Genomic DNA, 57,671 nt, shown 5'->3' with positions numbered 1-57,671 from the left:
TGCGGTGCCTGAGGGGCCATCCGCAGCAGGAAAATTCAATATCGGTCAGACCGATATCAAGGGCTGCACACACGTTTTTCACCGACTTTCCGTATGCGGGAAGATGATAGGGAATCTTGCAACCCGGGAAATAGGCGTAGTTCATGATACTTCCTCGTGGCTGGGATGTTGAAAACGCCGGTGCCTGAGACGGGTCGAGGCGATATTGCGCAGTTCATAGAGGATGTCGGCCACAGGGATATTCTGGGGGCAATATTCCTGACACTTGTAGCAGGTGGTACAGCTCCAGACCATGCGCGCGGCCATGGTTTCTTCCTTGAGGCCCATGCGCAGCAGGTTCATGATCTGCTGGGGGGTCAGATCCAGATCCCTGGTGGGATTTTCGCTTACAGCGACCACAGGGCAGACACTGGTACATGTGGTGCACTGGATGCAGGACCAGAAGGAGGCCCTGCGGTCGGCCAGACCCTCGCCTGCCGGAGTGCTGGTGATACCGGCTTCCTGGGAGCTGAAGGCCCTGGCCCAGGTGGCTGGCGGAAATTTTCGGATATCAGTGTTGGGACCTCCCCGCCCTTGCTGGTGCAATTTCCTGGTGGATTCCATCCACAACCGCTGCAGATCAATGCCTGCCGGGCAGATGGTTGTGCAGCGCATGCACTGGGTGCAGATGCGGCTTCCTTCCACCAGGGTTTCCAGAGCGTGGTTGTCCAGGGGTTTGCCCAGGGTCAGGTTGCGCAGGGAAATGAGCTTTTCCGAAGGCAGGATGTCCGGGTTGCCCAGCATGACAAAGGCCGGACGAACGCTGCAGTGCAGGCTGCACTCTCCGCAACGGGTACAGGCGTCCAGCCCCAGTCCGTTGGCCATGTTTCCCCGGGGGAGTGCCTTGTCGGGGGCGACGCTGTCTTGACGTCCTTCCCGCATGACAAGGTTGGCCGGGGTGGCCAGCACATGGAACCATTTGCCAAAGGGGAGCAGGGCCAGGCCCGCAAGACAGAGCAGGACATGGGCGTACCAGAAGATCCGATCCCCTCCAATGCTGTTGAGAAAACCGGCCATGGGGCGCAGGGCTCGAGCCAGGGGCAGGGAGACAAAGGCCGAGGTCATGGGCGCGTGGCAGGTGGCGCAGCTGTCTTCGTGAATGCCCCGACCTGCCTCAAGGACCGCCGGATCAAGGCTGATCGGTGCAGGCGCCACCAGGCCGAACTCCCTGACCCACAGGGTTTGCAGCGCACGATGTTCTTCCTGGTCGAGTCCTGCATATTCCTCGACCATCCGTTCGAACACGGCCGGGGAGATGATTTTGCCTGCTTCCAGCAAAAAACCGGACAGACAGATGGCCGCCACAAGGACCAGCAGTCCCCAATCCTGAATCCGGGACAGGGCGCGCAGATTGCTGTTGGCAATGCGCCGCCCTCCGGCCAGTACTACACCCGCAAGGACCATGAGCCCGAAGAGATTGCGCAGCCATTGCCAGGGGTTGAGGGTCGGCTGGTAGTCGTCGAATAGGGAGAGGGTAATCTGGTCGTCCAATGCGTGAAAAAGGAGCAGGCCCATGAACCCGTAGAAGATGAGCATGTGCATGACCCAGCGCACAGGGTTGGTCCGGGCGGTACGCCCAAGAAGCAGGATGTCCTGTAAAAAGGTCAGGGCTTTGGTGACCATGCCCCGGCCAAGAGACCATTGTTTCTTCTTCCCGGCATGGTGTGCGCGCAACTGCCAGGGGGCAAGCCATGATCGCGAAAACCATCCCCGTACACGCCAGATGGTGCCCATGAGGCAGATGAGGCCTGCAATGCGTACGCCCGTGTTCAGGAAATCCATGGGTTTCCTTGTGCCTTGTTGTGCTCGCAGATATGGGCCACCGCCTGAAAGGCCGTAGCCAGGGCCAGACCGGCCCCGCATTTCATGCGCATCCAGTCGTGGTGAGCCAGGATGGCTCCTGCAGCAAAAAGACGCGGGTGAATGGGCCGGGCAGAGCTGTCGGTGGGATGCATGGCTGCATCGGTTTCCAGGCCGCACCGGTTGATGGGGTGGCCCTGGGGGTGCAAAAAGGTCTGGTTGTGCCAGGCTGTTCGGGGACCGGGCTGGGTGACCGGGAGGTCAAATACCGTTTCCCGGACCGTTGTCCGGTCGGCCTTCAGTCCCTTGCCCAGGAAACGGCCGGTGGCCAGGAGGGCAAAACGGGCCTGCACCGTGATTTCCGGTCGCGATTTGCCCAGGTGAAAGACAAAGGGCTCGTTGGGACCTGCAGGAACGTGCGCATCAAGGGCCATTTTCTGGGAAAAGGTGCACACGTTTTTGGCAGGCAGACCCCGGTCAAAGGCCTGACGCAGCCTAGTGCCTGCAATGGAAGGGGGCAGGGTGGGAATCTCAAAAATGGTTTTTCCGGTGAGCGCCTGGAGATGTTGGATGATGCGTGTGGGTTCGGTAAGGCCCAGAATGGCCGGAAAACCGATGTACCTGGTGTCATGGCCCAGGGCGAGAATCCGTTTGGCCAATTGTTCACGCAGGGCGGCATCATTCATCATCCACGCCAGATGTTCAGGGTAGAGTTCCCCGGCGCATCCGGGAAATTCGATGGTGGCCGTGCGCAGCCCGGGCCAGTTCGTGCCCTGGTTTTCCACCATCTGCCTGCCGCTGAATCCCTTGAGACCGTCAAAATCCACAATCAATGTGGGCGCCTTGGCTTCCAGGGCCAGGACTCCCTGCCAGGCTGATACAGGAACCTTGTGGGTCGGCTTGACCGTGCCCAGAGGAGTGAGAATCCGGACATTGGTTTCTGCGCGACCCGTGTAGGGCAGGCCCTGTTGGGCCAGGAAATGGCAGAATTCCTCAATGGCCTGGCGGGTATGCTCGTGACTCACCCGTGCGTAGGGATGGGTGGGCATATCTTCAATGAGTGCCTGGCGCGCTGCCCAGGGGTCGTCCCAGTAGACCCCCTTTTCCACGGGGTGGACCCCCATGAGATCAATAAGCCCGGTGCTGAAATCAATGCCCCCGGTGGACCCGCACAGGGCCACCTTCAGTCCCCGATTGGCCGCGAACAGGGCCGCGGCCATACCGGCAAATCCCGAGCCCATAACCATGAGGTCACAGGTCTGCGTGTCCTTGATCATTGGTCCCTGTCCTGTTCTTTTGCCTGAAGCTCAAGGTCGAGCATGCCGCAGTACAAGGCCTCCTGCAGTTCGGCCTGCATCAGGGGAAGATCCCAGAGAATGGGGGCAAACCCCTTCCAGCGGCCCTCGATGAAATGGGTCAGTTCCCTGATTCCCCGGTTGCCCGTGACGTGTCCCTGGTCATACAGGTGGCCGGTGATGCGCAGACCGCAGAACCCTCCCTGGCAGGGGCCCTTGCCCACCCGGCTGCGCAGTCCCATGGCCGTGAGCATGGACCTGCCGCGCATGGTGTCCATGTTGCTGATGATCTGGTCGATTCCCTGGCGGGAGACCATCTCGCATTCACATAGAATCAGATCATTGTCGGCCTTGTGCCTGATCCATGATCTGGGAGCGTATCCCGGTTCTGTCCAGTGTCCCCGGCTGGATGCGGGAAGGGGGGTGGTTCGTGTGGCGCAGGGCGTGGTGATGCCGAGTTTCCGGCAGACCATGTCGGCTGTTTTCTCGGCCATGAGCCGGTAGGTGGTCAGTTTGCCCCCTGTGATGGATACGAAATTGTCCACACCGTTTTCCTGGTGATCAATGAGGGAAAATCCCCTGCTCAGGCTCCGGCCGTCCGCGCCTTTCCCCGTAAAGACCAGAGGCCGGACACCGGCATAGGCCCTGATGTACCGGGTTGTTTCCAGCACGGGAATCATGGCCGTGGCATTGTCGATCATCCTGTCGGTTTCCTCGATGGTCGGTCGGTACATGTCGGGATCATCAATGCGGACCGAGGTGGTTCCAAGTACGGAAACCGTGCCTCCGGGCACCAGGATGTCCGCATCAGAGGCCTTGCGCAGGCGGTTGATGACCCGTTTGGCCAGCCGGTCCTGAGTGACCAGAAGGCTGCCTTTGGAATAGAGAATATGGATTTCGGCTCCGGCCATGGCCGCAATGGTTCCGGCCCAGGCCCCGGCCGCATTGACCACCATCTCGGCCTCAATGTGAAACTCTTTTCCGGTGGTTTCGTTGGTGAGGCACACCCGGCGGATGGCCTGGCTGGAGATGTCAAATCCGGTGACCCGGGCGTTGCGGATGACCTTGCAGCCCAGGGACATGGCGTGGGCCAGATTGTCCAGGGAGAGCATGAACGGATCAATGGCCCCGTCTTCCACCTCAAAGGCCGCAATGATATCCTTGGACAGACAGGGTTCCCATTCCCGGGCCTGGTCCGGAGTGATTTCGGTGCAGGGAATATGGCACTTGCGGCACATGTGGGGAAAACGGGCCACATAGTTTTCGTCGTCCCCGGCCACGGCCACGAAGAGTCCGCCCGTGTTCTCAATGCATTGGGGAGCCATGTTTTTGAGGATCTCTCCTTCTTCCCGACACTCCATGGCGGCTTCACGGTCCGCGGCCACATACCGTGCTCCACTATGGAGCAAACCGTGATTGCCGCCGGAAGCGCCTGCATTGATGTCCTGTTTTTCGACCACAAGGCAGGAAACGCCCCGCAGGGAAAGGTCCCGGGCCAGACCGGTTCCCGTGGCGCCACCACCGATGATCAGTACCTGGGTTTGGATGGGCATGGGTAATGGGGGTTGGAGGTGAGACAACTGTCCTGGACATAAACATACCTGGCAAGGACTGGTCGTCGGCAGGCAATGACCGGGCCATGACAAAGCACAGGGTCCCGGAGACCTCCCGACACGCAACGCTGGCAAAATCTTATGCCATGCCTGTCATGCAACGGTTGGCGTGGAACATGATTGATGCGTGCGGCAGGGGCTTTGGCGCGTCACGGATTTTTTTGCCACTGCGTGACTGGTAGCAAAACACTTTGGATTTGTGGAGATTTTTTTTGCATGTTCTTTGATGCCTGGCTGCAAGCCTTGGGGGCGTCTGGTGGATTACCTCGGGAGAATATGCAGAAGATTTTCATCACCCCCATTGATTTATCCGTCAGGCAATGCTACCGAAATGTATACGTCACATCCGATTCCACTGTCCGCAGAACAGCGAGGTATGCATGGGACTTGAGCTGGCCAAGGTTGATAAATTCGTGGCAGGGGAGATGCATCTCAAGGACATTGATCTGACCCTTGAGTCAGGCTCCAGATACGTGATCCTGGGGCGAACACTGGCTGGCAAAACCTCCCTGCTGCGGATCATGGCCGGCCTGGACAAACCCTCCTCGGGCAAGGTGATCATGGATGGTCAGGATGTCACCGGGGTGTCGGTGCGCAAGCGCGACGTGGGCATGGTCTACCAGCAATTCATCAATTATCCCTCCCTGAACATTTACAAAAATATCGCTTCCCCCCTGAAGAATACCTCCATGAGCAGAGCCCAGATCGATGAGCGGGTCCGGGCCATTGCCGACATGCTCCACCTGACCCCCCTGCTTCATCGTCTTCCCGAGGAACTCAGCGGGGGGCAGCAGCAGCGTACGGCCATCGCCCGTGCCCTGGCCAAGGATACCCGGCTTCTGCTCCTGGATGAACCCCTGGTGAATCTGGACTACAAGTTGCGGGAGGAATTGCGGGACGAACTGCTGCGCATTTTTGCTCAGCGCGAGTCCATTGTGGTGTACACGACCACCGAGCCTTCCGAGGCCCTCATGCTGGGGGGGAATGTCGTTATCATGCACGAAGGACGTGTCCTGCAGGTCGGTCCCACATCAACGATCTATCGTCATCCTGCGACCATGCAGGTGGCTGAGGTGTTCAGTGATCCCCCCATCAATTTTGTCCGGGCCGAGGTCAATGGAACCACCGCCCATCTGCGCATCAATATCGATTTTCCCCTGACCGGACATCTCAAAGGGCTGGCTCCGGGCGTTTACCAGTTCGGCATCCGGCCGCATCATTTCAGCCTGCATCCCCATTCCCAACAGGACGTGAAAATATGTTCCCGGGTGGAACTGAGCGAAATCAATGGCTCAGAGACCTTCCTGCATTTTCATTACCGCAATCGGTCCTTGGTCATGCAGGCCCAGGGCGTTCATTCCCGGGGGGTGGGCGAAAATATATGCGTGTATGTCAGGCCCCAATATTTTTATGTTTTTGATGAACAGGGGAAGCTGGTTCTTTCCCCGGAACACTAGAGGCTCCCAGAGGATTCCATGGCCCAGATCAAGCTCGATTCCATTGCCCACAGTTACCGGGACAACCCGGCCGGACCCGAGGATTACGCCATCAAGGAGGTCAACACCGTCTGGGAGGATGGCGGGGCCTATGCCCTGCTCGGCGCTTCGGGATGCGGCAAGACCACCATGCTCAATCTCATTTCCGGGCTGCTTACTCCCAGCCAGGGGCGGATCCTGTACGATGGGAGGGATGTGACCGGACTTCCCCCGGAAAAGCGGAACATTGCCCAGGTTTTTCAGTTCCCGGTGTTGTACGACACCATGACCGTGTTTGATAACCTGGCGTTCCCCCTGAAAAACCGGGGCAAGGATCGTCCCTTCATTACCAGGCGGGTTCACGAAATCGCCGATGCCCTTGATCTGACGCCCTTTTTGCACAAACGGGCCAGTGGTCTGGCTGCTGACGCCAAGCAGAAGATTTCCCTTGGGCGGGGGCTGGTGCGCGACGACGTGGCGGCCATCCTGTTTGACGAACCCCTTACGGTTATTGACCCCCATCTCAAATGGCAGTTGCGGCGTAAACTCAAGGAGATCCACAAGCAGTTCGGCCTGACCCTCATCTATGTGACCCACGATCAGACCGAGGCCATGACCTTTGCCGAAAAGGTCGTCCTCATGTACGATGGCCGGCTGGTTCAGATCGGCACCCCTGAGGAGCTTTTCGAGAATCCGGCTCATACCTTTGTGGGCTATTTCATTGGAAGTCCGGGCATGAATTTTGTGGACTGCAGGGTGGAAGGCGACAGGGCCGTTGTTTCGGCAGGTTCTCTGACCCTTCCCGCTCCTCTGGCCGCAAGGGCCAGGGGGTTGAAGGGGACCCTGCAGCTGGGCATCCGGCCCCTGTATCTCGATCTTGCATCCGCCCCCTGCGACAACGGAATCAAGGCCCGGGTCGTGAGCATGGAAGACGAGGGCAGCAGCAGGATCGTCACCCTTGAGGCGGGTGCGGACATGCTCAAGTCACGGCGTGTTGAAGGGGCCCATGTTCCTCCCGTGGGCGCGGATTGCTGGATCTGTTTTCCCCCTGACAAGACCAAGCTCTTTTGTGATGACAAGCTCATAGACGTGGAGGTGGGTTCATGACCAAATGGGAAAGCAACAAGGCCTGGTTCCTGATTCTGCCGGTCTTTGCCGTTGTGGCCTTCAGTGCCATCATTCCTCTCATGACCGTGGTCAACTATTCGGTTCAGGACATCTTCGGACCCGGGCAGGCCTATTTCGTGGGCACGGAATGGTACAGGGAAATGCTTCATAACAGCCGGCTGCACGAGGCCTTGCTCAGGCAGATCATTTTTTCCTTTACCGTTTTGGGGATCGAGCTGGTTCTCGGGATCGGTATTTCCCTGACCCTGCCCAAAAAGGGGTGGGGTGCTTCCTTCTGCCTGGTGGTCCTGGCCCTGCCCCTGCTCATCCCGTGGAACGTGGTGGGAACCACCTGGGTGGTGTTTGCCCGCCCGGATATCGGCCTGGCCGGGGTGTTTTTGAACTGGCTGGGTATTGATTACAATTTCACGGCCGACGCCCTGGACAGCTGGCTCACCGTGGTGGTCATGGAGGTCTGGCACTGGACCCCCCTTGTCATTCTTCTTTGCTATGCCGGGCTGCAGGCCATTCCCGAGGCCTATTACCAGGCCGCTCGTATTGATGGTGCATCCAAGTGGGCGGTATTCCGGTATATCCAGCTTCCCAAGCTGCGAGGGGTCCTGCTCATTGCCGTGCTCCTGCGGTTCATGGACAGCTTCATGATCTACACCGAACCCTTTGTGCTCACCGGCGGTGGCCCGGGCAATTCCACCACCTTTCTCAGCCAGTACCTGACCAAGATGGCCCTGGGCCAGTTTGATATCGGCCCGGCCGCGGCCTTTTCCCTGATGTACTTTTTGATCATCCTGCTGTTTTGTTTCGTGTTCTATACGGCCATGATGCATATGGGACAGGGAGATGCACAATGAAAATCAATGTGAAACTTGTAGCCCTGACGACCTATCTCGTGTTCCTGGTGTTGCCCCTGTACTGGCTGCTGAACATGTCCTTCAAGACCACCGACGAAATTCTCGGGGCCTTCAATCTGATCCCCGAGCATTTCACCCTGGCCAACTATGCCATGATCTTTACCGATCCTTCCTGGTACATGGGGTATGTCAATTCCATCAAGTACGTGGTCATGAACACGGTCATCTCCCTTTCCGTGGCCCTGCCCGCGGCCTACGGGTTTTCCAGATACTCGTTTGTCGGGGACAAGCACATGTTCTTCTGGCTGCTGACCAACAGGATGTCTCCTCCTGCCGTGTTTTTGCTGCCTTTTTTCCAGTTTTACCAGACGGTCGGCCTGTTTGATACCCACATTGCCGTGGCCCTGGCCCATTGTCTGTTCAACGTGCCCCTGGCCGTGTGGATCCTGGAAGGATTCATGTCCGGGGTGCCCCGCGAGATCGACGAGACCGCGTTCATTGACGGGTACGGGTTTGGCCGGTTTTTCCTGACCATATTCATCCCCCTGATCAAGGCGGGCATCGGGGTGACCGCGTTCTTCTGCTTCATGTTCAGCTGGGTTGAACTGCTTCTTGCAAGGACGTTGACCACGGTCAATGCCAAGCCCATTGCCGCCATCATGACCCGGACCATCAGCGCTTCGGGCATGGACTGGGGCGGACTGGCCGCTGCAGCCGTGTTGACCCTGATTCCGGGAACCATCGTCATCTGGTTCGTGCGCAATTACATGGCCAAGGGGTTTGCCATGGGGCGGGTATAGTATCTGGAAACGCAGGTATGCACTGCGGTTTCAAAATCCCTTGCGCTTCGTATCTGGGTACGTTTTGACCCACATACACGGTCGATTGTGTTGGGGGTGTTGATCGGTTTAACGGGTGATGTGAATGAAATGATTTGGGGGTGGTGACCATGAACATGCAATGGATGGCCTGGACGCCGGTAACGGCCTGGTTTTTCGTCTGTATAGGTTTGATACTCGTGACCATGACTTTTTGGCAGGTGTTGTGCCCCACGGTGCCGCGCAAGGGTTTTTTGCCCATGGTCACCACCCGGGGGGACCGGCTGTTCATCGGTCTTCTGGGAAGTGCCTACATCCATCTGGCCTGGATCGGGCTGGCATCCGCTCCCCTGTACATGGCCACGCTCATCTCCGTCTGTTTTCTCGGGTTGGTCATCTGGAAGGGATAACAGAATCTGTTTCCCCGGCTGCTTTGGCAAACAGACGGTTGCATACCGTGTCAGAGGTGTTGACGTTGCATCTGAACATTTTACCAATGGAGGAGAGCATGAAGTCAAACCTGTCGAAATGGCTGTACCCCATGGCGGTTGTCCTGACCTGTATCGCCCTTGCGGGGATGGCCGGTGTCGGGATGGCCGCTGATGATCCGTATGTGGCCGCTGCCAAAAAATGGGTGGACCAGGAATTCCAGCCGTCCAGTCTGACCAAGGCCGAACAGATGAAGGAAATGGAATGGTTCATTCAGGCATCCAAGCCCTTCCGGGGCATGGACATCAAGGTTGTTTCGGAAACCATTACCACTCACGAGTACGAGTCCAAGGTCCTGGCCAAGGCCTTTGCCGAGATTACCGGGATCAATGTCACCCATGATCTGATTGGAGAAGGTGACGTTATCGAGAAAATCCAGACCCAGATGCAGTCGGGCAAGAATATCTACGATGGATACATCAACGATTCCGATCTCATCGGGACCCACATGCGTTACGGTTTCGTGCTTCCCCTGTCGGATTTCATGGTGGGCAAGGGCAAGGATGTGACCCTGCCCACCCTTGATCTTGATGATTTCATCGGCAAGTCCTTTACCACGGGTCCTGACGGCAAGCTGTACCAGCTTCCTGACCAGCAGTTCGCCAATCTGTACTGGTTCCGCTATGACTGGTTTCAGCGTCCTGATCTGAAAAAGAAATTCAAGGAGATCTACGGATACGAGCTGGGCGTACCGGTCAACTGGTCCGCCTATGAAGACATTGCCGAATTCTTTACCGACAAGGTCAAGACCATTGATGGCGTGCGCGTTTACGGGCACATGGATTACGGCAAAAAGAGTCCTGATCTGGGATGGCGATTCACTGACGCCTGGCTGTCCATGGCGGGTGCCGGGGACAAGGGGTTGCCCAATGGCAAGCCTGTTGACGAATGGGGCATGCGTGTTGACGGCTGTCGTCCCGTTGGAACCAGTGTTGAGCGCGGAGGGGCTGCCAATGGTCCGGCTGCAGTCTATTCCCTGACCAAGTACATGCAGTGGCTCCAGAAGTACGCCCCGCCCGAGGCGCTGGGCATGACCTTTTACGAGTCCGGTCCGGTTCCTTCCCAGGGGAACGTGGCCCAGCAGATCTTCTGGTACACCGCGTTTACCGCGGACATGGTCAAGCCCGGGATTCCCGTTGTGGATGAAAAGGGACTGCCCAAGTGGCGCATGGCACCCTCTCCCCATGGTCCGTACTGGGAAGAAGGCATGAAACTGGGATATCAGGACTGTGGTTCCTGGACCTTTCTCAAGTCAACGCCTGAGGCCCGCATGAAGGCCGCCTGGCTGTACGCCCAGTTTTGCGTAGCCAAGACAACCTCTTTGAAAAAGACTCTTGTGGGACTGACTCCCATCCGGGAATCCGACCTGATGACCGAGGCCATGACCAGGGAAGCCCCCAAACTGGGTGGTCTGGTGGAATTTTATCGCAGCCCGGCCCGGGTGGCCTGGACCCCCACGGGAACCAATATTCCGGATTATCCCAAATTGGCCCAGCTCTGGTGGCAGAACATCGGGGAAACCCTGTCGGGCGAGGTGACGCCTCAGGAGGCCATGGATAACCTGGCTGCGAGCATGGATAAGGTGCTTGCGCGTCTGGAACGTGCCCAGGTCCAGGGGGAGTGCGGACCCAAGCTCAATCCCCGCAAAAGCGCTGCATACTGGCTGAGCCAGCCCGGCGCCCCCAAGGCCAAACTGGCCAACGAAAAACCACGGGGAGAAACCGTGGATTATGACAAGCTCCTTCAGGCCTGGCGTGAAGGTCGGGTCAGATAGACGTTTCAGAAAGACATACCATGAACAAGGGCGCCTTTGGGCGCCCTTGTTCATGGTAGTGGTATGCGTTTGTCAGGCGGGTGAACCCGGTTTATCTTGATGCCGAAAGGCCTCAAGAGTCCCTGCATAGGCATTGAAGAGCTCCTTCATATAGGTGCTGTCCATGGGTCCCTTGGCGGTTACCACCTGTTGGAATCGTTTGGGGATGCTCACGGTTCGGGGATCAAATCCGGACCTGAACCTGAGGTTCCAGCGTTTGGCCTGGATGGCGGTTGTTTTCTGCTCCAGGTCGCGTGTCATTTCTTCCAGGCCAAGGGCCATCAATGCCTCGTGAAGCCGCTTGGGGGTATAGACCTTGCGGGCAAACAGACAGGCCACCATGGAACACAGCAGGATCCGCTGGCGTTCTTCTTCCAGCAGAAATGATACGGCCGTGGATACGTCTCTGGAGGTTTGTTGCTGATCAAAGGCATAGGCGCCGGTGTCCAGATGGGAGTGCCTGAATCCCAGAGCCTGGCTGACAAAGAAGTTTTCTCCGGTGGCGTATCCGGCCATTTCCTGGCCAAGGACGCAGGCAAAGTCCTTGCCGCCGTAGGTGGCGGCAGCATGAAGGGTGCCCTGGCCAAGGGTGGAGTAGAAGGCGTTGGGCGGGCTACTGAGCAGTTGCAGGGCCTGTCTGTACGGGCCAACATGGCCAAAGGCCAGTGGAACCCTGGTTTCCGCTGTTGTGATGAGGGATTGTTCCAGGGCTTCGGTGGCCCAGGCCAGGGCGACACCCGCGCTCATCACATCCAGTCCGGCACGTTCCACGTCTTCGAGCAGGGTCAGGACTTCAGAAGCCTCCCCCATCCCGAGCATGGAGCCCACGGCAAAAATGGGTTCGTAGTCATAGGCCACCTGGCGGTACAGGAATTCATGTTCCGGACCGAATTTTTCCCGCAGGAGACCAACGTGGATACAGCCAACCGGGCACCCGGCGCAGGCTGTCTGCCGCAGCAGCAGGTCCCTGGCAAAGGTCTCGCCGGAAATACCCTTGATGCTTCCCGGGTCGGATGTCTGTTTGAGATTGCGCCAGGGCAGACAGCCGGATCGGTCCAGTTTGTTCAGGTTTTCTGCCGTGCCCAGGTCGTGGTATTTTTTCATCAGTTCCGAGGCCGTGATGGCCTGGAAAATGTCCTGATAGACCTTGGGATATTCCTTGAAGGCAGAAATATCCTGGGCCTTGTTGCCGGAAACAATGATTGCCTTGAGGTTTTTCATCCCCATGGCACAGCCCGCTCCCAGTCGTCCGAAATGGCGGTAGGTATCCACGTTGATGGCCGCGAAGCTGACCTTGTTTTCCCCTGCCGGCCCGATACGCAGGATGCTCCGGTGGCCCGAATGCTTGTGGTACATGGTTCGCAACAGCTTGCCCGTCTTGAAGATGTCCATGCCTTTCATGAAATGGACGTCCCGGATGCCCACCTGCCTGGCTCCCACATGCAGACAGGACAGGGTGGGGGCATGCCCGGTGACCACAAGGGCCTCGTACCCGGCAAAGCGCAGGGCCAGGGCCAGTCGTCCGCCTGCGTGGCTTTCGGCATATTGATGGTGATACGGGGACATGAATCCCAGGACGCATTTGCTCATGAGGGGATAGAATCCGGTCAGGGGGCCGATGGCAAAAATCAGGGGCTGATCCGGGTGGTCTGCCAGCTCGTCCATGCGGGCGAATTGCTCAAACAATACTGCGGCCAGTCCGGACCCCCCGAGCCAGGTGTTTCTGCCCGGGATGTCCAGAACCTGCGATCGGCCCGTGGTAAGGTCCACGTGGATGACTTTGAAGCTGTCCGTCATGATGTTTCCCTCTCAACGTCCCTGTTCTCTTGCTGATCTATGTTGTCCTTGCCATGCTCCTTGTCCGTATCGACCATCTCCAGACAGTCGTGGGGACAAAAGGCAACACATCGTCCGCAATGGATGCACATGACCGGCAATCCTGTTGTCCGGTCCATGAGAATGGCCTCGACCGGGCATGCCGGAACGCATTCTTCACAACCTATGCACTTTTTCTTTTTGAAGATCACGCCGCCGTTTTTGCGCTGAGTCAGGGCTCCGGTGGGGCAGACCGCCGCACAAGGGGCCGGATTGCAGCCCAGGCAGACCTGGGCGGTAAATCCCGTGCTCAGGCCTCCTGCAGAATGGATGCGGATTCCGGCCCGTTCCCAGGAAAGGGTCTGGTGGACCATCCTGGCACAGGCCAGGGAGCAGGAATGGCATCCGATGCAACGCTCCATGCGTAAGGCTCTCAAGAGTTTCATGACACGCTCCTTGATGGGTACGTACATCATCCCGAGGGTCATATTCCCCGGAAGGGTCATGTCACTTCATAGGACAGGTAGACGAACGTGGCAATGAACCCTGTTTCTCGACATGATCCACCAGAGGGAATACGTCCAGAGGGTGGTTTGTGATGATTGTTCTTGACCGTAAGGATAAATTTGAATTATATGCTTTAAAAAAAGGATTTTCAAGAATGATAGATAGCCTTGATGCTCAAATGCTAAATATTCTTCAGAAAGATGGCCGTGTTTCCAACGTGGACATGGCCCGGGAGCTGGGCATGGCCCCGTCCGCCATTCTGGAACGCAAGAAAAAGCTCGAGAAATCAGGGATCATCAGGGGCTATGAGGTCCGTCTCGATGCCAAGGTCCTGGGACTTCCCCTGAACGTCTTCATCCAGGTAAGGACCGAGGAACAGGTCGGCAGGACCAATGTGGGGCATTGTCTGGCCGAGCTCCCGAATATCCAGGCGGTGCATTTCATTGCCGGCGAATATTCGTACATGCTCCAGGCCAGGCTCAGGGACGCCGACGATCTGGTGGATCTGCTCAAGTCCATTGGTGATATATCCGAGGTGAGGGACACCCGTACCATCCTGGTTCTGGATTCCATCAAAGAGTCCTTGTGTCTGCCCGTGGACAGGCTGCCCACGCGGGCACCCAGTCACAAACGCAAGAAGTCGGGAAGTGATTCGTAATCCAAGCATGGAGGAAAAATACGTATGGCCGATGAACACCTGAATCAGCAGATTGTTGCACGAGGCAAGGAATTTTTTGCCAGTATCAGCGGGGAGGCTCCGTCGATCTTCAACAAGGGGTGGTGGACCGGCAAGGTCATGGACTGGGCCATGCAAAACGAGAATTTCAAGGTTCAGCTGTTCCGGTTTGTGGATGTCCTGCCCTATCTGAACACGGGGGATTCCCTGAACCGGCATATCCAGGAATATTTTGCAGCCGAAGATCAGGACATCCCTTCGGTCATGAAATGGGGGGCCAAGGGGGCCACGGGCCTTGGCGGCAAATTGGCCACCAAGGTCATGTCCCGGACCATCCGGGCAAATATCGAGGCCATGGCCAAACAGTTCATCATCGGGGAAAATACCAAGCAGGCCCTGAAAACCCTGGCCAAGCTGCGCAAGGACCATTTTGCCTTTACCATCGACATCCTTGGGGAGGCCTCGGTGAACGAGGTTGAGGCCGAGGAGTACATGCAGTCCTATCTTGATCTGCTCGAAGGATTGTCATCCTCCTATACCAAGTGGAACAACCTGGACAGCACCTCGGAACTCGATTGGGGGCACGCTCCCCGGATCAATATCTCGGTCAAGCCGTCCTGCCTGTTTTCCCAGGCCCATCCCGCCGACTTCGAGGGATCGGTTCAGGGCATCTGCGCGCGGATCATCCCCATTTTTCGCAAGGTTCGTGAAATGGGTGGCCATCTGTGCATCGACATGGAACAATATGCCTACAAGGACATCACCCTTGAGTGCTATCGGCGAATCCGTGCTTCCGAGGAATTCCGGGACTATCCCCAGCTTGCCGTGGTGATGCAGGCCTATCTGAAAGACACGGACAGCGATTTAAGTGCCATGCTCGAATGGGCCAGGGCCGAGCAGCTCCCCATTTCCCTGCGTTTGGTCAAGGGCGCCTATTGGGATTACGAGACAGTCATTGCCAAGCAGAACGGGTGGGACATTCCGGTATATGTGCGCAAGCCCGAGACCGATGTGGCTTATGAACGTCTGTCCACCAGGATTCTGGAAAATCACGACATCTGCCATTTTGCCTGTGCCTCCCACAATGTCAGGACCATTTCCTCGGTCATGGAGACGGCCAAGAAGCTTGGCGTTCCCGATGACAGGTACGAATTCCAGATTCTTTACGGCATGGCCGAACCCGTGCGCAAGGGACTGCTCAAGGTGGCCAAGCGGGTTCGGTTGTACGCTCCCTATGGCGATCTTTTGCCCGGCATGGCCTATCTTGTGCGCCGTCTTCTGGAAAATACGGCCAATGAATCCTTTTTGCGCCAGAGTTTTGCCGAGGAGGCCGAAATCGAGCGTCTTCTGGAAGATCCCGCGGTGACCCTGGAGCGGGAGATCAAGCGCATGCCCGCGCCATCACAAGGCAGGAAATCGGTCATTCAGAACGAACCCTTTGCCGATTTTACCAAAAAGAGCGTCCGGGAAGGGTTTCCCGAGGCCATCAAGCAGGTCCGATCCCAATGCGGCAGGGTCTGCCCCCTGTTCATCAATGGCCGGGAGGTGTTGACAGACGATCGCATGGATTCGGTCAATCCGGCCGATCCTTCGGAAATCATAGGTCAGGTCTGTCAGGCTGGCAGGGCCGAAATCGATATGGCCATGGAGGCAGCCGGCAAGGCCATGGCTTCCTGGAGAGATACGTCGCCTGAGGAAAGGGCCCAACTGCTTATGCGGGCCGCAGACATCGCGCGCAAACGCATCTTCGAGCTGTCGGCCTGGCAGGTCCTTGAGGTGGGCAAACAATGGGACCAGGCCTATGCCGACGTGGGAGAGGGCATTGATTTCATGGAATATTATGCCCGGGAAATGCTGCGCCTGGGAACCCCGCGAAGAATGGGCAATGTTCCCGGCGAAGTGAACGAATATTTTTACCAGGGCAAGGGGATTGCCGCGGTGATCGGACCGTGGAATTTTCCCTTTGCCATCAGCGCGGGCATGACCTCGGCCGCTTTGGTCACGGGCAATTGCGTTTTGTACAAGCCGGCCGGACCCTCTTCCGTCATCGGCAGCACCCTTGCCCGCATCTATCAGGAAGCCGGCGTGCCTGACGGGGTCTTCAATTTTGTTCCCGGTCGCAGCAGCGTCATGGGCGACTATCTGGTGGAGCATCCCCAGCTGTCCATGATCGCCTTTACCGGGTCCAAACCCGTGGGCCTTCGCATCATTGAAAAGGCAGCCAGGGTTCAGGAAGGTCAGAAGCAGATCAAGAAGGTCGTGGCCGAGCTGGGCGGCAAGAACGCCATCATTGTGGATGATGACGCCGATCTGGACGAGGCTGTTCGGGCCATTGTCTATTCGGCTTTTGCCTATCAGGGTCAGAAGTGTTCGGCGTGTTCCCGGGTTATTGTTCTTGAACCCATTTACGACAAATTCGTGCGAAGACTCAAGGAAGCGGCCCTGTCCCTGGCCATTGGCCCTGCCGAAGATCCGGCCAACTACATGGGCCCCGTTGTCAGCGAGGAAGCCCTGGAAAAGATCATGCAGTGCATTGACATTGCCAAACAGGAAGGTTCGGTTTTGGTGTGCCGCGATGATCTGGATGTTCCGGGGTATTATGCGCCATTGACCATTGTTGAGAACATTCGTCCCGAACACCGGACCGCCCGGGAAGAGATTTTTGGCCCGGTTTTGGCCGTGATGCGGGTCAAGACCTTTGATCAGGCCCTGGAGTGGGCCAACGCCACCGACTACGCTTTGACCGGGGCCGTTTTCAGCAGAAGTCCCAACAACCTGGAAAAGGCCCGCAAACATTTTCGGGTCGGGAACCTGTATCTGAACCGGGGTTCAACCGGTGCCATTGTTGAGCGTCAGCCCTTTGGCGGATTCAACATGTCCGGCATCGGCTCCAAGACCGGCGGCCCGGATTATCTGGTCCAGTTCATGGATCCACGGGTGGTCACCGAAAACACCATGCGCCGTGGCTTCACCCCTATTGAAGAAGGGGATGACTGGGTCGTTTAAGGGCAGGCAACAGTCCAAAAATAAGCGGTGACATTCCACAGGGGGTGTCACCGCTTTTTGATTTGTTGCAGGTATTCTTGCTTGTGCAGTGTGCCGAACATGCGCCCGGTGAGATGGCTGCGTCCGGGAAACCACCGGGATGGCTGGTTTGCGTGACCCACATGCTGGTTGAAATTGCCCCCAAGGGGGCGTACAAACGCGCAGCTTGCAAGGAGAGGTGTTTGACCGGGAAAGGGTGCTTGCCCTTTGATCGTTTTTTGCACGGGCAAAAACCGGCACTGGGCAAGCCATAATAAGGGATGAACAATATGTGAATCTGCGGGGAGTTGGCACAGTAATGCATACACCATACACTATCACACACCGTTTGCCCTTGTCGGGGGATGATCGTGAACATGGATCTGGCCTGGTCAACAATACGTCAAGGTGTCTTGGCCTGATCGTTTTTGTGGCGCTGTTCCTGATCCTTCCCATGACGGTTCAGGCCCGGGAAAACCTGCGCATGACCCCGGTGGTCAGGGCGGTGCAGGCGGTTGCCCCGGCCGTGGTCAATATTCACACCTCCACCCTGGTGGAGCAGCAGGTCAATCCCTTTGGCGGATTGTTTGGCGGAGACTTGTTCGAACATTTTTTCCCGGGGCCGGGAATAACCCGCCAATACGAGCAGACCAGTCTGGGTTCCGGGGTGGTCATCGATGCGGCCAAACGCCTTGTGTTGACCAACGCCCACGTGATCAGCGGGGCCTCGTCCATTATGGCCACGTTTCTGGACGGTCGTCAGTACAAGGCTGACCTGGTGGGGTCTGATCCGGATTTTGATGTGGCCATTCTCCGGCTGGAAGGATCTGACGACCTGCCTCAGGTTGTTGTGGGTGATTCCTCGGATATCCTCATCGGGGAAACCGTCATTGCCATTGGCAATCCGTATGGATTCAGCAACACGGTGACCACCGGCGTGGTCTCGGCCGTGCACAGAACCATCAAGACCAAGCACGGTACCTTCACGGATTTCATTCAGACGGATGCGGCCATCAATCCGGGCAACAGCGGCGGGCCGCTGCTGAACCGCATGGGCGAGCTGATCGGAGTCAATACCGCCATCTATGCCGAGGCCCAGGGCATCGGATTTGCCATCCCCATCAACAAGGCCAAGCGGGTCATTGCCGAATTATTGAGCCATGGGCGGGTTGATCCCGTCTGGCTGGGAATTCGGGGACAGGATGTGGATCAGCGCATTGCCCGGTATTTTGGGCTCTCCTCTGTTGGCGGACTGCTTGTTTCCGAGGTGTATGCAGGATCTCCTGCCGAGCGTGCGGGACTGCATCCCGGAGACGTGCTTTTGAAAATCGGTAGAAATCCGGTGACGGACAAGCAGGGCTATCTGGATCTGATGCGGAATTTTACCCGGGATCAGGATGTTCGTCTGGAGGTCCTCAGCGAGGGAGCGACAAAAACCGTAACGGCCCGTGCGGAAATTTTCGAAGACGATCGGGCCCTGCAATTGGCCTATGATGTGTGGGGTCTGGAAGTGGGGACCCGGTTCGCGCGCAAGCAGCTGGTGGTTACCCGGATTCGCTCCGGCAGTCCGGCCGACCGTCTGGGCCTGGAACGGGGTGATGTGATTCTCAAAATCGCCGGACAACCCGTGAATGAGCCCAAGGATTTTGCCCGGGCTTTTAAAAGATACAGGATGCAAAACAGTCTCATTTTGCTCGTGGCCCGGGGTCGGCAGGGGTATTACGCCCGCCTCACCATTCAGTAAGATGTTGCCCGTCATTTATAACCATATGGAAACATTATATGACTATCTGGTACAACCATGTCAGAGCCCGGATTGATCTGAATATTCTGGAGCATAATTTTCGGCTCATACAAGCCAAGGCACCGTGTCCCATCCCGGTGGTCAAGTCGGATGCCTATGGCCACGGTATCGGCCCCGTGTCTTCTCTTTTGGCCCGGTGCGGAGCCCGGGGGCTGGCCGTCGGGACCGTGGGCGAGGGCGTTGCCCTGCGGTTGACTCCTTTTGAGGGAAAGATCGTGTCCCTGCTAGGTCCTTTGCTCCCTGAAGAGTATCCCCTGTTGTGGGAATACGAGATCATGCCTTTTGTGGGGCGCAGGGAACAGATTCGGTTGCTCGAGGAAGAGGGCAGGAGGCAGAGCAGGGTTCTGGATATCGCCCTGGCCCTGGATACGGGCATGGGGCGCATTGGTTTTGGCCCCGGCGATATGCAGCAGGTTCGTTCCCTGCTGGAAGGCGCAAGGTATGTCCGGGTTCACATGGTTTGTTCCCACCTGGCAACCGCAGATGATCCCGAGAGCCGTGATTTTGTGCTCCAGCAGGGGGAAACCTTTACCCGCATGTGTGATGATCTGGCTGCGGGCGGGCTCTCCTTCAAACGGTGTCTGGCCAATTCCGCAGCCATCCAGGCGTATCCCGAACTTGCCTTTGATTGCCAGCGGCCCGGCATCACCCTGTACGGGTCCAGTCCCTTTGCCGGGACGCGTTGGGAGAGCCGGGCCCAGGGTTTCAGACCGGCCATGGAGGTGGTCACCCGGGTCGTTGCCGTGCATGACCTGGTCAAGGGTGCACCCATTAGCTACGGGCGGACCTTTTACGCACCCCACGACATGCGGGTGGCCATTGTTGCCGCCGGCTATGCGGACAATTATTCCCGTGGCCTGTCGAACCATGCGGAGGTGGTTGTCCACGGGCAGCGCGCTCCCTTGGTGGGCAGGGTGTGCATGCAGATGAGTGCTGTGGACATTACCCGTATTCCGTCGGTGGTTCCCGGCGACAAGGTGTATCTGCTCGGCGGTGAGGGGGCGCATCCTGTTACTCCCGAGGAACTGGCCGGTTGGTGGGGAACCATTCCGTATGAGGTCTTTTGTCTGCTTGGGCAGAATGAACGGGAATATTGTTCATGACCTGCGTAGAAGAAGCCCGTTTGGACTGATGCCAGGGAGGTCGGGCATGGTGAGTCTGGTGTCTCCAACCGACTGCCAGGTATGGTTCATGGAAGACAAACCGTGAACTGCGGCCTTTCAGGAATATCCATTGACATCCCCCTCCAAAAAAAATAAAAACTCCTCTTTCCTTGCTCTTCCGGTTGTCATGTTGTCGTGAACGCCAGGAAGGGCCCATAGACCGCAAGGAGGTTTATTCGATGTTGCAAAAGTATGAGACCCTGTTGCTGATGAGCCCGGAGCTGGGTTCCGAAGCACGGCAGGAGCTCCTGGACACCGTGTCCGGGATCATTGACCGTGACGGAGGCAAAGTCCTGGTCGTGGACGATTGGGGCATCCGTGATCTGGCGTATCCGGTCCAGAAGGTCATGCGTGGCTACTATACCCGATTGGAGTATGCCCTGCCCGGTGAGGCCGTTGCCGAATTGGAACGGAACATCCGCATTGCCGACGGTATTTTCAAGTTTATGACCGTCAAGCTTGCTGAAACCTATGAGCCGGAGGGAGAATAACATGGCCTACAAACGTCGTTTTACACCCCGGAGAAAGTTCTGCCGTTTCTGTGAGAACAAGGAACTGCCCCTGGATTACAAGCATCCCGAGATCCTCAAGGATTTCATTACCGATCGTGGTAAGATCATTGCCCGGCGTATCACCGGCACATGTGCGAAGCATCAGCGGGTCCTGACCCGCGAGATCAAGAAGTCCCGTCAGATGGCCTTGTTGTACTATACTGCTACGCATAGTTCCGAAGTCAAGAAACGGACTATTTAGGAGAGTTGCCTTATGAAACTTATCTTGCGAGCAGATATCGATCATCTTGGAAGGCTCGGTGACCTGGTCACTGTCAAGCCCGGTTATGGCCGCAATTACCTCATTCCCCAGGGACTGGCCATGCTGGCCACCAAGGCCAATATCAAGGCCTTTGAATTCGAACGCAAACGGCTGCAGGAAAAAATGGACGCCATCCGTTTTGCCGCCCAGGAACTTGCCGACAAACTGGCAGAGGCCAAGGTTGTCATTGACGTGCGTGTGGGCGAAGGTGGCAAACTGTATGGTTCCGTCAGCTCGGCCAATATTGCCGAAGCCCTGGAAGCCATGGGCATCGAAGTGGACAAACGGAAGATCGTGTTGGATGATGCCATTCGCGCCTTGGGCGATTACACCCTGGAAGTCAAACTGCATCCTGATGTCAAAGCGGAATTGAGCGTTTCGGTTGTACCGCACGGACATAAAGCCGATGAACCCGAATCCGAAGAACCCGAATCCGAAGAACCAGCCGTTGAGCCAGTTTCAGAAGAAGCATAACGCCGGTTCTCCCCATACCGCACCAAAGAGGTCGGCAGCAGGTCTTGATAAGGTCTCTGCCGACCTCTTGCGTAAACTCCCCCCCCAGAATCTGGAGGCCGAACAGGCCGTGCTGGGCGGGGTTTTTTTGCGCAATGGGGTGTTCCATTCCCTGGTGGATATCCTTACCGAGGATGATTTCTATTCTCCGGTGCACAGGATCATCTTTGCCGCATTCCAGGACCTCTATCGTCGGAGCATTCCCATTGATCTGCTTTCGGTGACCGAGTATCTCGAATCCAACGGTACCTTGGACAAGGTGGGCGGCGGCATGTATCTGGCCTCGCTTGTGGAATCGGTGCCCAATGCTGCCAATACCCTCTTTCATGCCAATATCGTCAAGGAACGGGCCCTGCGGCGAGAGCTGATCGGCGCGAGCACGGACATCCTGACCCAGTGTTTTGATGCCTCGCAAAATGTGGAGTCCCTGCTTGACCAGTCTGAACAGAAAATTTTTTCCATTGCCGAGGCCAAGGTCAAACCCCTTTTCAAGTCGGCCAAAGAACTGGTGGCTGACGTGTTTTCCGAATTGGAAAAGCGGGTGGAGAGAAAGGAACTGGTCACCGGAGTTCCCACCAGCTATCACAAGTTCGACGAGATGACGGCCGGGCTGCAGCCCTCGGATCTGATCATTGTTGCCGGGCGTCCGAGCATGGGAAAGACCGCTTTTGCCCTGAACATGGGCATGCGGGCTGCTGTCATGCATGATGTGCCTACGGCTGTCTTTTCTCTGGAAATGTCCATGGAACAGCTGATGATGCGCATGCTTTGCTGCTGGGGCAAGGTGGATTTGAGTCATTTGCGCAGCGGTTTTCTGGACGACGAGGATTGGAAGCGTCTTTATGAATCCGCAGAAGTTCTCTCCAAGGCACCCATTTATATCGATGACACCCCCTCCCTTGGCACCCTGGAAATGCGAGGACGGTGCCGTCGCCTCAAGGCGGAAAAGAATCTCGGTCTGGTCATTGTTGATTATCTCCAGCTGATGAAGGCCAGTCACCGTATTGATTCCCGCGAACAGGAAATTTCCGAAATATCCCGAACCCTCAAGGCGTTGGCCAAGGAACTCCACGTGCCCGTGGTGGCTTTGTCCCAGCTCAACCGCAAGGTTGAGGAACGGACCAACAGACGTCCCATGCTTTCGGACTTGCGTGAATCCGGAGCCATTGAACAGGATGCTGATGTCATTGTCTTCCTCTACAGGGACGACGCCTACAACAAGTCCGAGGACAATCCCAAAAAGGGGATTGCCGAAATCATCATCGGCAAGCAGCGTAACGGTCCGGTCGGCACAGTAGAGCTTACCTATCTGAACAAATACACGGCCTTTGAAAACCTTGCCGACATCGCGCCTTCCGAGGAGATGCCTCAGGAAAATACATAATCACCCTTGAACCTGCAGCCAAGGACAGGGAGTCATGACCAACGACGTGTTCCACAAGAATGAATTGCTCGACAGAGAGTCCCTCCACACCCTTCAGGGGGTACGCCTCAAGAATGTTGTCTTCCAGGCCAGCAAATCCAGGTTTTACCGGGATCAATTGTTCAGAGCCGGGGTGCGCATTGCAGACATCAATTCTGTCGAAGACATCCGCAAACTTCCCTTCACCACCAAGGATGATCTGAGGAACCACTATCCTGACGGCATGTTGGCCATGCCCGTGGACAAGATGAACCGGATGCATGCCTCCTCAGGAACAACGGGATCGCCCACCTGCGTGTTCTACACGAAGAACGATCTCCAGACCTGGGCAGATCTCATGGCCAGATGTATGTATGGCGTAGGTGTCCGACCTGAAGATGTTTTTCAGAACATGTCCGGATACGGGTTGTTCACCGGGGGGCTGGGTATTCATTACGGGGCCGAGCGGCTGGGCTGTTGCACCATTCCAGCCGGTGCCGGCAACAGCAAGCGCCAGATCAAGCTGCTCCATGATTTTCATGTCTCGGTCATTCATATCATCCCCTCCTATGCGCTGCATCTGGCCACGGTGTTCGAGTCCATGGGCATGGATCCCAAGTCTCTGGATCTGCGCATTGCCATCATTGGCGCGGAACCCCACTCGGAAGCTGTTCGTCGACGTATCGAAGATCTTTATGCCATCAAGGCGTACAATTCCTATGGCCTGTCGGAAATGAACGGTCCGGGGGTGGCCTTTGAATGCCCGGAGCAAAACGGCATGCACATCTGGGAGGACGCCTATGTTGCGGAGATCCTGGATCCAGAAACCCTGGAACCCGTGCCCGAAGGGGAAATCGGGGAACTTGTCCTGACCACGCTTACCAGGGAGGGCATGCCTCTTATCCGGTACCGGACCAAGGATCTGACCCGTTTTCTGCCCGGCGACTGCCCCTGCGGCCGGACCCATCGCCGTCTCGACCGGATTCTTGGCCGGGCCGACGACATGATCATCCTCAAGGGGGTCAACATCTATCCCATGCAGATTGAACGGGTTCTCATGAGTATCCCGGAAGTGGGGCAGAACTATCTTATTGTTCTGGAACGGGATGGTTTCCTGGACCAGATGCGCATCAAGGTGGAGGTCAAGGAAGAGTTTTTTGTGGAAGATATGCGGGTTCTGAAAAATATGCAGCAGTCCATTGCCCGCAGGCTCCGGGACGAAATTCTCATCACCCCGAGGGTGGAATTGGTGGAACGCAACAGCCTGCCCCGCACTCAGGGCAAGGCCAAGAGGGTGGAAGATCGCCGGCAAGAATCATAGGAGATGGTTGTTTCGCATTGACGCAAGAGACCGCATGCACTGCTTTCGTGCATGCGGTCTCTGTTTTTGGAGCAGCCGGGTATGTCCGTCCCGGCAAGGCGCGGGAAGAAACTTTTGGGGAACCGCAGAAACCCTTTGGAAAAAGCGCATAAAAAAGCTCCCATACATGAGATGCATGGGAGCTTGGTCTACTGGCTCCCCGGGACGGACTTGAACCGCCAACCTAGTGGTTAACAGCCACCCGCTCTGCCGATTGAGCCACCGGGGAACATGCTGGAACAACGTCCAGTGCGAATGCTTCTATGGAAAGCGCATACAGAAGTCAATGGTTTTTTTCCAAAAGTTCGTTGACCGGTATCAATGCCTGGAACGGCTGCGCAAGTGGGCGGTTCGGGCCTCGTCCTTCTTGCCCCTTGTTTCCAGGGCACGGGCTACTTCGATCCACATCGCCGGGATGTCGGGCCTCAGGTGTACACTTTGACGGGCCAGGTTCTCGGCGATTTCCGGGTCCTCGCCCCGGTCTAGATAGAGTTTGGCCAGCATGTTCAGGGCAAAGGCGTCGTTGGGATCGAAAACCAGAGCCTGGTGCAAAAATTCCCGTGCCTTGTCCTGCTCCCCCCTGTCCATGGCCAGCTTGGCCAGATGTCGGGCAGCCATGCCCTTGCCCTGTTCGGTTTCGCCCGCCTTGAGGTAGTGATGCTCGGCTGCCTGCACATCGCCGTCCTTTTCGGCCAGTTGTCCCAGGCGGATCAGGCTGTACACGTGAGAGGGGTCAATGGTCAGGCACTCGGCAAACGCCTTGCGGGCGGCTTGCTGGTCGCCGGTCTTGAAGCAGGCGCATCCGAAATTGTACAGGGGCATCAGATCCTTGCCCCCCTGTTCCACCACTGTCTTGAAATGTTGTTTGGCCTCGGCCATACGTCCCAGTCTGGCATAGCATATTCCCAGGGAATTGCGTGCCAGCAGGTTGGCCGGATCAATGACCAGGGCGCGTTGATATTCTTCCAGGGCCGAATAAAAATCACCCTTGGTGAACATGCGGTCGGCACTGATGGTCAGGGAAATGGAATCGAACAGGACCGCCCCGGCCGCAGGCAGGAGAAGGGCGTGATCCAGTGCCTTGCGGGCATTGTCCAGAATCTCCGATTTGGCGCAATGCAGAAAGGGGTACCCGGCCATGCCCATGCGCAGGTCGATACGGGTTGTCTCGCCATATTCGGTACAGAGCTTTTGGCCCTGGGCAAGGGCGGAATCCGCATCAAGGTCCGGAAAGCAGCAGATCAGGGTGTTGGCGCTGTATCGGCCCATCAGGTGCTCGCCGGGAAAGGTGGCACATAGGGCCTTGTGAACATGGGCAAGGCGTTCTTCAGGCCCGCCGTCCTGAACGCCGGAGGAAGCGGTCAAAGGCGACATCTGGCACAGGGCAATGACAAAGGCGGATGTGGAGGTCCGTATGCGTGTCCAGGCCCGGATGAAATCCCTGAGGTTGAGAAGGCACGACTTGTCCTGCTTGGGGGAGTCCTTGTCGGACTGTTCCCGGGGCAGGGTCTGGGGTTCCTGGTGATCGGCCAGACTCAGCCTGTCCCCGGGTCGGGGAGACCAGGAAGGATCGTTGAGAAACAGGATCTCGCCCACGCTTGTTTGTTCCCGGACTTCCTGTACCAGAATTTCACCCTTGTACATGTCCGGGTACAGCATGTCCTGATTGCTGGCCGGAACAGACGGGTTGCCAGCTGCCTGGGGCCAGACAAGAAATCGTGTCCCCTCGGTAAGATCAAGGTCGTTTCCCGCATTGATCACGACCCGGTTCAGGGGCAGGGTTTCAAGAATGGTTGCACCCTGCTTGAGGATATCCTTGTAGGAAAAGATGGTATCTCCACCCGCCATTTTGGCGGACCGGGTCGCTTTGTGGGCCTTTTCCAGGATGATTCTGGCCTGCTCTTCGGCCGGGCGCCTGAACTGGTTGCCCTGCATGTCCGCTGGATAGGTGGCAACCCCTGCGCTGCCCGTAAGGGTGAAGGTCTCCCGTGAGATGGGGCCTTCCAGGGGAAGGCTGGCGATTGTTTCCACCAGCTTGTGCGCCAGGTTCTTGCATCGGGTGGGGGTGCCTTGCGGCCAGAACACGATAAAGGCTGCGCCTGTTGTCCGGCACACGTGGGCCTGACTTGGACATTGGGCCTGCAAGGCCCTGCCGACCTTGCCCAGGAGCTTGTCGCCGAAACAATGGCCGAATCGCGAATTGATCACGGCAAATCGGTCCATGTCCAGATGAATGAGTCCGAAACAGCCCCGATATTCCGTGTCTGCACTGGAATCAGGTCCCGGGAGGATGGACGAGAGAATGGTGGCGATCTCGGTCTCCAAAAGGGCCTGGAGAAAGAAGTGGTTGTACAGACCGGTCAGGGGATCGGTGAGCGTGGCTTTATAAAGACGAACCGTTTCCAGCGCCATGGCTGCAATGTTCGGCAGTGTGGCCAGCAGAGGGGTCAGATCCTTTTCGTCAATGCCTCCGGCCACAAAAATCCCCAGGAGTCTGTCGTCCGCTTGCAGGGGGATGTGTACCCTGTCATGTTCCATGAATGCACGCAGGGCCATGCCTTCCTTTTCGGGGAGCATGGAGCCGGGAATGGACGTGGGGAATCGCAGGGCATGGGTCTGGAAGGCAAAGCATCGCTTGAAGCAGCTTGCAAGCTGGGGTTCGTACGCGATGAGGTCTTTGCCCGTCAGGGGCGATCGATCCCAGGGCAAAAAGATGGTGGGCAGATGCATGGCAAAGAGGATACAAGAAAAAGGATAGTGAAAATTTCAAGGGCAAGGCATGGGTGCCTTGGTTTCCCGGGATGACGGACAAGGTGACATCGGCCAGGGTCCGCCAGGGCTTGTGAGCTATCCCTGTTCCGTGCAAAGGTGCAGGGAGTAAGGTTTTGGCTGGTAGCCGCACCGGTAGCGCAAGGATACCTCGTAGAATCAGGTGATGTTTTTGCCCCAGGCAACTGCCTTTGTCCAGTCTTTGTGTTTTTTCGGCCGGTTGGGAGGGTGACTGCCCTCTTTTCTCCTGAAGGGATATGGGGTAGACGAGGGCTTTGTCCGCTGGCATTGCATGGGCACCGGTCCATCATGGACCGCCCTGTTTCCGGTTCATGTTCAACCCCTGCGAGGTTACGTGCTGTACGTCAACATTTTTCAGCTTGGTCCCCTGGAAACCAATTGCTACCTTGTTTATAATGACGCCAAAGAGGCCGTGGTCATTGATCCGGGAGGCGATCCTGCCGAGGTGCTCGCCGTGTTGCGCTCCCAAGGACTCACCTTGACCCATATCCTGAACACGCATCTGCATTTCGATCATATCGGGGGCAATGCCGCCCTCTCGGATGCCACGGGAGCCGAAATTCTGGCAGGTGAAGCCGACAGGCCCTTGTTGTCCAGTGAGCTGGGTTCCGGTGGGTTCATGGGATTTCCCAAGACGCCGTCCTTTTCTTTCACGCCTCTGACACCGGGCACACATACTTTTGTGGGCGAGACATGCCACGTGCTGGCAACTCCGGGGCACAGTCCGGGCAGTTTGTCCCTGTATTTTCCCGTACTCGGTGCGGTGTTTTGCGGTGACCTCATCTTCTACCGCTCTGTGGGACGAACGGATTTTCCTGGCGGGGATGAAAAGGTGCTCAAGGAGTCTGCCTGTTCACAGATCCTTGTGCTGCCCGAGGAAACCATCATCTATCCGGGGCACGGACCCCAAACCGATGTGCGTGACGCCCGGGAGAACAATCCCTTTTTTACCGATTTTCATATGCTCTAGGAAAAGACGAGGAGACCATGTCCAGAAAGATTGTCCTGGATTTTCGCAAAACGTGTTGAGGGGTCGGTCAGGAGGTAGGTCTTTACCTCCAGTTCAATCAGGGCCAGGAGGTGGAGGCGCTTGTGCAGGAAAAGGCGGTTCCCCAGTTGCGCCATGCCCTGTCCGATCTCGGGGAATGGAAGATGGAGACAGCAAACGAGGACGGGTTTATCCGAGCCCGATTTTACAAAAACGAGGAAGGGGCTGATGGGTCGGCCTGAAATGGCACCAGGTCAGGACGTGGTGTCGGGTCCTCCGATTATTTTTGCCTGCAGCCCCCGGTCCGGAGGCAATTCGGATGCTGCTGCCCGAGCCTTTGCCGCCGGCATTGAGGAATCCGGAGGGACGAGCACCACTGTCTATCTTCGCGACCAGAAGATTCTGCCGTGCAAGGGGTGTTCGGCCTGCAACCCGTCAGGCAGGTGCATTTTACGGAACAGGGATGATGTGGAATCCCTGTTTGCCTGCATGGAGGCGGCCCCCTTTGTCCTGTTTGCCGCACCCATTTATTTCTATCATGTTCCGGCCCTGTTCAAGGGGTTCATTGACAGGGGGCAGAGCCGGTATGTTTGTTTGCCCAACAGGGATCAGGCCAGTGTGCCGCTGCCGCGGCGGCGGGCGTATGTGGCGTTGTGTGCAGGGCGTCCCCGTGGGGAGAACCTGTTTAAGGGAAGCCTCTTGACCCTGAAATATTTTCTGGATGTGTTCGGGTTTTCCCTGCACGATCCCGAACTGTTTCGATCCATGGATGATCCTGGCGATTTTATGGCCAGCGCAGCGGCCCTGGGCCGGATGCGGTCTCTTGGCCGTGAGGCATGGAAACAAGCCGTCAGACACAGGGGATGATGTGAGGCCGGTATGAACACCGGAGTCTTGGACCGGATACGCGGGATTGTGCAACAGTTTGCTCTGGCTGCGGGGCGCAGGTGTCTGATCTGTGGACGTCGAATTGTGCAGCGTGATTCCGTGTTCCCTGAATTGTGTCCGGACTGCCTGGCTGATATCCGGCCCCAAACCCGGGGATATTGCCCTGGATGCGGGATGTGCTATCCTTCAGACAGCATGGAGGTGTATCTGTGCTCGGACTGCAGGCGTTCTCCCCGTCCATGGTCTTCCCTGGGTTTCTTTGGCCCCTATTCCGGACTGGTCCGGTCGATGATCACGGATTTCAAGTTCAATGCCCGATTGCCTCTGGTTACCCTCCTTGGAAGGATGCTTCTTCAGGGGGGTGTTCTTCATGACATACAGCCTGCAGACGTGATTGTGCCTGTTCCCCTGCATCCCCGGCGGTTACAGGAACGAGGATTCAACCAGAGCCTGGAGCTGGCCCGCAGACTGGTTCCGGTTTGGGGACCCGAGGTGGACGTCCGTTCCCTTGTTCGTGTGCGTAACACCAGGGCTCAAAGGGGGCTGGGCAAAAAGGCCCGGCGCAGCAACCTCAAGGGCGCCTTTGCTGTTCGGGGCAGGCGGCTCGAGAACAAGCGCGTCCTGCTGGTGGATGATGTCATGACAACGGGCTCGACCCTGACCTCGTGTGCCCGGGCCCTGCGTGCGTGCGGTGCCGGACGGGTGGATGTCCTGGTTGTTGCCCGGGCATAGCCTGTTGGATTGCAACGCAGGGCACAAGGGTTTTCGGGCAAGAGGGTGACACAACGGTCCGGTTTGCCAGGAAATGAAAAAGTCCTTGACGGATAGCCGGAAAAAGGACTAGTACCCACGTTTCATTCTTTGGAGGTAACGAAAATGTTCGCTATAGTTGAAGCAGGTGGAAAACAGTTTCGAGTACAAGAGGGCCTTACCGTCAAGGTTGCCAAGATGGACGCCGAGGCCGGTTCCGAGCTCTCTTTGGATAAGGTTTTGATGGCCGGTGAAGGTGAAGATCTCAAGATCGGCACCCCTTATGTCGATGGTGCCAAGGTGACCTGCCAGGTGGTTGAGCATGGTCGGGACAAGAAGATCATCGTCTTCAAGAAGAAACGGCGCAAAGATTACAGAAAAAAGCAGGGCCATCGTCAGGATTTCACAACTCTCAAAGTGACGGCGATCCAGGCCTAGGAGGGCGGCACCATGGCACATAAGAAAGCAGGCGGTAGCTCCCGCAATGGCCGCGACAGTGCCGGTCAGAGACGGGGCGTCAAAAAATTCGGCGGACAGCAGGTTTTGGCAGGCAATATTCTGGTCCGTCAGCTGGGAACCAAGGTTCATCCCGGCAAGAACGTCGGCATGGGCAAGGATTATACCTTGTTCGCCTTGTGCGACGGCGTGGTCGAATACGAAAAGTATCGTCGCAAGAAAAAGGTCAAGAGCAGGGTACACATTGTGCCCGTATCGGCCTAGCATCCATTTTTCGTCGATTGTTCCAAGACCGCTCCAAGGGCTTTCCCTTTGGGCGGTCTTTTTTGCTTCCTGAAATGGACGCAACCTTCAGGCGGCCTTGCGCTTGCCAATGCAACCGGGCACGTGCAATCTGTTTGTTGATATAGGGTATTCCGGTTACCATCCGGGACCTTGCCGCGTCAGGACCGGCGTTGTAACGAGACTCTCTTCTGTCCGAACCCGGGAACTCCGGTTTCATCCCGGGATGACTGAACTGTTGATGTGTAGTATGTGCTGAACAGGTACGAGATGTCGTGATGTTTTGTTTTACCTTCTGCCAGGCAGAAGTAACAGGATGGGGAAACCATGAGATTTGTGGATGAAGCCGAGATTCTCGTTCGTTCAGGCAAGGGCGGTGCAGGATGTGTGTCCTTTCGTCGGGAAAAGTATATTCCCAAGGGCGGACCCGACGGTGGTGATGGGGGCAAGGGCGGTGACGTGATTTTCAGGGCGCGGGAAAAGCTGCTCAGCCTGTACGATTTCCGGCACAAACGGGTCTATGAGGCTGAAAATGGTCGACCGGGACAGGGGCGCATGTGTTACGGCCGGGCCGGTCAGGACATGGTCGTTGACGTGCCAGCCGGTACCCTGATCTACCGGCTGGAAGAGGATGGCGAGGAAACCCTGATTGCCGATCTGGTGAATGACGGTCAGGAAGTGGTCCTGGTGACCGGGGGGCGGGGCGGCAAGGGAAACACCCATTTCAAGTCCTCGACCATGCGCGCGCCGCGGTTTGCCCAACCCGGGGAGCCGGCCCAGGAGATGCGTATCCGGCTGGAACTCAAGTTCCTGGCCGACGTTGGATTGCTCGGTTTGCCCAACGCCGGAAAATCAACTTTTATTTCCAAGATTTCAGCGGCACGTCCCAAGGTGGCGCCCTATCCTTTCACCACCCTCAATCCCAATCTTGGGGTTGTTGTGGGCGATGACGGAAGGCGCATGGTTGTGGCGGATATCCCCGGCCTGATCCAGGGGGCCCATGCCGGTCAGGGGCTTGGTCATACCTTTTTGAAGCATGTGGAGCGGTCCCGGTTCCTGGTGCACATCCTCAGTGCCGAGGACCTGTTTCTTGAAGATCCCTGGGCCGGGTTCGAGCTGATCAACGAGGAGCTCGGCAAGTACAAGACCGCATTGCGGACCAAGAAGCAGCTGCTGGTGATCAACAAGATCGATCTCATGGGCGACGACGAACTGGCCGTGCTCAAGCAGGCTGCGCGTGATGCGGGCAAGGATGTCTTTTTCATCTCCGCCCTGCACGGCCAGGGCGTGGATGCCCTGTTGTCCGCCATGTGGCGGGAAATGGAAACCTTGGAAGGGTAGGGCAACATGTCCCGATCAGCAGTGATGAGTGATTGCCAGAAGGCACGCCGTGATGTTCTGACCCATGCCAAGCGTGTGGTCATCAAGGTGGGGAGCGCGGTCCTGACGGGAAGCAACGGGCTGGATCTGCGCGTGGTCAACCGGTTGGCCGACCAAATGGCCGGTCTGCATGACAAGGGCATTGATCTGGTGCTTGTTTCCTCGGGCGCGGTGGCTGCAGGCTGTCGGGTCATGGGTTCGTGTCATGCTCGTCAGGATCTGGCCTACAAGCAGGCAACCTCGGCCATTGGCCAGAGCCGGCTCATGCATTTTTATGACGAGGCCTTTGCCCGTTACGATACCGTGACCGCCCAGGTTCTGCTGACTCGGGCTGATCTCCAGGATCGGGAAAGATTCCTCAATGCCAGAAATACCCTGTCCATGCTCCTGGGGTGGAGGGTGATCCCCATTGTCAACGAGAATGATACTGTTGCCGTGCACGAGCTCAAGTTCGGGGACAATGACGCCCTGGCTGCCCTGATCCTCAATGCGGTGGAAGCGGACCTGTTCATCAATCTGACCTCGGCCGACGGGGTGTTCACGGACAATCCCCTTGAGAATCCCGATGCCTGTTTTCTTCCCTACATAGAGGATATAGCGTCCATGCCCCTGGCGAACATCTGCCGGGGCAAGACAGGAAGCGGAACCGGGGGCATGTACAGTAAGCTCCTTGCTGCTCGGCGTGCGGCCCAGCTGGGGGTGCCCACCTTGATTCTCTCGGGCAAGACCCGTTTCGGTCTGGAAAAGGTGTTTGCCGGAGAAGAACTGGGAACCTGGATCATGCCCGAGGCTCGCAGTATCTCACGAAGAAAGTTCTGGATGGCCTACAACCTTGATCCCGGTGGAACCATTGTCATTGACCAGGGGGCGGTGTGCGCTCTGACGGATCACGGCAAGAGTTTGCTTCCCGCGGGCATAGCCGATGTGCAGGGCGATTTCGGCATGGGAGACATGGTCCGGATCGAAGACGTGTCCGGTCGGTCCATCGGAGTGGGAGTGACCAACTACACGGCCGAAGAACTCAGACGCATCAAGGGACGTAACACCTCGGAGATCGAAACCATCCTCGGGCATGCGTCCTATCCCGAGACCATTCATCGCGACAACATGCTTCTTGATGCGGCCATCTGAAGACATCTGCCCCATGGCAGGGCGACCATCATTTTGAGTGCTGCTTCTGCCTTTTGTATTCGCAACGGGTTTCAGGAGGACCTTTCATGTCACATTCAACCTATGTTCCACCATGTGTGCTGACCATTGCCGGGTCTGATTCCGGCGGCGGGGCAGGCATTCAGGCCGATCTCAAGACCATGACCGTGCTCGGGACCTACGGGCTTTCGGTGATTACCGCCTTGACGGCCCAGAATACTACCGGGGTGTACGGCATCGAGCCTGCATCTCCTGAATTCGTGGCCCAGCAGCTGACCGTGGTGCTAGATGATTTTCCCATCAGGGCGGCCAAGACCGGGATGCTCTTCTCGGCCGGGATCATTGAAGCCATGACACCGATCCTTGAAAAGGTGCCGTTTCCCTTGGTGGTCGATCCGGTCTGCGTGAGTCAAAGCGGGCACCGGCTTCTTGAAGAAGATGCTGTTGCAGCCCTGAAAAAACGGATCATTCCCCTGGCCGGTCTGCTCACTCCAAACCGACCCGAGGCCGAGACCCTGACGGGCATGTCCATTTCCACGCCCAGGGATATTGCCGAGGCCATCAACAGGTTGATGGACATGGGAGCCAAGGCCGTCCTCATCAAGGGCGGTCATTTCCAGGGGGATGTCATGGTTGATTGGCTGGGAATTCCCGGAACAGCTCCCGTACCTCTTGAGCATGAGAGAATCGATACCCACAATGCCCATGGCACGGGATGCACCTTGTCTGCGGCCATTGCTGCATATCTTGCCCGGGGATGTGAACTGGAACAGGCCGTCAGACTCGGTCAGGAGTACCTGGTCGCGGCTCTGGACACGGGGTTTGATCTGGGCAAGGGAGACGGTCCCACCAACCATCTGGCTCCGTTCGTGTCTCATTTCACATGTTGACACCTTACGGGTCCCTGTTTACAAAGCCGACTTTATAACTTGCGAGAGTGGCGGAATTGGTAGACGCACTGGCCTTAGGAGCCAGCGGGTGACCGTGAGAGTTCGAGTCTCTCCTCTCGCACCACTGTTCGTGACACCCCGCAGGCCATGCGCTGTCCTGGTCGTTGCATATATAAGGAGGAAATGTTTTTCATGGAATACACTGTGGAAGAAGTCAGCCCGGTCAAGAGAACCGTCAATGTCGTGGTCCCCGAGGAGGAGGTCAACGCCTCCATCCAGGCAACCATAGCCTTGTACCGTCGTGATGTGGAGATCAAGGGGTTCCGGAAGGGCAAGGTCCCGGCAGCGATCATTGAAGGCCGTTACGGCAAGAAGCTGTACAGCGAGGCCACCCAGGATCTGCTCAATTATCATATCAATACCATCCTCAACGAGATGGAAGTCACTCCTCTGGGACGGTTGGATATGAACCCCAAGGGCGCGGAACTTCTGGAAAAGGGGAAACCCTATGAGTATTCCTTTTCCTTTGAGGTGGTGCCCTCCTTTGATCTGCCCGAATACAAGGGCCTGGCCGTGGAAGAGGAAGAGGTGGTCATCAAGCCCGAAGAGGTTGATCAGGTTCTGGAGCGCATGCGCGAGAATTCCGCAACCCTGACCAGGGTGGACGAGCCGCGTACCGCTCAGAACGGTGATGTGGTCATGATTGATTTTCAGGGCTACAAGGATGGCGAACCCCTTGAAACCGTCAAGGCTGAAAACTTTGAGCTCCGACTCGGCGAAGGCAGTGCCCTGGAGAGTTTCGAAGCCATTGTCACGAAACTCAAGGCCGGGGAAGAAGGTTCAGGCATTGTTGTTTTTCCCGAGGACTTCCTGAACAAGGATCTTGCCGGACAGGAAGTGGAGATGAAGGTCACCTTGCACGCCATCAAGACGAAAAAGCTTCCCGAGCTCAATGATGCTTTTGCCAGTCATGCCGGTGGATGCTCGACCATGGACGAATTGCGTGACATGATCACCAAGTCCTATGAGCGGTCTCGCAAGGACCTCCACAAGAGTGCTGCCCAGAAAAAACTGCTGGACGAGCTCAAGAGCCAGGTGGAATTCGAGCTCCCGCCCGTGCTTGTGGAAGCCCATATCGACCAGAAGGTCGAGACCCTGCGGCAGCGAACCGAGCAGCAAGGCAAGAGTCTGGAATCTCTTGGCAAGACGCCCGAAGAACTGCGTGAGCAGTTTCGTGAGGAGTGCGAGGATATCGTCAAGTCCGAAATTTTTCTCATGGCCGTGGCGGAGGAGGAAGAGATCAAGGTTGATCCGCAGGAAGTTGATTTCATGCTCCAGAAGATGGCCATGCAGACCGGTCAGGACTTCAACGCCCTCAAGGATTATTACGAGCAGAACAATCTCATGGTTCCCCTTCGTGACCGGGTTCTCCAGGACAAGGCCATGGATCTGATCTATGAGCATGCCAATGTCACCATTGTTCCCGGTGAAGAAGCCCTGGCACCCGAGACTTCCCAGGAGGCCGGCGACGAGGATGACGCCTAACGTTTCCGTTTCGTTGTAACGCTTGGACCGGGGGGAAGGGAAACATCCTCCCGGTTTTTGCATTTTTTCCTTCCGGCGAGTTCTTGTTCTCCCTGGCCCTTTTCTGTATTCTTCATCCGCAAATTTTTCATCATTGCACGCAATTGCCCTGTGGTTGCACCGAAGTCCTGACATGTCGTCTTGAACAAAGACGGTCCAGGACAGGCTGTTGATTGTCGTGCCTCATGCCTTTTTTCACGTTGTTTGCAGTGTGTTTGGTTACGTGTACACTCCTGCCTACCCAACGAGCAGACCCATCCATCAAAACGGAGGATCATATGGTCACCAATAATGTACCCATTGTCATCGAGACCTCGGGCCGCGGGGAAAGGGCCTATGACATTTATTCCCGGTTGCTTCGAGACAGGATCATCCTGCTTGGAACTCCCATTGACGACAATATAGCCAATCTCATCTGTGCCCAGCTTCTGTTTCTGGAATCGGAAAATTCCGAAAAGCAGATCAACATGTATATCAATTCTCCTGGCGGTTCCGTGACCGCTGGTTTGGCCATCTACGATACCATGCAGTACATTTCCGCACCTGTGGCCACCTTGTGCATGGGTCAGGCCGCCAGCATGGGAGCTGTTCTGCTGGCTGCCGGAGAAGCGGGTATGCGATATGCATTGCCGCATAGCAGAATCCTCATTCATCAGCCCATGGGCGGATTTCAGGGCCAGGCCACGGACATTGACATCCAGGCCAAAGAAATTATTCGTTTGAAGGCAACATTGAACCAGATTCTTTCCAAGCACACCGGTGCCGACATGAGCAAGATTGAAAACGATACGGACAGAGATTATTTCATGAGTTCCGACGAGGCGGCTGCATACGGTATCATTGACGAGGTCCTGGCGAGCAGAAGTGCCATGAACGTCCAGGAATAGAGGATATATTATGGCAAAAAGAACCAAGAAGTCCGACGAATTGTACTGTTCATTCTGCGGGAAGATTCAGACGGAGGTTGCCCGGCTCATTGCCGGTCCCGACGTCTACATCTGCAACGAATGCGTGGCCCTGTGCCAGGAAATCATCATGCAGGACAATGCTGGTGACGACGCATTCTCAACCGGCGAAATCCCCCGCCCCGATCAGATCCACAAGGATCTGAACGACTATGTCATTGGCCAGGAAATGGCCAAAAGGGTTCTTTCCGTTGCCGTGTACAATCATTACAAGCGGATCAACTATCTGGGAGATACCGATGACGTTGAGCTGGACAAGAGCAACATCCTGCTCATCGGTCCCACGGGGAGCGGCAAGACCCTGCTCGCCCAGACCTTGGCCAAAATCCTGAACGTTCCCTTTGCCATTGCCGATGCCACGACCCTTACCGAGGCCGGGTATGTGGGTGAGGATGTGGAAAACATTCTTGTCCAGCTGGTCCAGAATGCGGATTACGACCTTGAGGCGGCTTCCAAGGGAATTATTTATGTGGACGAGATCGACAAGATCGCCAGAAAGTCCGAAAGTACCTCCATCACCCGGGATGTTTCCGGAGAAGGGGTACAGCAGGCCCTGCTCAAGATCATCGAAGGCACGGTGGCCAACATACCGCCCAAGGGCGGCCGCAAGCACCCCCAGCAGGAATTTATCCGCCTGGATACGAGTAACATCCTGTTCATCCTGGGCGGAGCGTTTATCAACCTCGAGAACATTGTGCAGCAGCGTCAGCAGGGCAGCGTCATGGGCTTTGGTGCCGAAGGGGTCGGGGTCAAGAAAAAGGCCTCGGAATTGCTCAAGGATGTCCATCCCGATGACCTGATCAAGTTCGGGGTCATTCCCGAGTTTGTCGGCCGGATTCCCATCATCACCTCTCTTGAGGAACTTGACGAGTCCGACCTGGTCAGGATCCTGACCGAACCCAAGAACGCCCTGGTCAAGCAGTATCAGAAAATGCTCGAGCTTGACGGCGTCAAGCTGTCGTTTACCCAGAACGCCCTCAAGGCCATTGCGGCCAAGTCCATCAAACGCAAGACCGGTGCCAGGGGATTGCGCAACGTTCTGGAAACGATCATGCTCGGCGTCATGTATTCCATTCCTTCCCTGGAAGGCGCCAAGGAATGCGTGATCAACAAGTCCGTTGTTGAAAACGGGGTTGAGCCGATTATTCTGTACGACAAACAGGCCCAGTCGGCCTAACTGCTGTGCGGTTTGGCGCCGTGTCAAAGCTTCCCGACCGGGCGCCTGCCGCATGGTCCTGGACCGGATGCGTCCAACCAGACACCTGCAACTTCATTATTTCATTTTAGACCAAAAGGCATATGTCCACACTTTACACGTCCTCACGACCTGAAGAGAGTGATTCCCCGCTGCATTTGCCGCTCATGTCCCTGCGGGAAGTGGTTATGTTCCCCCGGGCCATCATTCCTCTTTTTGTTGGTCGCAAATCTTCCATCAGGGCCATTGAAACGGCCATAGAGGAGCACGGCAAGGAAATCTTTCTTGTTGCCCAGCGTGATGCCAACATCGAGACCCCCCAGACCGGGGACCTTTATGATGTTGGAACGGTGAGCAAGATCCTGCAGATGCTCAAGCTGCCTGACGGCACCATCAAGGTCCTTTTCGAGGGATTGTACCGGGCCCGGGTCAGTGACATCACGGGCCTGGATTCTGCGGTACCCATGGCTGACGTGGCTGTTTTGCCCGAAGTGGATACCCAGACCGCCGAGTCAGAGGCCCTGGTTCGCGTGACCCAGGATGCCCTCAAGGAATACGCCAGGATCAATCAGAAAATGGCCAAGGAAAGCATCCTGGCCATTTCCTCCCTTCATTATCCAGGACGACTGGCTGATTCAATAATGCCTCATCTGCGCCTTGATTTTCAGAAAAAGCAGACGGTTCTCGAAGAGCTCCATCCTGTGGAGCGTTTGGAAAAGGTGTATGCTTTTCTGCAAGAGGAAATCGAGGTGTATGATCTGGAACGCAAGATCAAGTCCCGGGTCAAGAAGCAGATGGAACGCAACCAGAAAGAGTATTATCTGGGGGAACAGCTCAAGGCCATCCACAAGGAAATGGGGCATGACCACGATCTCCAGTCCGAATTTCAGGAACTGGAAGAAACCCTTGATGCCATGGATATGCCCCAAGAGGCCCGTGAGCGTGCTCGGGAAGAGATCGGCAAGCTGCGGCGCATTCCGCCGTCGTCGGCCGAACACGGGGTCATCAGAAATTATGTGGATTGGATTCTGAGTCTGCCCTGGAACCGGATCAGGGAAGGTGAGATCGACATTCACGCGGCCCAGAAGATCCTGGACGAAGATCATTACGGCCTGAAAAAGCCCAAGGAGCGCATCCTGGAATATCTGGCCGTGCAGGCCCTGGTGGACAAGGTCAAGGGACCCATCTTGTGCCTTGTGGGGCCTCCTGGGGTGGGCAAGACCTCGTTGTCCAAATCCATTGCCCGGGCCATGGGACGGGAGTTTGTCCGTCTGTCTCTGGGCGGGGTGCGGGACGAAGCCGAGATCCGTGGCCATCGGAGAACCTATGTGGGGGCCCTGCCCGGAAAGATTATCCAGTCTTTGAAGCGGGTTTCTTCCAGCAATCCGGTCTTCTGCCTGGACGAGGTGGACAAGATGAGCACGGATTTTCGCGGTGATCCCTCGGCCGCCTTGCTGGAAGTCCTAGATCCCGAGCAAAATTACGCTTTTAGCGATCATTATCTGGATCTGGACTATGATCTGTCCCGCATTTTTTTCATCACCACGGCCAACAGCCTTGCCTCCATCCCCGAGCCCTTGCAGGATCGCATGGAGATCATAGAGATTCCCGGGTATCTGGAGACGGAAAAGACCTGCATTGCCATGGATTTCCTTCTGGCCAAGCAGCTTGAGGCCAACGGATTGGCCAATGTTTCCGTGAATATGTCCAAGGGAGCGGTTCAGGAGATCATCCGCAGATACACCCGGGAAGCCGGGGTCAGGAATCTTGAACGCGAAATCGCTTCGGTTTGCCGGAAGATCGCCCGCAGGATCGTTGAGGACAAGTCTCTGGAAGGCAAGAGCATTGCCGTGACCAAGACCAATGTCCGTTCCTATCTGGGCGTGCCCAAGGTTCGTCACGAGGTGGGCGAGGACAAACCCCTGGTCGGGGTGTGCACGGGGCTTGCCTGGACACGTGTGGGCGGGGAACTCCTTCTGGTGGAAGTGGCGCTCATGCCGGGTTCGGGCAAAATCGAGATTACGGGCAAGCTAGGTGATGTCATGCAGGAAAGCGCCCGGGCAGCCCTCAGTTATATCCGATCCCGGGGGGAAATGTTCGGACTGCGTTCGGATTTTTACAAGGAAGTGGACATCCACGTGCACGTGCCCGAAGGCGCAACGCCCAAGGATGGTCCGTCTGCCGGGGTTACCCTGGCAACCAGTCTTATTTCCGCTCTGTTGCATATTCCGGTGCGCAATGATGTGGCCATGACCGGGGAGATTACCCTGCGGGGTCGGGTTCTGCCCATCGGCGGATTGCGTGAGAAACTCCTGGCTGCCCATCGGGGCGGCATCAAGAATGTGATCATTCCGGCGGATAACGAGGCCGATTTGAAGGAAGTTCCCGAGGCCATTTTGAAGGATATCGAAATCACCTGTGTGGATCACCTTGATGACGTGCTTTGCAGGGCATTGGTCAACACCTCGGCCGAAACCCTGTTCTGCGGCAAGGAGCATATCGTGCCTTTGGCTTCAACCCTGTTTCAGGATGATACCCGGGTTCAACCCCAGTGAATGGGTGCGCCCGTCATGTTTTGCGAATGATGATCGGCCGGGTGGCTCATGCGAGCCCCTCGGCCCCTTTTTGCCGGCACTTTGTCGGCATTTTTTGTGATCAGGACCGTGTGGTCCGGTAGCAGGAGATTTGGTTCCCATGTCCGATCATGCCCGGCAAATCACGAGAAACGCTTCGGTTGTGGCCGGAGCAACGCTGCTCAGCCGCGTTTTGGGGTTTGCCAGGGATCTCATCGTGGCCTTTGCCCTGGGGGCGGGTCCCCTTGCCGATGCCTTTTTTGTGGCCTTTCGGTTGCCCAATCTGCTCAGGCGTCTTTTTGCCGAGGGTTCGCTGACCATGGCCTTTGTGCCGGTATTCACCCGCATGCGGCAGACAGAGGGGGACAGGGCCGCTTTTGTCCTGGCCCGTTCGATCCAGGTCTGGCTGCTGATCATCCTGGGGGCGATTGTGCTGGCGGCCATGGTTTTTGCCGAACCCATCACCCTGCTGGTTGCTCCCGGTTTTTCCCGCTCTCCCGAACTTCTGGCCACGACCACCACCCTGGTTAGAATCTGTTTCCCCTATATCCTGTTCATCTCGGCCGTTGCCCTGTGCATGGGCGTGCTCAATGCCATGGACCATTTCCTGGCTCCGGCCCTGGCGCCGTGCATGTTGAATATCGTGCTCATTGTTGCAGCTCTGACGGCTGTTGGCATGGGGCTTTCCGTGCCCCATGCGTTATCCTGGGGAGTGCTTGTGGCCGGAGTGGCCCAGTGGACGGTTCAACAGCCGTTTTTGCGGCAAAAGGGTTTTTCCTGGTGGGGGCAGGTTGGCCTGCTGGATACCGGCGTCAAGCGGATAGGTCGGCTCATGGGCCCTTCGGTGCTTGGTTCTGCCGTGTACCAGATAAACATTCTTCTGGGGACCGTGCTGGCTTCGTTTTTGCCTTTGGGGAGTATTTCCTATCTGTATTATGCGGACCGGCTGGTTCAGTTCCCCCTGGGCATTTTCGGCGTGGCCATAGGGACGGCGGCTCTTCCTTCCCTGTCCGGTCTGGCCGGGAGAAAAGACTGGAAGGGATTTGGCAGTGGCCTGTCTTCGGCCCTCAATCTGACCCTGTTCATCAGTCTGCCCGCGGCTGCCGGATTGGGTGGTCTGGCCGAGCCCATTGTGGAGTTGCTGTTTGAACGTGGTGCGTTTACCGGCCCGGACGTGGTGCAGACGGCCCTGGCCCTGCAGGCCTATGCCCTGGGGCTTCCCGCGTTTTCCTGTGTCAGATCATTGGTAGCCGCGTTCTATGCCCTGGAGGATACCAGGACCCCGGTCTGGATCGCCATGGTGTGTCTTTGTCTCAATATTTCCCTGGGTCTGATACTGATGCAATTCTACGATCATGTGGGACTGGCAGCAGCTACCAGCCTTTCTTCCTGGGCCAATGTGGTTCTTCTGGTCCGATATCTTGGCCGCAAACAGGAACTGGACCGCCTGCGTCCTTCTTCCGCCTTGGGCAAGATGCTGGTCCTGAGCGGCTGTGTCCTGGCCGGGACCATGCTCACGGCGGGTCATGCTGTCATGGCCTTTGCGCTTATTCCGGTCTGGGTGGCTGGGTTCATCGGGGTGGCCATCTGGTGGAGTGTACCCGAGGTGTCCTTGCTCCTTGGTGTTCTGCGGCGGAAAAAACAGGAGCCACCAGCATGAGCAGGTCTGTCCTGTCCCCGGCAGGCCGGGGGTTTTCTGTGCAATGGCCAGCAATTGTCGGCAGCCAGAATTCTTGCCGATACACCAGCTAACGCGCATTTCGAATATCTCCTACCTTCATGACTATTTCGATTGAGCAGGCAAGAAACCTTTTTCCCCGCGGCCTTGTGCAGCCCCCTCAGGGCTTCAGGTTTGCCGTGGACGCGCTTCTGGCAAGCTGCTTTGCCCGGATAAGGAAAAACGATCGGGTTCTGGATCTGGGAACCGGATGCGGGGTGATCGGGCTGGGACTTTTGCTGCACCATGATCTGCCTTCTGTGCAGGTTGTCGGCCTGGACAGGGACCCCGATATGGTTGGCTCGGCACGGATCAATGTGGCCGCCATGGGATTGGGGGAGCGCATGGATATTGTGCAGGGCGATGTTCGAGAGGCTCCCCGGTTTTTACGCCCTGAATGGGCTGATGTGGTCGTATGCAATCCTCCGTATCGGGTAACCGGAAGGGGCAAAACATGTCCTCAGGATTCACGCACCCACGCGCGGTTTCAGGTTTCTGCCACACTGGATGATTTTTTGGCTGCCTCTGCCTGCGCCCTCAAGAACCGCGGGCGGATCTATCTTGTGTTTTTGGCCGAGGGGCTGGATGTGCTGCTGGGGACCATGCGCACATGCAGGCTCATGCCCAAACGGGTGATGCCGGTTCACGGCCGGCAGGGGGCTCCGGCTCGTCTTGTGCTGGTGGAAGGGCGCAAGAACGGAGGGCCGGGAATGGTTCTGACAAATCCCCTGTTCTTGTATGAAACAGGGGAGAACCGGAATCGGATTACCCCGGAAGCCCTTGGGTTTTGTCCCTTTCTGGCCTGCAATACAGGTTTGTGATGGAAAAGGGGATCAGAATTGTCCATTTCAGGTCATCTTTATTGTGATTCGGGAGGTACATTGGTGATGAAAACAAGACCCATGTCCATGCGTCACTTTCTTGTTCTGCACGTTGTGTGTCTGGTTCTCTGGACCTTTTCCCAGGCTTTTGCCGGTGTTGAAGCCCCTTTGGTCCTCATTGATCGGGATCAGGCCCTGGCCGCGGCTGCCCGGGTTACACCCGAGGCTTACCCCAATGCCGACTCGGTCATTGTGGAAAGCCATACATGGGTCAAGTATCAGGAAGACGGAACCTATGTGCAGCGAGATGAAACCTATCAGAAAGTCCTGACTCGTGAGGGTGTTGACGCTTCCCGCTCTCTGTCCTCCTGGTTCACCATCCCCTACAATACCACCCGGTTCGACAAGGTCGAGGTCATCCGTCCCGACGGATCGGTTGTTCCCGTGGATATTGAGGCCAACTCCCGAGTGATGATCGATCGCAGCCAGATGGATGCCAACATCTACAACCCCAATGACAAGATACTTATGCTCCATGTGCCTGATCTCCAGGTGGGGGACGTGGTTCATTACTCCATTGAGGATGTTTTTGCCAAGGTGCGCGTGCCCGGAAGCTTCAGCGATCTCATTCTGTTTGAAAGTACCTCGCCCATCCTGCACAAAAAATATACGTTGACAGGCCCTGCTTCTCTGCCTCTGGCCCGCATGGCCATTCGGGACAAGGTGGGGACAACCCTGACCCATACACAGGAACGTGTGGGCGATGAGATTGTTCATGTCTGGGAAGGCCGGGATATTCCCCAGGCCTTTCCCGAGCCGGACATGCCGTCCTTTCATACGGTGGCTCAACGGGTCCTGGTGAGTACCATCCCCCATTGGGAATGGATTTCCCGTTGGTACTGGCAGCTGTCCAAACCCCATTTGGATCAGGTCACTCCGGCCATGCAGAAAAAGGTGCATGAGTTGGTGGACGGGGTGGATGACCCCATGGAACGCATCCAGGCGATTTTTACCTGGGTTTCCCAGGAAATCCGCTATCTCGGCCTGACACTGGAAACAACGGCACCAGGCTATGAACCCCATCCCGCGAGCATGACTTTTGATCGCCGGGCCGGGGTCTGCAGGGACAAGGCCGCGCTCCTGGTGTCCATGCTCCGTTTGGCCGGGTTTGATGCCTATCCTGTGCTCATCATGTCCGGGCCCCAAAAGGACCCTGAAATCCCCCTGCCTTTTTTCAACCATGCGGTCAGCTGTGCGCGTTTGGACAATGGGCACATGGTGCTCATGGATTCCACGGACGAACACACACGGGATCTTTTTCCTCCCTATCTGAACAATTGCAGTTATCTTGTGGCCACCCCCGAGGGTGATTCCCTGCGCACCAGTCCCATTGTCCCGGCAAGGGAGAACATGCTGTGCATCAAGACCTCCGGAGAACTGCACGAGGACGGCGGCCTCAATGCCACAACCGTACTGACGTTCAACGGGATCAACGACAGCGCCTACCGGGGATTTTTTGCCCGTTCCCCTCGGGAAAAACAGCGGGCCTATTTTGAAAACGTACTCAAGAAGGGATACCCCGGAGCCCGGTTGCTTGCCATGAAGGTATCGCCCGATAACATCATGGATACGTCCGAGACGTTGACCGTCCGTCTTGATTTTCAGATGGACCGCTTCCTGACCGGCAAGCAGGAAACCCACATGCTTCCCTCTCTCTTTTTGGGTCGTCATGTGGGCGTGGCCCGGATGCTCATCGACAAGATGGGTCTCAAAAAACGACGGTATCCCCTGTTCACCCAGTATGCCTGCGGGGTGGATGAACGTGTACGCATTCACCTCGGGGACACGGTGGGTCCCTTGCTCAGCGCTCCTGATCCCGTGACCGAGCAGTCCCGGGAGACCGACTTCACCCGGTTGTTCACCCTCCAGGACGGAAATCTTGTTGCCCGGCATCTGTTTACCCTGAATCTCCCTGAATATTCCCCTGCTCAGTATCTTGCCCTGCAAAAGAGCCTGGCCCGGCAGGAAATTTACGAACGAAGCAGATGCCTGTTTGCTGCCCCAAAAGAAGAGTCCGACATGGCGGCCTGGTATGGATCGTTCAATCCCGATGCCGTGGTGTTGCACCATGATGTGGATGTTCGGGTCAGCAATGACCATGCCTGGGTGCGCAGGGATCATGTGCGAACCAGAATTCTCACCTATGCGGGCAAGAAAAAGAACAGCGAGATCCGGGTGGACTTCACCCCGGCCCATGAACAGGTTCGCCTTGTCAATGCCACGGTTACGGGCAGGGATGGAACCGTCAAGACCATCGAACCCCAGGAGATCAATCTCATGGATGCTCCCTGGGTGGGAGAAGCGCCCATGTATCCTGCGGCCAAGACCCTGGTGGCTGGTCTGCCCGGGGTGGAACAGGGCTCGGTGATCGACTATACCCTGGAAAGGGTGGTCAAACAGGGTGATTTTTTTGCCATGAAAGAGGTCATGTCGGGCGAATATCCGGTTGTGCACAAAACAGTGCGGATTCAGCTGCCCGATACCTTGAAGGTGAGGGTTTTTGCTGCTGATCAGGGGTGGGGACTGGCCAGATATTGGGTCAGGGAACCCCGGAAGATCATCGAACAATCAAGGCATGCCCGGGATGGTCGGGTGACCTACACCTTTACGGCCCGCCACGTGGCTCCGGTGGCCCAGGAAAACGATCTGCCCCCGGCGTATGCATTTCAACCTGTTGTGGCCTTGACCTCAAAAACATGGCCTGAAGTGGCGGCAAACCTTGGCCGCCTGCTGGAAGATGCGGCTCGCCAGGGCCAACAGGCCGCTGTCACAGCCAGGAAGCTGGTTGCCCATGCGGCCGATGATCTGGAAAAAATCCGCTTGATCCGGGATTTTGTGTCCAGAAATATCCTTTTGAAGGGGCCGGGAACCGATACCTATCCCATGGAGGCGACCTTTGGGGCCGACAGGGTTGTGCAGGCGGGATATGGTTGCTCTGCCGACCGGGCCACTGTCTTCTATGCCATGCTCAAGGCCGCGGGGTTTGAGCCGTCTTTTGTCATTGCCGGCAATGCGCCTTCTGTACCGGCTTTGCAGGAATTCATGCGGGAATATGTTGCCCGTGACTGGCTGGACCAGGTCCTTGTGAGGGTCCGTGTGGGCGAGGGTACCATCTATCTGAATGACACGGATGAATATGCGGCCCTTGGCAGTACGGCCCTGCAGGGGCGAGCAGGTCTTGAACTGCCCAGTGGTCGCTTGACGACCATCATGGCTGCCAAAGGGAGGGGTGATGCTCTGGACGTGGACTATGTCCTTGATCTCAAGGCAAACGGGGATGCCCTTGTCACCCGAACCCGGGTTTTCCGGGGAACCATGTACAATACCTACCACAGAATGCTTGCCGAGATGTCTCCGGAAATGGCGGCCAGGTATCGGCAGGAGCAGACGGGAACCATCAGCCTGAACGGGGTGATGACCCGATACGAAGAGGATTTTGCCTCATATCCCGGCAAAGAAGTTCTGGCGGTTCAAGTGCCCGCCATGGGCATCCGTCAGGGAAAATTCTTGTATGTGGATCTTCCGGGCATGATCAGAGATATTGCCGGGGTTGATGGACGTACCCGGACCAATCCCCTGTTGCGGGATCTGGACCGGAAAACAACCATTGGCATTCGCGTCGAGTTGCCTCAGGGTACTGAAAGAATTCTTGTTTTGCCCGCCCGGGATCTTTTCCTGCCCATTGGCAGGGCCGGGGGAATTCGCGTGCATACCCAGGTATTGCCATCGCGGTCCGGGAAACTGGCCCATGTGCCTCCCCAGGCCCTGGAAATGGAGATTCAGGCCGTTGCCGTGCCCACGGTCATCGGCCCGGCAGAATATGCGCAGGTGCGCAAGGCCGAGGACATTCTGGTGGGCAATGCCAGGGGATCTCTGGTTCTGGAAATGCAGTAATAGCGGTGGTTGCCAACCTGTCTTGAAAAGAAAACGCCAATGGTCCGGCAGCATTGCCGGACCATTGGCGTTTTCACCATAAAGCGGGTTTGTAAAATGGGGGCAGGATCAGAATGCCCTTTGTGGTGTCATTCCCAGGGGGCAACCCGTGAAGACAAAGGGAAGAGAGCGCCATTACGTCATTGCGGATCCTTTGGGCTTGCCGAGGACCCTGATTTTTCGCAAGATCGGGGTTTTGAAGAACCAGCAGATCGTCCCTGGACCCAGCAACCGATTCCGGCCAACAGGAGCAGACCCGCCATGGCCATGGTTTGCAGGCTCTGGAACATGGTGAACATCACTGCGCCGCCAATCAAAAGAGCAAGGACCAGAATGCTGGTGATCAAGGCATGTTTTTGTTCGTTATTCATGACTTTCCAAGGTCATTGATCATCTTCGGCCTTTTCTTCTGCCACCTCCCCGTCCATGGCAGCCCTTGGCGCGGGTCGTTGGTCCATGGCCGGAAAAGACGCCGTTGCGATACAGCCAGTAACCCGCGTACACAAAGACCGCAAGAATAACCAGACGGGGGATGATGATCAGGAGAAGCACACACCCAAGGGCCACAAGGGGATGAATTCCCATGCGGTTCAGCCCGTTGTGCACAGAGCGCCATATCGTTTGGGGATAACGTTGCAGGTTCGAGTATGGCATTGTATTCCTCATGGTTGGAGTTGGATGATGGAATTTTGTGTCCGAAGATATGGAAAACTCTATTAGCATGGGCTAACTCGTGGCGGTTGTCAACCACAGGAAAAGGCGTGGCAGGTTGTGCCGGGTGACTTATCCCTTGAGAATATTCGAGGACCCCTCATGGTTAGGATGTTTTGTTGAACAACTCATGGAATGAGAATGTGAGCACTTTCATGCGTTGTGAGGCTCTTGGTCCTATTTTATCAACACGTATCATAAACGCAGCAGGAGAAACCGGCAGAAATTTCATGGATATATTAATAGGAAATGAACAGGATGCCTCGGTCCCCGAGGTTCGGGCCAAGGGATTGCTTTTTGTGGCCGACCCTCATGTGGCCGATCATCCGCCCAATGACCGGGTGGGAAATTATCGCAAGCAGATTCTGGCCAAAGTGCGTTTTTGTCTGCGTACGGCCAGAAAACACCATTTGATTCCGATTTTTCTCGGTGATCTGCTCCACGTGCCTGTGGACAATTCTTCTTCTCTGCTTGAGGAGCTTACCACGATGTTCAAGGCGCATGTGCCGTGGGTTCTGGTGGGCAATCACGATAAACATCTGGGTGCCAGGACCGTTACGCCGGATGTCTCCCTCATGCATTTGCACACACGGGGGGCGATCCATCTCATTGGGCAACCAGGTCCGGTATTCAGGCTGGTAACAGGCGGGCAGCGCCTTGTGCTGGGTGCTTCTCCCGACGGGTATGCATTGCCGTCCTCGGTCAAGGGGCCTAAAGACACCATGGTCATGTGGATCAGTCATCACAATGTGGCGTTTCCTGATTTCAGGGACAAGCCCGTACCCCTGGTGGAAATTCCCGGAGTCCATTGGGTGGTCAACGGGCATATCCATCGTCCCCAGCCTTCCGTTACCAAGGGGATGACCTGCTGGGCCAATCCAGGGAATATCACTCGGTTGAGCCTGACTCCCCATACACGCGTACGAAAACCAGCCGCCACCATCTGGCGCCCCGGGTACAGGGATCTGGAACGGGTGATCATTCCGCATCTTCCCATCGGAACCATTTTTCCTGAAGCCCGGGAAGAATAACTGCCGGTGATGTTTCCTAGCGCATGAGCAGCAGACTCAAGGCCATGATGGCCATGCCGGCCAGCAGGCCCAAAAGGCTGTCGTGGCCTTGCCCGTAGGCTCGGCTGGTGGGCAGGAGTTCGTCGAGACTGATGTAGACCATGATTCCGGCAACACCACCGAACAAGAAGCCCATGACCTGGCCCGGGATGGCGTCGCCTCCCATAAAAAGACGCATGGCCGCATAGGCAATGCCCGCTCCCACAGGTTCTGCCAGACCACTGAGCATGGAGTAGACAAAGGCCTTTTTCCTGTCTCCGGTTGCATAGAATATGGGCACGGAAACACTGATTCCTTCCGGGATATTGTGCAGGGCAATGGCTATGGCAATGGCTATCCCCAGAGCCGGATCCTGCAGGGCGGCCAGAAAAGTGGCCAGACCTTCGGGAAAATTGTGAATGCCAATGGCCAGAGCGGTAAACAGTCCCATGCGCATGAGTCTGGTCCCCTTGGGGTGCACATGGGTCCCGAGGCCGCGATCCCTGGTGCGGGCTATGGCCTCAAAATCAGGCAAGGGGGCTGAAGGATCATGGAGGGGCGCGGTTTCCATTTCGCTGTGAACCTCATGGGGGTTTTCGGCCTCGGGGATCAAGGCGTCAATGAGACCGATCACCAGTATCCCGGCAAAAAAGGAGCCCACATTGGCCCAATAACCCCACGGGTCGCCATAGACGCTCACCAGGGCGTCACGTCCTTTGGAAAAAATTTCAATAAAGGACACATAGAGCATGACCCCTGCGGAAAATCCCGTTGCCACAGACAGGAAACGGTAATTGGTCCGCTTGGCCGTAAAGGCGATGGCGCTGCCAATACCGGTTGCCAAACCGGCAAACAAGGTAAGCCCGAAGGCTGTCCATACGGCTGTCATTGCAAACCACTCCTTGTAAAATGCTTCATAAAGGACCAGCGCGCATGTCGTTTGCAAAAAAACGACATGCGCGCTGGTTATATGGCCCAATGTGCCGGATTGTCATCCAAAAAAAAGGCCGCATCCGTGTGGATGCGGCCTTTTGAGTTTGCCATGGACGGCAAGGATCAGGCTTACATGCCTTCTTCTTCCATCTTCTGCTTGATGAGATCGCCCAGGTTGCTGCCACCAGCTGCAGCGGCCTGTTTCTTGGCCACTTCCTTCTGCTGCTGCTTGATGGACAGGCCGAGCTTGTGATCATCCGAGCTGACATGAATGACCTGGGCTTCGATGGTTTCCCCTTCCTTGAAGGCTTCCTTGGGGTCCTTGATCTTCTTGCCCATTTCGGAGATGTGCACCAAACCTTCGATGCCTTCTTCCACTTCCACGAACAGACCGAAATCCGTGATGTTGGTGATCACGCCGTTGACCGTGCTTCCCACGGGGTATCTGTTGGGAACGTCCAGCCAGGGGTCATCGGCAAGCTGCTTGATACCCAGGGTGAACTTCTCGTTTTCCTTGTCCACCAGGAGCACTTTGGCCTGGACAATGTCACCGACCTTGTAGAGCTCGTTGGGATGGTGGATCTTCTTGGTCCAGGAGAGATCCGAGACATGGATGAGACCGTCGATACCTTCTTCGATACCAATGAACAGACCAAAATCCGTGATGCTCTTGATGGGGGCTTCGATGATGGTTCCGGAAGGATACTTTTCGGCAACCAGATCCCAAGGATTGGGGCTGACCTGCTTCATGCCCAGGGAGATGCGCTTTTTCTCGGGTTCTACACCCAAAATGACCACTTCGACTTCATCACCGAGGTTGACCATCTGGGAGGGGTGTCTGAGTTTGCGGGTCCAGGACATTTCGGAAATGTGAACCAGACCTTCAACACCGGGCTCCAGTTCCACAAAAGCGCCATAGTCCACCAGGTTGGTCACCTTGCCGGTGCATCTGGTTTCTGCGGGATATTTTTCCGAGATGTTTTCCCACGGATCAGGAATGAGCTGCTTGAGGCCCAGAGAGACCTTCTGCTTTTCCTTGTCGAACTTGAGCACCTTGAGTTCCAGTTCGTCGCCCAGCTGGACGAGCTCCTTGGGATGCTTGATCCGTTTCCAGGACATGTCGGTGATGTGCAGCAGACCGTCAAGGCCTCCCAGATCAATGAACGCACCGTAATCGGTGATGTTCTTGACCACACCCTTGACCAGCTGTCCTTCCTCGAGAACGCTCAGCAGGGCTGCACGTTTCTGTTCCCGGGCTTCTTCAAGAAGTACGCGGCGGGAAACAATGATATTGCTGCGCTGACGATTGATTTTCAGAACACGGAATTCAAAGCTCTGGTCAACCAATGCGTCCATATCTGGTACCGGTCGCAGATCAACATGTGATCCGGGCAGGAAGGCCTCCATATCGTTGATGTCAACGATATAGCCGCCCTTGATGCGCCGGACGATCCGACCGGTGATGGTCTTCTTGTTTTCAAGAATGTCCTCAAGTTCGTTGAGGAACTGCATCCTCTTGGCCTTCTGGTGGGAAAGGATGATCGTTCCAGTGGAATCTTTCTTGGAGACCACATACACATCGACCTTGTCGCCGACATGGACGGAACAATTTCCTTCGCTGTCCTTGAATTCGGAAACAGGCAGCTGGCCTTCGGATTTGAAGTTGACGTCTACCAGAACATAGTTGTCGTCAACCTTGACGACTTCGCCGGTGACGATGTTGCCGACCTGCACATTGCCGAAATCGGAATCGAGATAATCCTCAAGAGCGGTCTCAAAATCCATTTCGTTGTCAATGTCTACGTCAGCGTTGGAATTCGGTTGCGTTGCAAGGTTTTCCATTTTAGATACATACCCCCTAAACAGATAAATTTTCGGCTCTCTAACAGAATGTTTTGGCCTTGACAATGAAAAAAACTCGTCATTCGGAAATATTTCCTTTTCCGGATGCATTGCAAGGGGAGTCATTTCAGGTTGATGTACTGATATCAGACCAGTAATGCGGCTTGTTGGAAATTTTGTCCAACGCAATTGTAGGATTTTCAATATCCCTTCCAGGCCCGCCCGTAGTGTGCTGCGCGTTGCTGGATGCGTTCACGGGCACAAAATAAGGCTTGCATCCGATAAAAGCAATGGATAGAGGCAATTCCGCTTTTTTTGTATTTCGGATGACGGCAGCTGGAGAGCGTCTCCTTGCGTGTTGGTGTGGCAAGGGACCACCGAAGAAGTGAATCTTTCAGGTTCAAGAACAGCTGTCTGACGAGCCTCTGGAGAGACTCCCACAAGGGAGCACCGAAGGAGCAAGCCGATGGAAATCGGTGAAACTCTCAGGTATCAAGGACAGAGTGTTGGTGCGGGTGTTGTCCATTGCCCCGTCACGTTGCCCCGCTGTATCCTCCCTTTGCGTCATCCGTTTTCGTTCACCTGTAATTACAAGGATTTGATCGAAATGGATGTACTTGCCTTGTTGGGCACCATTGATTCCTATGTCTGGGGTGCCCCCCTTCTTGGTCTGCTTGTTGGAACCGGAATGTATCTTTCCCTGCGTCTTGGTTTTCTTCAGGTCCTGCGCCTTCCCTTGGCATTGAAGTATGTGTTTTCCAGGGACGAGGGCAAGGGCTGCCAGGGAGATGTTTCTCCCTTTGCCGCATTGTGTACTGCCTTGTCCGCAACCATCGGGACCGGCAATATCGTGGGCGTGGCCACGGCCATCAAGGCCGGCGGGCCCGGAGCCCTGTTCTGGATGTGGATGGCCGCGTTTTTCGGTATGGCCACCAAATATGCCGAGGCCCTGCTGGCCGTGAAGTATCGGGTTGTGGACGCCAACGGGCAGATGTCGGGTGGGCCCATGTACTATCTGGAGCGCGGCCTTGGCAGTAAATTGCTGGCCAGGATGTTTGCCTTGTTCGGCATTGCCGTGGCCTTTTTCGGCATTGGTACCTTTGCCCAGGTCAACGCCATCAAGGACGCAACCTTCATGACCTTTGGGATTCCGGCATGGGTGGTTGCCGCTGTGCTCACGGTGCTCGTGACCATGGTTACCCTGGGGGGCATTCAGTCCATATCCAATGTGGCCAAAAAGGTGGTTCCCTTTATGGCGGTCCTGTACGTGCTGGCTTCTCTGGTCATCCTGGTCCTCAATGTGCATCAGCTGCCAGCAACCATTGCCCTGATCATTCACTCGGCCTTCAACCCCCAGGCGGCCTTTGGCGGAGCAGCCGGGGTCACCGTGATGATGGTTCTCAGAAGCGGGGTTGCCCGGGGTGTTTTTTCCAATGAATCAGGCCTTGGCAGCGCTCCCATAGCCGCGGCTGCTGCCAAAACCGATTCCTGTGTCCGTCAGGGCCTCATTGCCATGACCGGGACGTTTTTTGACACCATTCTCATCTGCACCATGACCGGAATCGTTCTTGTCATGACCGGGGTATGGAATTCTCCGGACCTGGCCGGAGCCGCCATGACCAATACGGCCTTTGCCCAGGGGCTGGCTGGAACCATTGGTAATTATATCGTTACCATCGGCCTGATTTTTTTCGCCTTCACTACCATTCTGGGGTGGAATTACTATGGCGAGCGGTGCACTGAATATCTCTTCGGTGTCCGTGGAATCCGGCCCTATAAAATGATCTATATCGTTCTGGTGGCTTCAGGAGCGTTTCTCAAACTGGAAACGATCTGGGTTCTGGCCGATATCGTCAACGGTCTCATGGCCATTCCCAACCTGATCGGGCTGCTTGGCCTCTCGGGCGTGGTCATCGCGGAAACCAGAGCGTATTTCACCTCCCTGCGTGAGTGCTCGGGAGCGTGTGTGAGCGCGTAGTAGTGTGATGCCTCGACAAAAACCGCCGGTACGGGAAACCCGTGCCGGCGGTTTTTGTTTGGCTTTTTGGGGGATTGCTATCCCTGATTTCTCAATGATTCAAAAATGCTGCGTAAGTGCTCGTCGGTGACGACCATGACGCTGGTCGCCCTGACCATGGCCTTGATCTGCGAGCCTTCCTTGAGGTCCATTCTTGCAGCAGATTCTTTGGTGCTGATGGAAACGCTTTCGACGCCGGAGCCGGTGCCAATGATCAGATGGTGAGCTCAGGCCAGTTCATATGAAAGTCGGTTGCCGATGTTAATGTGGATGACAGAAAATCGACCAAGATGAAGGTGTCGGCCAGGAGAGAGAAGCGCAAAAAAGTGACAACTTTTTTTCAGGACTCGAAGCTTGGTCCCACTTCGTACCCCCTTCCTCGTACCCAGTTCATCCTGTCCCTTTTGCAAAGATTTTCCTCATCCAGAGTCATTTCCGACTTTTTTCAAAAAATCGAGATGGGCACCTTGTGTCATACATAAGGGTAATGATATGGGCCAATTCATTGCAGGATAATGTCTGACAAAATATTGTTGTTGCCGGACGCTTCGCGCAGGCAACAACGGCCTGCGGATACCATCCGCTTGTTGCTCGGCGCAAGAGCCTCCCAACAAGCGGATCGAGCGGATGTCCACAGGTTCAAGTAAACTTGCCCCGCGGCCACCGCTCATCCGCGGGCCGTTAAGCATACAAAAATGAGTGAATTAAACCTCTATCAGATAGGGCGGAAAAATTCATTTTTGTCACGTATGAATAATCATGAAACAGTCAATGTGATTCAGACGGAAAGGGAATAGGTGTAGAAATTGAGTGAATTATTCATTGTGAGAATAGATATATGAAGAAGCTGGATGCTTATCGCAAAGCATTGAAGGATTGCGAAAAGATTGCTCAGGAAGAATTCAAAGCGGCAGTAAAGTTTAGTAAGCGTTGCGATCAAATTGTTAACAACCTAAACAATGAATTTAACGATATTGCATGGAAGGCAGAACAAGTTACCGCCAAGGATCAGATTGCGGCAAAGGGATTGACTGATATTCAAAGCAGCTTGGGTGTCGGTTATGAGTTGCTCAGGGCTAAGCAAGCAAAGGCTTTAGAACAGCAGAAAAAGTCACTAAAAAGCTTTAGTGTTATGTTGTTTGGTCGCACTATGGCGGGTAAAAGCACTATGCGTGAAGCCATCACTGGAGGAGATGGATCAACTATAGGGATGGGGGCACAAAGAACGACCCGAGACGTGCGTCAGTATGACTGGAATCATCTTCGTATTATAGATACACCAGGGTTTGGTGCTTATAACGGTGAGGAAGATACAGAGATAGCACGAAGCATTCTTGAACAATCAGATGTGATTCTCTTTTTACTCAGCGATGACAGTATTCAGGAGTCTACATTTACCGAGCTGAAATACGCCTATCAGTTGAACAAGCCTTTAATATTTGTTGTGAATGTGAAGAAAAACCTGGAGAAGAATGTTCATCGAAAAAAGGCGATAAAAGATCCCGATAGCTATATCTACAATGCTTCAGACCTCGAAGGGCACAAGGAAAGGTTGCGAAATGAAGCTGCAAAGCTGGGGATGAACCCAAGATACATCCATATTGTCCCTATACACGCTCAAGCAGCTTTTTTGTCGACTCAGGAAGCCTATAGCGATCAAAAAGAAGATCTTTATCGAGTCAGTCGAATGGATAATCTTCTGACGCTATTAACAGATGAAATTACGCATAAAGGCCGTGCTAGGCGAGTTCAAACGCTATTAGGATCGGCATTAACTCATACGGATGATCTTGAGACATTGATTCGTTCCCAGAAAGAATCAGTGAAAGGGCTGCTCAAGGAATATGCTAATACCAAGAAGCGTGTTTATAAATGGCACGAACGCCAGTCAAAACGGGTGCCGGATAAGATTGAAAAAGATGTCGGACGCGCTTTTGCTCCGTTAATGAAGTCAATATCAAGTTTTGTTGATGACAATATTCAGTCTAAGTATTTTGGCAATAGACTTGAAGATCACATTGCTTCTTTTAATTTAGAAGAACGCTGCAAAAATGTGGCAAATAATATAGCTGAAGAGCTTGCTGCTGATCTTGAACAATTCAATCGGGATATGGCTAAGAATATTGAGCTTGGTGGCAAGCTCAATATGGAGGGAAGTAAAAGGTCATTTGATCCTGTCGATTATAAACGCATGAATGGTTGGACAGCAGCCGGGCTGGGTGTTCTTTCTGCCATTGCTTTTGTAAATAGCTGGAATCCCATTGGTTGGGGACTAGCAGCGGCAGGTTTCGTGTTTGGTTTGTTTCAAATGTTCTCGGATTCAAAAACCAAGAAGCTACAAATGGAAAAGCGTCGTCGAATTAAAGAGATTCGTGATGAAATAGCAGTGCAACGGGATAATTCGATTAAAGAAATCACAAAATGGTTTCACAAGGATATCGAACGAAAGCAGATACTTCAGGTTAAATCGGACTTAAATGATGTCTGCATGGGGCTTGAGAGGTTTATTCAGTCTCTAGAAAAAGCGTTTCTCCAGCTTGATCAATTAGAACATGACATAAACGAAAGGTACTTGCTGCGGTCTATGGATATCGTGGCTTCAGATAAATATCAAAAACCAAAGTTTAAACGCATAGTCCGCCAACCCGGTTACGCTTGCTATTTCACCGTCACCAATTATTTTAAAGAGTCTGAGCTGCTCTCGTCGTTGCAGACAGTTTTGGGTGAGCGGGTTAGAGTGGTATACGAAAACTCGGTAGAAAAGATGCTTTCTCATATGTTGGGTCTTAGAAAAGATAGGGCTCGAGTCGAAGGTGAAAATGGAGAGTATTTCATTTTTGCTAAAGAAGAAGATCTTGGCCGGATTATTGGAAAGCAGGGACGCAATATTATGTTGGCTGCTGCTATTTGTAATATCAAGTTATCTGCAAAACCAATGCATGAAATGAGAGAGGTTTGTCATTAATGGAAGAGTTGAAGTTTAATCAGGCTAAACAAATGGTGTCGGCATTTATCGCTGATTTGTCTAAGAGAAATGAGTTAACTGAACTGGGCCTCAGTTTTCCGAATCAAGACGAGTATCAAAATTCAAAGCTAAATATCGCTTTTGTTGGCCAATATAGCTCTGGGAAATCCTCTCTAATTAAAGGATTAACAGGACTTGATGACATTCCCATTGGCTCAGGCGTGACAACCGATCAAGTGACTAAGTATGACTACAAAGATCTGGTTGTATGGGATACCCCTGGCATACTTGCTGGTGAAAGGGAGCAGCATGATGAAGCATCATTTACAGCGATGGATCAAGCGGATTTGTTGGTTTACGTGATTACAAATGAACTGTTTGACGATGTTGTTGGGGCTGCATTTAGAGATCTATGTTTTACAAAAGGAAGAGAAAAAGAAATTCTTCTGGTAGTAAATAAATCTCAACGCGATTCAGGTACTGTGGAGACCAAATTAAATGGGATTGCTGAGGTTTTAGAACCCAGAATACCGGAAGACTTTCCTATTGTATTTGTTGATGCAGAGTCATATTTCGAGTCATTGGAAGAAGAGGATGAAGAAGATAGAGCAGAGTTAATGGCTCTATCCAACTTTAGCGGCTTTATCGAAGCTATTGACAAATTTTCCCAAGAGCGAGGTTTGCTAGGCAAGGTGACTACACCGTTAGCCGCTATACACACTCAGTTAGAAGATTTACTAGGCAAGTTGGCCGCTGAAGATCCGACACAGGAAGCACTGTTTGAACTGCTTCAGCAAAAGATGAGGATATTAAAGTCTAGTCAAAAGCAGCTTCAAGAGCAGTTTGATGGCAATTTAGCTGAAATGGAGCAAAATATTCTACTTATTGGTGATGAGCTGGCGGAGTCAGTGGATGATGACCTCAACGAGGCGGATTTTAAACAAAAACAGCTGCGCTCTGCAGATGATGTTCTTGCTCAAGTTAAACAAACCCAGCTGAAACTTGAGAAAATCGTCGATTCAGCTTTAAGTACTCTTGAATCTGAACTGCAAGAGCTGGATACAAGCCCGCTAGCAGAGTCACTCAAAGCCGCTTTGAGCGATCATTTTCAAGCTACAGATCAACTTAATGCTAATGCAGATATTGATATTGAAACGCATAATATCGGCGATAAATATGAGAGTTCGGTAAAAACACAGCAGACTCTTAAGTCTGCAGAGAAAGGATTCTCATGGTTATCAAATCAGATTTGCCTGCAAAAAGTAAAAATGTCGCTCACAGTAAACGGAAAGACTTAAGCGGATAATTTCATGATGTGAGCACAAAATTATTCCCGGC

At 55.4% G+C, this 57,671-nt stretch carries 46 protein-coding genes, 2 tRNA genes and 1 riboswitch (1 of these 49 running past the window's edge); of the genes, 36 read left to right on the top strand and 12 right to left on the bottom strand.

Annotation, left to right across the window (positions count from 1 at the left end; translation table 11 throughout):
- The 4 genes in view from DPF_RS02380 to glpA are tightly spaced (each overlapping or abutting the next) and all read right to left on the bottom strand, a layout consistent with a single transcriptional unit that may run on beyond the window.
- Window positions 1-145 carry the start of a CoB--CoM heterodisulfide reductase iron-sulfur subunit B family protein gene (locus DPF_RS02380; RefSeq protein WP_069857270.1) on the bottom strand. It extends 659 nt beyond the left edge of the window, so the window shows 145 of its 804 coding nt (coding positions 1-145); its start codon is at window positions 143-145; its stop codon lies off the left edge, out of view.
- Complete coding sequence (locus tag DPF_RS02375; RefSeq protein WP_069857269.1) at window positions 142-1,821, bottom strand: 4Fe-4S dicluster domain-containing protein; 1,680 nt, start codon at window positions 1,819-1,821, stop codon at window positions 142-144. Before DPF_RS02375 ends, DPF_RS02380 begins: the two co-directional genes overlap by 4 nt.
- Window positions 1,809-3,116 (bottom strand): glycerol-3-phosphate dehydrogenase subunit GlpB, encoded by a 1,308-nt coding sequence (gene glpB / locus DPF_RS02370; protein ID WP_069857268.1) that lies wholly within the window; start codon window positions 3,114-3,116, stop codon window positions 1,809-1,811. Before glpB ends, DPF_RS02375 begins: the two co-directional genes overlap by 13 nt.
- The gene (glpA, locus tag DPF_RS02365; protein WP_069857267.1) at window positions 3,113-4,687 is read right to left on the bottom strand and encodes an anaerobic glycerol-3-phosphate dehydrogenase subunit GlpA; all 1,575 of its coding nucleotides are present in this window, start codon (window positions 4,685-4,687) and stop codon (window positions 3,113-3,115) included. The genes glpB and glpA overlap by 4 nt, the downstream gene beginning before the upstream one ends.
- 440 nt (window positions 4,688-5,127) lie before the next feature.
- Between glpA and DPF_RS02360 the strand changes: the two genes are divergently transcribed.
- From DPF_RS02360 to DPF_RS02335, 6 genes are all read left to right on the top strand, one after another.
- Window positions 5,128-6,204, top strand: coding sequence for an ABC transporter ATP-binding protein (locus DPF_RS02360; protein ID WP_069857266.1), 1,077 nt, complete (start codon window positions 5,128-5,130; stop codon window positions 6,202-6,204).
- 18 nt (window positions 6,205-6,222) lie between these two features.
- A complete protein-coding gene (locus DPF_RS02355) occupies window positions 6,223-7,329 on the top strand; it encodes an ABC transporter ATP-binding protein (RefSeq protein WP_069857265.1) in 1,107 nt (368 codons plus the stop codon).
- Window positions 7,326-8,198 (top strand): carbohydrate ABC transporter permease, encoded by an 873-nt coding sequence (locus DPF_RS02350; protein ID WP_069857264.1) that lies wholly within the window; start codon window positions 7,326-7,328, stop codon window positions 8,196-8,198. Before DPF_RS02355 ends, DPF_RS02350 begins: the two co-directional genes overlap by 4 nt.
- Entirely contained in the window at window positions 8,195-8,998 is an 804-nt protein-coding gene (locus tag DPF_RS02345; protein ID WP_069857263.1) for a carbohydrate ABC transporter permease, read from the top strand. The genes DPF_RS02350 and DPF_RS02345 overlap by 4 nt, the downstream gene beginning before the upstream one ends.
- A gap of 149 nt (window positions 8,999-9,147) precedes the next feature.
- Entirely contained in the window at window positions 9,148-9,426 is a 279-nt protein-coding gene (locus tag DPF_RS02340) for a DUF2160 domain-containing protein (RefSeq protein ID WP_231702113.1), read from the top strand.
- 98 nt (window positions 9,427-9,524) lie between these two features.
- Window positions 9,525-11,279 (top strand): ABC transporter substrate-binding protein, encoded by a 1,755-nt coding sequence (locus tag DPF_RS02335; RefSeq protein ID WP_069857262.1) that lies wholly within the window; start codon window positions 9,525-9,527, stop codon window positions 11,277-11,279.
- A gap of 72 nt (window positions 11,280-11,351) precedes the next feature.
- Here DPF_RS02335 and DPF_RS02330 read toward each other — a convergent pair whose 3' ends face one another.
- Both DPF_RS02330 and DPF_RS02325 read right to left on the bottom strand, forming a co-directional pair.
- Window positions 11,352-13,115 (bottom strand): aldehyde ferredoxin oxidoreductase N-terminal domain-containing protein, encoded by a 1,764-nt coding sequence (locus tag DPF_RS02330; protein WP_069857261.1) that lies wholly within the window; start codon window positions 13,113-13,115, stop codon window positions 11,352-11,354.
- Entirely contained in the window at window positions 13,112-13,579 is a 468-nt protein-coding gene (locus DPF_RS02325; RefSeq protein ID WP_069857260.1) for a 4Fe-4S dicluster domain-containing protein, read from the bottom strand. The genes DPF_RS02330 and DPF_RS02325 overlap by 4 nt, the downstream gene beginning before the upstream one ends.
- Window positions 13,580-13,794: 215 nt before the next feature.
- Between DPF_RS02325 and DPF_RS02320 the strand changes: the two genes are divergently transcribed.
- The 9 genes from DPF_RS02320 (at window position 13,795) to DPF_RS02275 (ending at window position 24,356) form a co-directional block, all read left to right on the top strand.
- Entirely contained in the window at window positions 13,795-14,298 is a 504-nt protein-coding gene (locus DPF_RS02320) for an Lrp/AsnC family transcriptional regulator (protein WP_069857259.1), read from the top strand.
- 24 nt (window positions 14,299-14,322) lie between these two features.
- Window positions 14,323-17,322, top strand: a complete 3,000-nt coding sequence (pruA, locus tag DPF_RS02315) for an L-glutamate gamma-semialdehyde dehydrogenase (RefSeq protein WP_069857258.1) — start codon at window positions 14,323-14,325, stop codon at window positions 17,320-17,322.
- A 337-nt stretch (window positions 17,323-17,659) separates the two neighbouring features.
- Window positions 17,660-19,084 (top strand): trypsin-like peptidase domain-containing protein, encoded by a 1,425-nt coding sequence (locus DPF_RS02305; RefSeq protein ID WP_083254411.1) that lies wholly within the window; start codon window positions 17,660-17,662, stop codon window positions 19,082-19,084.
- A gap of 38 nt (window positions 19,085-19,122) precedes the next feature.
- On the top strand, window positions 19,123-20,247 hold the full coding sequence (gene alr / locus DPF_RS02300; protein WP_069857256.1) for an alanine racemase: 1,125 nt from the start codon (window positions 19,123-19,125) through the stop codon (window positions 20,245-20,247).
- A 242-nt stretch (window positions 20,248-20,489) separates the two neighbouring features.
- Window positions 20,490-20,798, top strand: a complete 309-nt coding sequence (rpsF, locus tag DPF_RS02295; protein WP_069857317.1) for a 30S ribosomal protein S6 — start codon at window positions 20,490-20,492, stop codon at window positions 20,796-20,798.
- Between the two features lies 1 nt (window position 20,799).
- Window positions 20,800-21,060 carry a 30S ribosomal protein S18 gene (gene rpsR, locus DPF_RS02290; RefSeq protein WP_069857255.1) on the top strand — a complete coding sequence of 87 codons (261 nt, stop codon included), beginning with the start codon at window positions 20,800-20,802 and terminating at the stop codon, window positions 21,058-21,060.
- Window positions 21,061-21,072: 12 nt separating this feature from the next.
- The gene (gene rplI, locus DPF_RS02285; protein WP_069857254.1) at window positions 21,073-21,594 is read left to right on the top strand and encodes a 50S ribosomal protein L9; all 522 of its coding nucleotides are present in this window, start codon (window positions 21,073-21,075) and stop codon (window positions 21,592-21,594) included.
- Between the two features lie 67 nt (window positions 21,595-21,661).
- Window positions 21,662-23,017, top strand: coding sequence for a replicative DNA helicase (gene dnaB, locus DPF_RS02280; protein ID WP_069857253.1), 1,356 nt, complete (start codon window positions 21,662-21,664; stop codon window positions 23,015-23,017).
- Between the two features lie 34 nt (window positions 23,018-23,051).
- Window positions 23,052-24,356: a phenylacetate--CoA ligase family protein gene (locus DPF_RS02275; protein ID WP_069857252.1), complete on the top strand. Its 1,305-nt coding sequence runs from the start codon at window positions 23,052-23,054 to the stop codon at window positions 24,354-24,356.
- A gap of 192 nt (window positions 24,357-24,548) precedes the next feature.
- Here DPF_RS02275 and DPF_RS02270 read toward each other — a convergent pair.
- Window positions 24,549-24,624: transfer RNA gene (locus tag DPF_RS02270), tRNA-Asn, on the bottom strand.
- 89 nt (window positions 24,625-24,713) lie between these two features.
- Window positions 24,714-27,125, bottom strand: coding sequence for a diguanylate cyclase domain-containing protein (locus tag DPF_RS02265; protein WP_069857251.1), 2,412 nt, complete (start codon window positions 27,123-27,125; stop codon window positions 24,714-24,716).
- A gap of 397 nt (window positions 27,126-27,522) precedes the next feature.
- Here DPF_RS02265 and DPF_RS02260 point away from each other — a divergent pair, with 397 nt between their 5' ends.
- From DPF_RS02260 to DPF_RS02185, 17 genes are all read left to right on the top strand, one after another.
- Window positions 27,523-28,155, top strand: coding sequence for an MBL fold metallo-hydrolase (locus tag DPF_RS02260; RefSeq protein WP_069857316.1), 633 nt, complete (start codon window positions 27,523-27,525; stop codon window positions 28,153-28,155).
- 110 nt (window positions 28,156-28,265) lie between these two features.
- Window positions 28,266-28,415, top strand: a complete 150-nt coding sequence (locus DPF_RS13965; protein ID WP_176724140.1) for a hypothetical protein — start codon at window positions 28,266-28,268, stop codon at window positions 28,413-28,415.
- Window positions 28,402-29,040: a flavodoxin family protein gene (locus tag DPF_RS02255; protein ID WP_231702112.1), complete on the top strand. Its 639-nt coding sequence runs from the start codon at window positions 28,402-28,404 to the stop codon at window positions 29,038-29,040. The genes DPF_RS13965 and DPF_RS02255 overlap by 14 nt, the downstream gene beginning before the upstream one ends.
- Window positions 29,041-29,052: 12 nt before the next feature.
- Complete coding sequence (locus tag DPF_RS02250) at window positions 29,053-29,793, top strand: ComFC family protein (RefSeq protein ID WP_069857250.1); 741 nt, start codon at window positions 29,053-29,055, stop codon at window positions 29,791-29,793.
- A 144-nt stretch (window positions 29,794-29,937) separates the two neighbouring features.
- Window positions 29,938-30,249 (top strand): 50S ribosomal protein L21, encoded by a 312-nt coding sequence (gene rplU, locus DPF_RS02245; protein ID WP_069857249.1) that lies wholly within the window; start codon window positions 29,938-29,940, stop codon window positions 30,247-30,249.
- Between the two features lie 12 nt (window positions 30,250-30,261).
- Entirely contained in the window at window positions 30,262-30,531 is a 270-nt protein-coding gene (gene rpmA, locus DPF_RS02240) for a 50S ribosomal protein L27 (RefSeq protein ID WP_069857248.1), read from the top strand.
- A 345-nt stretch (window positions 30,532-30,876) separates the two neighbouring features.
- Complete coding sequence (gene obgE / locus DPF_RS02235) at window positions 30,877-31,890, top strand: GTPase ObgE (protein ID WP_069857247.1); 1,014 nt, start codon at window positions 30,877-30,879, stop codon at window positions 31,888-31,890.
- 6 nt (window positions 31,891-31,896) lie between these two features.
- On the top strand, window positions 31,897-33,060 hold the full coding sequence (gene proB, locus DPF_RS02230; protein ID WP_231702111.1) for a glutamate 5-kinase: 1,164 nt from the start codon (window positions 31,897-31,899) through the stop codon (window positions 33,058-33,060).
- Between the two features lie 86 nt (window positions 33,061-33,146).
- On the top strand, window positions 33,147-33,968 hold the full coding sequence (gene thiD, locus DPF_RS02225) for a bifunctional hydroxymethylpyrimidine kinase/phosphomethylpyrimidine kinase (RefSeq protein WP_069857245.1): 822 nt from the start codon (window positions 33,147-33,149) through the stop codon (window positions 33,966-33,968).
- Window positions 33,969-34,009: 41 nt separating this feature from the next.
- Window positions 34,010-34,092: transfer RNA gene (locus tag DPF_RS02220), tRNA-Leu, on the top strand.
- A 68-nt stretch (window positions 34,093-34,160) separates the two neighbouring features.
- Window positions 34,161-35,513: a trigger factor gene (tig, locus tag DPF_RS02215; protein ID WP_069857314.1), complete on the top strand. Its 1,353-nt coding sequence runs from the start codon at window positions 34,161-34,163 to the stop codon at window positions 35,511-35,513.
- A gap of 317 nt (window positions 35,514-35,830) precedes the next feature.
- Window positions 35,831-36,439: an ATP-dependent Clp endopeptidase proteolytic subunit ClpP gene (clpP, locus tag DPF_RS02210; RefSeq protein ID WP_069857244.1), complete on the top strand. Its 609-nt coding sequence runs from the start codon at window positions 35,831-35,833 to the stop codon at window positions 36,437-36,439.
- Window positions 36,440-36,449: 10 nt separating this feature from the next.
- Window positions 36,450-37,694 carry an ATP-dependent Clp protease ATP-binding subunit ClpX gene (gene clpX / locus DPF_RS02205; RefSeq protein WP_069857243.1) on the top strand — a complete coding sequence of 415 codons (1,245 nt, stop codon included), beginning with the start codon at window positions 36,450-36,452 and terminating at the stop codon, window positions 37,692-37,694.
- A gap of 122 nt (window positions 37,695-37,816) precedes the next feature.
- The gene (gene lon / locus DPF_RS02200) at window positions 37,817-40,267 is read left to right on the top strand and encodes an endopeptidase La (protein WP_069857242.1); all 2,451 of its coding nucleotides are present in this window, start codon (window positions 37,817-37,819) and stop codon (window positions 40,265-40,267) included.
- Between the two features lie 139 nt (window positions 40,268-40,406).
- Window positions 40,407-41,945, top strand: coding sequence for a murein biosynthesis integral membrane protein MurJ (gene murJ, locus DPF_RS02195; RefSeq protein ID WP_069857241.1), 1,539 nt, complete (start codon window positions 40,407-40,409; stop codon window positions 41,943-41,945).
- Between the two features lie 119 nt (window positions 41,946-42,064).
- Window positions 42,065-42,823: a tRNA1(Val) (adenine(37)-N6)-methyltransferase gene (locus tag DPF_RS02190; RefSeq protein ID WP_069857240.1), complete on the top strand. Its 759-nt coding sequence runs from the start codon at window positions 42,065-42,067 to the stop codon at window positions 42,821-42,823.
- Window positions 42,824-42,889: 66 nt separating this feature from the next.
- Entirely contained in the window at window positions 42,890-46,777 is a 3,888-nt protein-coding gene (locus DPF_RS02185; protein ID WP_069857239.1) for a DUF3857 domain-containing protein, read from the top strand.
- A 179-nt stretch (window positions 46,778-46,956) separates the two neighbouring features.
- On the opposite strand, the gene DPF_RS02180 is transcribed toward DPF_RS02185, so the two are convergent.
- Together DPF_RS02180 and DPF_RS02175 are read right to left on the bottom strand one after the other, a co-directional pair.
- Complete coding sequence (locus DPF_RS02180; RefSeq protein ID WP_069857238.1) at window positions 46,957-47,187, bottom strand: hypothetical protein; 231 nt, start codon at window positions 47,185-47,187, stop codon at window positions 46,957-46,959.
- A 19-nt stretch (window positions 47,188-47,206) separates the two neighbouring features.
- Window positions 47,207-47,401, bottom strand: a complete 195-nt coding sequence (locus DPF_RS02175) for a hypothetical protein (protein WP_141721042.1) — start codon at window positions 47,399-47,401, stop codon at window positions 47,207-47,209.
- A 356-nt stretch (window positions 47,402-47,757) separates the two neighbouring features.
- Here DPF_RS02175 and DPF_RS02170 point away from each other — a divergent pair, with 356 nt between their 5' ends.
- Window positions 47,758-48,558: a metallophosphoesterase gene (locus DPF_RS02170; RefSeq protein ID WP_069857236.1), complete on the top strand. Its 801-nt coding sequence runs from the start codon at window positions 47,758-47,760 to the stop codon at window positions 48,556-48,558.
- Window positions 48,559-48,574: 16 nt separating this feature from the next.
- On the opposite strand, the gene zupT is transcribed toward DPF_RS02170, so the two are convergent.
- Both zupT and DPF_RS02160 read right to left on the bottom strand, forming a co-directional pair.
- Complete coding sequence (zupT, locus tag DPF_RS02165) at window positions 48,575-49,465, bottom strand: zinc transporter ZupT (RefSeq protein WP_069857235.1); 891 nt, start codon at window positions 49,463-49,465, stop codon at window positions 48,575-48,577.
- A 173-nt stretch (window positions 49,466-49,638) separates the two neighbouring features.
- Window positions 49,639-51,351, bottom strand: a complete 1,713-nt coding sequence (locus DPF_RS02160) for a 30S ribosomal protein S1 (RefSeq protein ID WP_069857234.1) — start codon at window positions 51,349-51,351, stop codon at window positions 49,639-49,641.
- A 415-nt stretch (window positions 51,352-51,766) separates the two neighbouring features.
- Window positions 51,767-51,863, top strand: a riboswitch (glycine riboswitch).
- A gap of 95 nt (window positions 51,864-51,958) precedes the next feature.
- Between DPF_RS02160 and DPF_RS02155 the strand changes: the two genes are divergently transcribed.
- The 3 genes from DPF_RS02155 to DPF_RS02140 all read left to right on the top strand — a co-directional run bounded on the left by DPF_RS02155 (window position 51,959) and on the right by DPF_RS02140 (window position 57,631).
- A complete protein-coding gene (locus tag DPF_RS02155) occupies window positions 51,959-53,329 on the top strand; it encodes an alanine/glycine:cation symporter family protein (protein WP_069857233.1) in 1,371 nt (456 codons plus the stop codon).
- Between the two features lie 877 nt (window positions 53,330-54,206).
- Window positions 54,207-56,333 (top strand): GTPase, encoded by a 2,127-nt coding sequence (locus tag DPF_RS02145; RefSeq protein ID WP_069857231.1) that lies wholly within the window; start codon window positions 54,207-54,209, stop codon window positions 56,331-56,333.
- Window positions 56,333-57,631, top strand: coding sequence for a GTPase domain-containing protein (locus DPF_RS02140; protein ID WP_069857230.1), 1,299 nt, complete (start codon window positions 56,333-56,335; stop codon window positions 57,629-57,631). Before DPF_RS02145 ends, DPF_RS02140 begins: the two co-directional genes overlap by 1 nt.
- The last annotated feature ends 40 nt before the right edge of the window (window positions 57,632-57,671 follow it).

The organism is Desulfoplanes formicivorans (assembly GCF_001748225.1).
GTDB classification, from domain to species: Bacteria; Desulfobacterota; Desulfovibrionia; order Desulfovibrionales; family Desulfomicrobiaceae; genus Desulfoplanes; species Desulfoplanes formicivorans.
The sequence above is the reverse complement of the archived record's forward strand: the minus strand, read 5'-3'. Positions and strand labels throughout refer to the sequence as shown.

Excerpts from the sequence above, each read along its gene's own strand:
- DPF_RS02160 (WP_069857234.1), bottom strand. The coding sequence starts at position 51,351 with ATGGAAAACCTTGCAACGCAACCGAATTCCAACGCTGACGTAGACATT.
- zupT (WP_069857235.1), bottom strand. The coding sequence starts at position 49,465 with ATGACAGCCGTATGGACAGCCTTCGGGCTTACCTTGTTTGCCGGTTTG.
- rplI (WP_069857254.1), top strand. The coding sequence starts at position 21,073 with ATGAAACTTATCTTGCGAGCAGATATCGATCATCTTGGAAGGCTCGGT.
- DPF_RS02325 (WP_069857260.1), bottom strand. The coding sequence starts at position 13,579 with ATGAAACTCTTGAGAGCCTTACGCATGGAGCGTTGCATCGGATGCCAT.
- DPF_RS02145 (WP_069857231.1), top strand. The coding sequence starts at position 54,207 with ATGAAGAAGCTGGATGCTTATCGCAAAGCATTGAAGGATTGCGAAAAG.
- DPF_RS02340 (WP_231702113.1), top strand. The coding sequence starts at position 9,148 with ATGAACATGCAATGGATGGCCTGGACGCCGGTAACGGCCTGGTTTTTC.
- rpsR (WP_069857255.1), top strand. The coding sequence starts at position 20,800 with ATGGCCTACAAACGTCGTTTTACACCCCGGAGAAAGTTCTGCCGTTTC.
- pruA (WP_069857258.1), top strand. The coding sequence starts at position 14,323 with ATGGCCGATGAACACCTGAATCAGCAGATTGTTGCACGAGGCAAGGAA.
- clpP (WP_069857244.1), top strand. The coding sequence starts at position 35,831 with ATGGTCACCAATAATGTACCCATTGTCATCGAGACCTCGGGCCGCGGG.
- DPF_RS02140 (WP_069857230.1), top strand. The coding sequence starts at position 56,333 with ATGGAAGAGTTGAAGTTTAATCAGGCTAAACAAATGGTGTCGGCATTT.
- obgE (WP_069857247.1), top strand. The coding sequence starts at position 30,877 with ATGAGATTTGTGGATGAAGCCGAGATTCTCGTTCGTTCAGGCAAGGGC.
- DPF_RS02320 (WP_069857259.1), top strand. The coding sequence starts at position 13,795 with ATGATAGATAGCCTTGATGCTCAAATGCTAAATATTCTTCAGAAAGAT.
- DPF_RS02185 (WP_069857239.1), top strand. The coding sequence starts at position 42,890 with ATGAAAACAAGACCCATGTCCATGCGTCACTTTCTTGTTCTGCACGTT.
- DPF_RS02330 (WP_069857261.1), bottom strand. The coding sequence starts at position 13,115 with ATGACGGACAGCTTCAAAGTCATCCACGTGGACCTTACCACGGGCCGA.
- DPF_RS02250 (WP_069857250.1), top strand. The coding sequence starts at position 29,053 with ATGAACACCGGAGTCTTGGACCGGATACGCGGGATTGTGCAACAGTTT.
- DPF_RS02190 (WP_069857240.1), top strand. The coding sequence starts at position 42,065 with ATGACTATTTCGATTGAGCAGGCAAGAAACCTTTTTCCCCGCGGCCTT.
- clpX (WP_069857243.1), top strand. The coding sequence starts at position 36,450 with ATGGCAAAAAGAACCAAGAAGTCCGACGAATTGTACTGTTCATTCTGC.
- tig (WP_069857314.1), top strand. The coding sequence starts at position 34,161 with ATGGAATACACTGTGGAAGAAGTCAGCCCGGTCAAGAGAACCGTCAAT.
- rplU (WP_069857249.1), top strand. The coding sequence starts at position 29,938 with ATGTTCGCTATAGTTGAAGCAGGTGGAAAACAGTTTCGAGTACAAGAG.
- alr (WP_069857256.1), top strand. The coding sequence starts at position 19,123 with ATGACTATCTGGTACAACCATGTCAGAGCCCGGATTGATCTGAATATT.
- lon (WP_069857242.1), top strand. The coding sequence starts at position 37,817 with ATGTCCACACTTTACACGTCCTCACGACCTGAAGAGAGTGATTCCCCG.
- DPF_RS02375 (WP_069857269.1), bottom strand. The coding sequence starts at position 1,821 with ATGGATTTCCTGAACACGGGCGTACGCATTGCAGGCCTCATCTGCCTC.
- murJ (WP_069857241.1), top strand. The coding sequence starts at position 40,407 with ATGTCCGATCATGCCCGGCAAATCACGAGAAACGCTTCGGTTGTGGCC.
- DPF_RS02180 (WP_069857238.1), bottom strand. The coding sequence starts at position 47,187 with ATGAATAACGAACAAAAACATGCCTTGATCACCAGCATTCTGGTCCTT.
- DPF_RS02175 (WP_141721042.1), bottom strand. The coding sequence starts at position 47,401 with ATGGGAATTCATCCCCTTGTGGCCCTTGGGTGTGTGCTTCTCCTGATC.
- thiD (WP_069857245.1), top strand. The coding sequence starts at position 33,147 with ATGTCACATTCAACCTATGTTCCACCATGTGTGCTGACCATTGCCGGG.
- DPF_RS02360 (WP_069857266.1), top strand. The coding sequence starts at position 5,128 with ATGGGACTTGAGCTGGCCAAGGTTGATAAATTCGTGGCAGGGGAGATG.
- DPF_RS02255 (WP_231702112.1), top strand. The coding sequence starts at position 28,402 with ATGGGTCGGCCTGAAATGGCACCAGGTCAGGACGTGGTGTCGGGTCCT.
- proB (WP_231702111.1), top strand. The coding sequence starts at position 31,897 with ATGTCCCGATCAGCAGTGATGAGTGATTGCCAGAAGGCACGCCGTGAT.
- glpB (WP_069857268.1), bottom strand. The coding sequence starts at position 3,116 with ATGATCAAGGACACGCAGACCTGTGACCTCATGGTTATGGGCTCGGGA.
- DPF_RS02265 (WP_069857251.1), bottom strand. The coding sequence starts at position 27,125 with ATGCATCTGCCCACCATCTTTTTGCCCTGGGATCGATCGCCCCTGACG.
- DPF_RS02355 (WP_069857265.1), top strand. The coding sequence starts at position 6,223 with ATGGCCCAGATCAAGCTCGATTCCATTGCCCACAGTTACCGGGACAAC.
- DPF_RS02350 (WP_069857264.1), top strand. The coding sequence starts at position 7,326 with ATGACCAAATGGGAAAGCAACAAGGCCTGGTTCCTGATTCTGCCGGTC.
- DPF_RS02305 (WP_083254411.1), top strand. The coding sequence starts at position 17,660 with ATGCATACACCATACACTATCACACACCGTTTGCCCTTGTCGGGGGAT.
- rpmA (WP_069857248.1), top strand. The coding sequence starts at position 30,262 with ATGGCACATAAGAAAGCAGGCGGTAGCTCCCGCAATGGCCGCGACAGT.
- DPF_RS02155 (WP_069857233.1), top strand. The coding sequence starts at position 51,959 with ATGGATGTACTTGCCTTGTTGGGCACCATTGATTCCTATGTCTGGGGT.
- DPF_RS02345 (WP_069857263.1), top strand. The coding sequence starts at position 8,195 with ATGAAAATCAATGTGAAACTTGTAGCCCTGACGACCTATCTCGTGTTC.
- glpA (WP_069857267.1), bottom strand. The coding sequence starts at position 4,687 with ATGCCCATCCAAACCCAGGTACTGATCATCGGTGGTGGCGCCACGGGA.
- DPF_RS02275 (WP_069857252.1), top strand. The coding sequence starts at position 23,052 with ATGACCAACGACGTGTTCCACAAGAATGAATTGCTCGACAGAGAGTCC.
- DPF_RS02170 (WP_069857236.1), top strand. The coding sequence starts at position 47,758 with ATGGATATATTAATAGGAAATGAACAGGATGCCTCGGTCCCCGAGGTT.
- DPF_RS02335 (WP_069857262.1), top strand. The coding sequence starts at position 9,525 with ATGAAGTCAAACCTGTCGAAATGGCTGTACCCCATGGCGGTTGTCCTG.